This is a genomic window from Yaniella soli (assembly GCF_054782375.1).
Genome location: NZ_BAAGSP010000009.1, coordinates 57,672 through 99,642, shown reverse-complemented (window position 1 = coordinate 99,642; position 41,971 = coordinate 57,672). Strand labels below are relative to the sequence as shown.

The following is a 41,971-nucleotide window of genomic DNA, read 5'->3' as shown; positions in this document are numbered from 1 at the left end:
GTCTGTCGACCGTTTCGGAAATCTCAGTAAATGAATGTCCTTGTTTCCATAGTTCCCAGACTCGGCGGCGTTGGGTCTCCGGAAGTCCAGGCCGTCCTATTTTCGCCATAACCCACCTCTAACATAAGTTGACTAGGGGTGTTGCACTGACGGTTTGAGTCTAGACCTGGCATATCAGCATGCCACCGACACCGGTCACAACGTGGGTTTCAGCTCCGTTGCGGCCGGAAATATGTCGATGACCGTGCTGCAGCAGAATCAAACCGCCGAAGATACTGCGATCAATCGGCGGAACCTTGAAGAACTGCTCGGCATTACGCCCGGCACCACGCGCTTCGTTTCTCAGACGCACTCAGCGCGTGTGGTCGCAGCAGGACCCAGTTGCTGGGCAACGCTCGCCACGCAGGGTGAAGCCGACGCAATCGTCTCACAGGATGGAAACGATCCCATTGCCATTCTGGTCGCAGACTGCCTGCCCGTCGCCTTCACAACTGACTACGGTCCTACCGCTGTCGCTCACGCTGGTCGTGTAGGTCTGTTGGACGGGGTGTTAGAAAATACCGTCGAAGAGCTTCGAACACTGGATGCCGACGACGACGGCAAAATCTATGCCACGATTGGCCCGAGTATTTGTGGACGATGCTATGAAGTTCCTGAGTCCATGCGCGACGAAGTCTCAGTTCAGCATCCAGCCCTCTATTCGGAAACATCATGGGGGACACCGGCGCTCGATCTCCCCGCGGCAGCTGAAGCCATTCTGCGGCACGCCGGTGTAGTGGTGCAGCGCGTTGAAGAATGCACACGTGAAAATCACCAGTTGTATTCACACCGTCGGCAGCCAGGCGCCGGACGTCTCACCGGTATTGTTTGGAAACCAGCAATATCGACCAATGCTGTACGACACACCACATAATCCCCCGGATTTCCCGGGAAACAGCCGGTTTGTCTACTAAGGTCAAGAGTGTCCTAGAACCATCAAGGATTTGAGGTGCGCATGGTCAGCGGATTAAGAAAAGCCATGATCCGAATGGGTCTGGCTGATAGCGATGAAGCCTATGAACAAGAGCTTCTAGAAGAAGAGCGTAAAGCGAGCTCGGCGCCGGCCGACGTCGCCCCGAAGCCTGCAGTTTCGGAAGCAACGCCAGAACCCGTCACGCCGGTCGAATCGAAACCAGCTGGTCCACGCGCTGTACCAGATGTGGAAGACGAATACCGTGCGCCGGTCACGCCAATCAAACGTGTGGTCCAGTCCCGAGAGGAAAGCGCTGAAGTGCACAAACTCCGTACGATCCATCCGCGATCATATAATGACGCCAAACTTATCGGTGAAGCAATTCGATCCGGTATTCCCGTCATTATTAATGTCACCGACATGTCGGAGTCAGAGGCGAAACGACTGGTAGATTTCTCTGCGGGACTCGCATTTGGTCTTCACGGATCAATCGAGCGTGTGACCAACAAGGTATTCCTATTGACACCTACAAATGTGGAAAATGTCGTCGATGGACATTCACAGTCTGTGCCGGACGAAGACTTCTTCGACCAAGCGTAGAGACTGTAGGCCACCCGACACACCACAACGAAAGATACTGAGGACTCGTGCAAATTCTTTGGACAACGCTGTATTTGGTGGCGACCATTTACTTCTTTATCCTCCTTGTGCGTATCCTCTACTCGCTCGTCAACGCTTTCGCACGAGACTGGAGGCCGCGGGGAATCAACCTCATCATCGCTGAAATAGTGATGACTCTAACTGATCCGCCACTGCGCTTCTTCCGTCGGTTTATTCCACCTCTTCGGTTGGGTTCGGTCTCGCTCGATTTGTCGTTTATCGTGGTGTTTTTCATTGTGATGATCATTCGGTTTGTCGCCCTGCAAGCGGCAGTCTGATAAGAAGAATAAAGCAATAGTGTTGAATAAATAGGATTATTTCGCAGAATCGCCGTGCAGACTACTCGTTTATCGATCCTCGGTGATAATGTAATCCTCAGATACATAAGTAGATGAGAGTGTAGAGCTCAGAAACTACTCATGAGAAGACCAACAGTTTTCTAGATTTGTACATGACCAAGTAATTGGGGTGACCACATGGCTCTCACGCCGGAAGTTGTAGTCAATAAGAAATTCCAAGTCACGAAGTTTCGTGAAGGCTACGACCAAGACGAAGTAGACGATTTTCTCGATGAGATCGTTGAGGAACTGCGCCGTCTAAATCAAGAGAATGACGACCTACGCCGTCAGGTGACAGAGCTTGAAGCTCAAACCGGTGAAGAAGCACCTGTCCCAGCCCCTGTCCCGGCCGACGGTGGAGAAGAAGACACCACCACATCGGCTACGGACTTGCCAGTCGTGGAAACGGAAGCAGAGCCGGAACCAGACGCTTCAGTGGCTCCTGCGCCTGAACAAGAAGCCACGGAGCCCGCTGCACCTGCCGCACCAGCTGCCGGTACTGCGCCTCAAGAGAACACTGCTGAATCAGCCGCTGGTGTCCTTGCTATGGCCCAGCGTCTCCACGATGAATACGTCTCCGATGGTGAACGTAAACGCGACGAAATTGTCTCTGAAGCCGAACGCGAGGCAAACCGTCTCGTGACAGAGGCTGAAGAAACGTCACGTAAGACCCTTGCCGACTTTGAAAAACGCAAGACCGTGCTGGAACGCGAAGTCGAAGAACTCCGCGGATTCGAACGCGACTACCGTTCACGGCTACGCTCGTTCATCGAAAATCAGCTTCAAGACCTGGACTCACAAGCCCGAGTCACAGACTAGTCTGAGGCCCCGCGACGACTTCCGCGTTGCACAAGCCATTCACAATGGTCGGCTATTTCTTGTAAATAGCCGACCATTTGTGTGTTGCAGTACTTTCAAATCCCGCAAAAGAAGGAGCCAACGTGGCCAACCATGACCAACAGATTCCACAGCGGGCCTGGTGGATCGCACTGATCCCGATGGTGATTGCATATGTTGCAGATCTGTGGTCCAAAGAGACCGTGTTGGCCAACATGCAAGAGGGCGAACAAATCCCCGTCATTGAATCAGTAGTCAATTGGCACTTCATTCGCAATCCTGGGGCAGCGTTTTCAATTGGCACTGAGGTAACCTGGTTGTTCACAGTTATCCAAGCGGCAGGCTTGCTCATCGTCCTGTATCTGATCGTTTTTCGGGCGCGCACTATGCCGTGGCTCATCACCCTTGGTGCATTGGGAGGTGGCATTGCCGGAAACCTGACCGACAGGCTCTTCCGCGAGCCAACCTTCGGCATGGGTCACGTCATTGATTTTATCTCGGTGCCGAATTTTGCGATATTCAATATCGCAGATTCGTTTATCGTATGTTCCATCATCGTGATCGTCATTATGGTGTTGTTCGGTAAAACCATGGATGGTCTGCCGGAGGAATCCGACGCAGAACACAAGGCTTCCTCTACGTCCACCGACGCCACGGACTAGAACGATCATGACCCACACCCAAGAACACCATGAATCATTCGACGTCACCGAACGGAGTCGCGCCGACGCGGCAGTAGCCCAAGCCCTCGGGATATCGCGGACCAAAGCCGTTGCATGGATCCAACGCGGTCTCGTCACTTCGCACGGCAAACTTGTGGCGAAGTCGACCAAGTTTGTTGCGGGTGACTCGTTCAACGTCGCGCTGCCGAACGACCCAGACCCGCTCGAGGTGAAAGTTGAAACCGTGCAAGATCTTGCAGTAATCGCTGATGAAGAAGACTACGTCATTATCGATAAGCCTGTTGGCGTAGCGGCACATCCCTCACAGGGCTGGCGCGGGCCAACGGTCGTCGGTGGACTAGCAGCTCTCGGCATCGATATTGCGACCTCCGGTCCACCCGAACGAAAAGGCATCGTCCAACGGCTTGACGTCGGCACCTCCGGTCTCATGGTCGTCGCCAAAACTGAGAGTGCCTACAGCTACCTTAAAGAAGCATTTCGTGACCGCACACCCACCCGCAACTATCATGCGCTCATTCAGGGCCTCCCAGACCCAGTCACCGGCACGATTAACGCCCCCATCGACCGTCATCCGGGACACGAATGGCGATTCGGAGTAGTCGAAGGTGGCAAGGAAGCCATTACGGACTACCAAACCATTGAGTCTTTTGGTACTGCTACCTTACTCGATGTCCAACTCCGGACCGGCAGGACCCATCAAATCAGGGTGCACTTTTCAGCGCTGAACCACCCACTGGTCGGTGACCTCACATACGGTGCAGACGCGGGTCTGGCAGCTGAACTGGGCCTGACACGTCAGTGGCTCCATGCAGTCGGGCTGGGCTTCCGACATCCAAGCACCGGACAAGACGTGAGCTATACGTCTCACTACCCCTCAGACCTGAATTATGCGCTGGAACGTTTGCAACATTAAGGGCTAGACTGGCTGACGCTAGTCCCGTCAGTTTTCTTGGAGGTCGACACTCTCAATGGCCGGTGCAACTGCAAAACGTGATGGTTTTGTACACCTTCATACACATACCGAGTACTCGATGCTGGACGGTGCGGCAAAACTCGATGATCTGTTCGCCGAGGCCAACCGTATCGGACAAGATGCTCTGGCCATTACCGACCACGGATATCTCTTTGGTGCCTTCGATTTTTGGAATAAGGCGCAGCAGCACGGCATAAAGCCCATCATTGGGTTGGAAGCATATCTGGCACCCGGCCAGCAACACCGCACCGACAAGACGCGTATCCGTTGGGGCGAACCAGACCAGCGATCCGATGACGTCTCGGGTGGCGGTGCCTACACCCACATGACCTTGCTATCGAAAAATAACACCGGCATGCACAACCTGTTCCGGATGGGCTCACACGCGTCGCTCGACTCGGTCTATGCCAAGTGGCCACGTATCGACCGAGAGCTCCTCAACGACTATGCCGATGGGATCATTGGCACTACGGGGTGTCCATCCGGTGAAGTCCAAACTCGTCTACGACTTGGGCAGTACAGCGCGGCTGTTGAAGCCGCCGCAGAGTTCCGCGACATCTTTGGCAAAGAGAACTTCTACGTTGAAATCATGCAGCACGGGCTGTCGCTGGAACGGCGAGTCTTTGGCGATCTCATCCAACTTTCAAAAGATCTCAGTCTGCCGCTGGTTGCCACCAACGACCTGCACTACACACATCAGCACGACGCCAAGCACCATGAGGCACTGCTCGCCCTGCAATCCGGGTCGCGTCTGGATGAACCGACCTATGACGAAGGCGGGTCGCGATTCGCATTTGTTGGTAATGAGTTCTATCTCAAGACTGCAGCTGAGATGCGATCTCTCTTTTCTGACTTCCCAGAAGCCATCGACAACACACTGCTGATCGCCGAGCAATGCGAAGTCGACTTCAATACCAACGCCAACTACATGCCAAAATTCCCTACACCTGCAGGGGAAGACGAAACCAGCTGGCTCATCAAAGAAGTGAATAAGGGTCTGCACGGTCGGTACCCAAATGGTATTCCAGCCCATGTGCAAAAACAGGCTGATTACGAGCTCGACGTCATCATCAACATGGGCTTTCCTGGCTACTTCTTGGTGGTCGCAGATTTCATCAACTGGGCTAAAGAACAGGGTATCCGCGTGGGGCCGGGCCGCGGTTCAGGTGCCGGCTCTATGGTTGCTTACGCGCTGCGGATTACCGAACTTGATCCACTGGAACACGGGCTGATTTTTGAGCGCTTCCTGAACCCTGATCGCGTTTCCATGCCCGACTTCGACGTCGATTTTGACGATCGTCGTCGAAGCGAAGTGATCGACTATGTGACTGAAAAATACGGTGACGAACGTGTTGCGATGATCGTTACGTACGGCACCATTAAGACCAAACAAGCACTCAAAGACTCTGCACGCGTCATGGGTAAGCCCTTCTCGATGGGCGACCAGCTGACCAAGGCGCTGCCTCCGGCTGTGATGGCTAAAGATATCCCGCTGGGAGACATCGAAAATCCTGAGTCGGCACGCTATTCAGAAGCTGGCGAATTCCGTGAGCTGTTGCAGGCCGAACCCGAGACTCAAGCGGTTTTTGAAACGGCGAAGGGTATTGAAGGGCTGATTCGCCAGTGGGGTGTCCACGCTGCCGGCGTGATTATGTCGTCGGATCCAATCATCGACGTGATCCCCTTGATGCGGCGCTTCGTTGACCAACAGGTGATCACCCAGTTTGATTATCCGACTGCGGAAGCGCTCGGGTTGATTAAGATGGATTTTTTGGGGCTGCGAAACCTCACCGTCATCTCGGATGCGGTGGAGAACGTTCAACGCAACCGTGACTACACGTTGGACCTCGAAAGTCTTGCACTGGACGATGCAGCATCCTATGAGCTGCTTGCACGCGGGGACACCCTCGGTGTATTCCAGCTGGACGGTGGGCCAATGCGCTCATTGTTGAAGCTCATGCGCCCGGATAACTACGAAGATATTTCGGCGACCCTGGCGTTGTATCGTCCCGGGCCGATGGGCGCGAACTCGCACAATAACTATGCACTTCGCAAAAACGGTTTGCAAGAAGTTACTCCTATTCACCAGGAGTTGGAAGAGCCACTGGCGGAAATTCTTGGGATCACGTACGGCCTGATCGTGTATCAGGAACAGGTGATGTCTATTGCACAAAAGGTGGCGGGATATTCGCTTGGGCAAGCTGATATTTTGCGCCGTGCCATGGGTAAAAAGAAGAAATCCGAACTGGATAAGCAGTACGTGAGTTTCCAGCAGGGCATGTTGGATAACGGCTACTCTCAAGAAGCCATTACCGCGCTGTGGGACATCCTGTTGCCATTCTCCGACTATGCGTTTAACAAAGCGCACTCGGCTGCCTATGGTTTGGTTTCGTACTGGACTGCGTATCTGAAAGCGCATTACCCCGCCGAATACATGGCTGCACTGCTGACCTCGGTATCGCATGATAAAGACAAGCTGGCGATGTATCTCAACGAATGTCGCCGGATGGATATCACCGTGTTGCCGCCCGATATCAATGAATCGACGCTGAACTTCACTCCGGTTGGAAAAGACATCCGCTTCGGCATGGGCGCAGTGCGAAACGTGGGCGCACATGTAGTTGACGGCATGGTGAAAGCTCGCGAAGAACAAGGCGCGTTCACCTCGTTCCAAGACTTCTTCAAGAAAGTTCCGCAGGAAGTCTGCAATAAACGCACCATTGAATCGATGATTAAAGCTGGCGGGTTCGACTCGCTGGACAATAGTAGACGTTCCCTGCTGGCTGTGCACGAAGAAGCCGTCGATGCTTCGGTTGTACAAAAACGCCAGGAAGCCAATAACCAGTTCGACTTCTTTTCTCTGCTGGACGAGGGGGACGACTCCGGGCTCGATACCGGGTTTGGTGTGACCGTGCCAGATCTCCCCGAGTGGGATAAGAAGACTAAGCTGGCTTTTGAACGAGAGATGATTGGGCTGTATGTGTCTGATCATCCACTGCACGGGCTCGAACATGTGCTGCAACAACACGCGGAACATAGCGTTACACACATCCTCGACGATGAGGGCCCCGCTGATGGCTCGTTTGTGACCATTTCCGGGTTGATCACCTCATTGGAACGCCGAGTCGCCAAGACCTCCGGGAACCCCTACGCCAGGGCGGAGGTAGAAGATCTTGGCGCCTCAATCGATGTGATGTTCTTTGGCCGTGTCTATGAGCCGATCTCCAGCGTCATCGCCGAAGACCTTGTGGTGTCCATCAAGGGGCGGGTGCAGCGCCGCGATGACGGATCCGTGGTGGTGTCGGCCCAAGAGATGACCATCATTGATACCACCGATATGGGAGCGGGTGGCCCATTGAACCTGACCATCCCCTCCTTTAAGGCCACTGAGCCGCTCATTCGCCAACTGGGTGATGTCCTGCAATCACACACGGGCACCACCGATGTGAATATCAAACTGGTTGGAAATCTCACCATGGAAGTGCTGCGGGTGGGACCCCAATATAAAGTGAGCCCCAACCCTGCGCTTTTCGGGGATCTGAAAGTCCTTCTCGGAGCCTCGTGCCTTGAGTAAGCACCGTCAGATCACTATATGTAGTATGAAGCCGGGTTGAACAGCAACTATATGTGGGAGTAGTATTGCTTGCAGACCTGAACCGTAGAGAGGTTTCCTTCCCATTATGCATTGCCCCTTTTGTCGACACGAAGAATCCCGAGTCGTTGATTCCCGTTCACTGGACGACGGCTCAGCGATTCGGCGCCGGCGTGAGTGCCGCTCGTGTGACAAACGGTTCACCACCATGGAAACCACATCACTCAGTGTGATCAAACGTTCCGGTGTGGCCGAAGCATTCGACCGCGCAAAAGTTGTCAATGGTGTTCGCAAAGCGTGCCAGGGACGGCCGGTCGACAATGACGACCTCGCCAAACTCGCTCAGGATGTCGAAGAAAGTATCCGAGCCACTGGTCACGCTGAAATCGATGCTCACGAAGTGGGCCTAGCCATCCTTGGTCCGTTGCGTCGTCTCGACCAAGTCGCGTATCTACGGTTTGCTTCGGTCTACCAAGATTTCGATAATCTCGACGATTTCGAACAAGCCATCACCGAGTTGCGCCAACGCCCGGAGGTTCAAGAACCACTCCAGGCGAAATTATTCACTCGGTAAAAGACTTCCGGTGGGGCCCTGCAGGGGAAGTCAGGGCCCCACCGGTACCAGCTACTCGGCGACCGTGAGGATTTCTGCGCCGTCGTTCGTCACGACAATCGTGTGTTCGAACTGTGCGCTGCGTTGCTTATCCTTGGTCGTCACGGTCCAACCGTCATCCCACATATCCCAGGCAATGGCCCCGAGCGTCAGCATAGGCTCAATCGTGAAGACCATGCCCGGCACCATCACTTCGTTGTGGCGTGGAGCCGTATCGTAATGCGGGATCACCAGACCGGAATGAAATTCTTTGCCCACGCCGTGGCCGACGAAGTCTTCGACCACGCCGTACCCAAAACGTTTTGCATAGGTTTCGATGACTCGGCCAATGACATTGATCTCACGGCCGGGTTTAACAGCCTTGATCGCACGCTCGAGCGCCTTCTCGGTGCGCTCCACCAGCAGGCGGGACTCTTCGTCCACAGTGCCGACTAAGAACGTTTTGTTGTGGTCACCGTGGTGACCATCCTTGTACACGGTGATATCGATATTGATAATGTCACCGTCTTCGAGCATCGTGTCGTCAGGGATGCCATGGCAGATGACTTCATTTAACGACGTCGTCATGGATTTGGGAAATTCCTTATACCCCAATGTTGAGGGCCATGCGTCGTGGCTCACAATAAACTCATATCCAATACGATCCAGCTCAGCAGTTGTAATACCGGGCTGGATGTATTGTTCCACCGTGTTCATCGCTTGGGCCGCGAGCCGGCCAGCAGCGCGAATCAGGCCAATGCCATCGGCGTCGTATACGTCACCGTGCAGGCCCTCGACCGCGTCTTTTTTTCCCACATAATCCGGGCGTTCAATGTGCGTCGGTGCTGGGAGCTGGGGTGCAATATAGCCCGGGGTGAGACGTCCCTTCGGCGCCTTCGACCCGGTTTCGGGGCGTGGCGGGGAATCAATCGGGAGATTATGTGAGTGTGCGGAGCCGGGGATGACCGGTTCACGCGTATCGAGGTTCGGTGGTGTAAAAGTCATGCTCCGAGTCTATCGGGCCGCCGTGGTGATCTGGTATGAAAGAAGCATGACTGATCAAAAAGGTTACTGGTACAACGTACAAACCGGCGAAGTCGAACATGGCCCGCAATCCGTGGGATTACATCGCATCGGTCCCTTCGACACCCAGGAGGAAGCGGCGAACGCGCTCGAGACGTATGAAGCGCGCAACCGTGCCTGGGACGAAGAGGATGCGGAGGATGACTGGTAAGGGAGCTAAAAGCTGTGATCCGCGTCGGGGAATTCGGCTTTGAGCACATCTTCACGGTATTGTGTGGCAGCCTTGGATAAGACGTCGCCCACATTGGCGTATTGCTTGACGAATGAGGGGACGCGTCCCTGGCTGAGTCCAAAGGCATCTTGCCACACCAAGACCTGACCGGTGGTCGCATTTCCTGCACCGATCCCGACCGTCGGGATGGTCAGTGCTTTATCTACCGCACCTGCCACGTCGGCGGGAACCATTTCCATAAGCAGCATCGTGGCCCCGGCCTCTTGCAATGCCAGGGCTTCTTCAACCATGCGTTGTGCAGCATCGTCCTGGCGGCCCTGCACTCGGAATCCACCGAGCACGTGTTCTGATTGCGGGGTGAACCCGGTATGTGCCACAACAGCCACGCCTGCGGCGGTGAGAGCTTTGATATGTGGTGCGTATTCAACACCACCTTCGATCTTGATTGCTGAAATGCCGGTCTCTTTGACGAGCCGCACGCCCGATTCGACGGCCTGCTGGACGGAGGCTTCATATGATCCGAACGGGAGATCTGCCAGAACGAAAGCGCGTTTTGTTCCGGCCACAACAGCCTTGGAGAACGTAATCATATCTTCCATAGTGACGCCCAGCGTCGAGCTTTGACCCTGGACGACATTGCCAAGCGAGTCACCGATCAGCAGAGTTTCCATGCCGGCATCATCGAAGATGGCGGCCGTCATCGCGTCATAGCACGTCAGCATCGCGAATTTGCCGCCTGCTTCCTTAATCTGTTGGAAATGCACGGTGCGATATCGGGCGGGAGTCTTTTTCAACACAGAGTATGGGGTATCAACCATGCCCATAGTCTAACGTCACATTGCTATTGTGGGAGGTAGACCCCTGAATTTCTCGAATCGAAAGAGACCTCGACACCATGGATCGCCAGCAAGAATATGTTCTCCGTACCCTGGAAGACCGTGACGTTCGGTTTATTCGGCTGTGGTTTACCGATGTGGTGGGTGCACTGAAATCGGTGGCTTTGGCCCCGGCCGAGGTGGAGTATGCATTTACCGAAGGGCTGGGCTTCGATGGCTCATCCATTGATGGCTTTACGCGCATTTATGAATCTGACATGCTGCTGCAGCCCGATCCCACCACGTTTCAAATCCTGCCGTGGCGAGGCGAGGAAGAACAGACGTCCCGCATGTTCTGTGACGTGAAAATGCCCGACGGTGAGCCCTCGATGGCAGACCCCCGGCATGTCCTGCGCAAAACGCTCGAGCATGCCGTCGATATGGGATTCAGTGCCTACTTGCACCCCGAGATTGAGTTCTATCTATTTAAAGCAGGGTTCAAGGACGACCAAGGCGCACCGGTTCCAGTTGATCAGGCCGGCTATTTTGATCACGTGCCCGGCGGGGTGGCCCAGGATTTCCGTCGTGAAGCTGTTTCTATGCTCGAAGCCGTCGGCATATCAGTGGAATTTTCACACCACGAAGCTGGGTCTGGCCAAAACGAAATTGACCTGCGCGCCAGCGACGCGTTGTCGACTGCTGACAACATTATGACCGCGCGGACCGTCATCAAGGAAGTCGCAACGCTACAAGGCCTGCACGCGACCTTCATGCCAAAACCTCTGGGTGCTCAACCCGGATCAGCGTTGCACACACATTTTTCCCTGTTTGAAAGTGATGCCAATGCGTTTCACGAACCCGGTGCCGAGTATCAGCTCTCCACGACCGCGCGTCGTTTTATCGCGGGTATGTTGAAACATTCACCCGAAATCACTGCGGTGACGCACCAGTTTGTGAACTCGTATAAACGCCTGTGGGGTGGCCGCGAAGCACCGTCATATGTTTCGTGGGGACATAATAACCGTTCGGCGCTGGTGCGCATTCCGCTGCATAAACCCAATAAGGCCGGTTCGGCACGGATCGAATACCGTGGCATCGATGCAGCGGCCAACCCCTATCTGGCGTACGCGCTGCTGATCTCTGCGGGGCTGAAAGGCATCGAGGAAGAATACGAATTGGCTGAGGCTGCCGACGAAGATATCGGGCTGCTGACCGCACGTGAGCGCAGCCTGATGGGTCATGATTCGCTGCCCACCACCCTGCACGACGCGTTGGGTGTCCTGGAAGAATCTGAGTTCATTGCCGATGTCTTGGGTGAAACAGTCTTTCAGTCGTTGCTGCGCTCCAAACGGAACGAATGGGACGAATACCGGGTGAACGTATCGCCCTTTGAAATCCGTCGTTACATGGATGCCGTATGAGCGAGGGCCTGAGTCAAACGCGACTCTTGGCGACCGGGCTGCGTGATACGGAGCGAGCCGAGTCGTTGTTGCAATCTGGCGAACTCGCCGGTCTGGACATGGATCATCTGCTGGAACAGTTAGCGGCTGCTCCGGATGCAGACCAGGCGTTACTGTTACTCATCCGCCTGATTGAACGTGACGAGACCGTATCTGCCTTGGTTGCACGAGGCGAAGCTCGGCCATTGCTGAGGCTACTCGGCGCTTCTGAAGCATTGGGCGAGTTTGTCATCCGCAGACCCCAGCATCTCGATATTTTTCGCGACCCGGATCCCAAGTCCACACCGGCCAGTGGGGGACTCGCGGATGCCGAAGGCAACTTCATTGATGCCCAGGCACCATTACGGGCATTACTCTTGCGCGCTGTGGGGGCAGAACCAGAGGTGACGATGCCCGTGGCAACAGTCACCGGGAAGGACGCCTCGGTTGCGCTGCGCACCGAATACCGGCGGCAACTCGTGGCGATCACACACCAAGATCTCATCTCGCACGACCCGGTGACACTGCAACCAACGGTTTCGATGTGGTTATCCGACCTTGCTACCGCCGCGCTGGAAGCTGCTCTGGCGGTGGCACGAGCCGAAGTTGCCTCTCGGTATGAACAAACCAATGAGGTGGAGCTGGCCGTGCTGGCCATGGGAAAATGCGGGGCACGCGAACTGAATTATTTTTCCGACGTGGACGTCGTCTTCGCCCACGACGTTGTCGAGGGCTCAGAACTATCAACGCAAACCGCCACCGATATCGCAGTGGAACTGGCCTCCGGCATTTCGACCGTCATCATGCAACCGGCTCGCGAAGCGGCGCTCTGGGAGGTAGATACGAACCTGCGTCCCGAAGGCCAAGACGGGGTGCTATCGCGTACGATCGCCTCGCATCTGGAGTATTACCAGCGTTGGGCTCACACTTGGGAATTCCAGGCGCTACTCAAAGCCCGCCCGGTCGCCGGAAGCATTGAACTGGGCCAGCGATATCTGGATAATTTAGCGCCGATGATTTGGCAGGCCTCCACACGTCCCGGGTTTGTGCGTCAAGTCCAACGGATGCGTAATCGCGTGATTGACCATATCGATCGCGATCAGCGCCAACGCGAAATTAAACTTGGCCCAGGTGGTCTGCGGGACGTCGAATTCCCGGCACAATTGCTCCAGCTCGTGCATGGCAAAACTGATCCAGAACTGCGCGTGCGTGCCACCGAAGAGGCCCTCAATGCATTGCAGGCAGGCAGTTACATTGGCCCCAGTGACGCCCAAGTCATGGCCAGCAACTATCGTTTCTTGCGCCTGATCGAACACCGGGTACAGCTTGTCCAAATGCGACGCACCCACATCATGCCCGACAACGAGGACGAACTGCGTAGCCTCGCGCGGGGTTTGCGTCCCATGGGTGGCGGTTGGCCCAAAGATCACGAGCAACTGGTCAAGGCATGGCAAGCAACCGTGCGGTCCAACAGGACGCTCTTCGAGCAGATCTTTTATCGGCCACTGTTGCCATCCACCGCGGCCCTGTCGACCGACGACGCAAGGCTGACCCCCGAAGCGGCCACGGCACGCCTCGCCGCGCTAGGGTACTCGGATCCAACCGGGGCAGTACGTCACATTGAATCGCTGACCTCCGGTGTCTCCCGCCAAGCCAAACTGCAACGCCAATTACTCCCGGCAATGCTCGGGTGGCTCGCCTCCGGACCAGATCCCGACGGTGGGCTGTTGGGCTTTCGGAAGCTCAGCGAGTCTGTCGGGGGATCGCACTGGTATCTGCATATGCTGCGAGATTCGTCTGCGGCAGGGGAACGTCTTGCCCATGTGCTCTCATCGTCGCGGTATATCTCCGACATGCTTGAGCACACCCCGCAAGCAGCCGCGTGGATGGACCGCGATCAAGACCTGACACCACTGGGCCTGGAAACTATCCAGACGGAAATGTCGGCCCTGTTGCGCCGGCACCCGCATCTGCCCGACGCCGCACGCTATATTCGTTTGGTGCGTCGTCGCGAGATACTGCGTATCAGCCTGGCAGATGCATGCAATCTGGTCGACCAACACCAGGTGTCCACAGCACTGGCGGCTGCAGACCAAGCAGCAGTTGAGGCATTACTTGCGGTGGTCCACGATCACGTCGAACGCAAATGGGGTGGGGGTGATGCGCCAGCACAGGTCGCCGTGATCGCCATGGGACGCCAGGGCGGACGCGAAGCCGGATACGGCTCAGATTTAGACGTGATGTTTGTACACGAGCCTGCCGATGAGGTCGCCTCGGATGAAGCCACACGATTTGCCGTCGACGTTGCCAAAGCGCTCATCAGTTTTATGAAGATGCCGACCAGGCCACCCATCGTGTTGGAACCGGTCTTGGAAATTGACGCTGACCTGCGACCGGAGGGACGACGCGGGCCCTTGGTGCGCTCCCTTGATTCCTATAAGGCGTATTACGATCAGTGGGCCGATACCTGGGAAATCCAAGCACTCCTGAAGGCTCGGGCTGTGGCGGGCGATGCTGAACTGAAAGACGACTTCATCAAGTGGGCGGATACGGTGCGCTACACGCACGGACTCACCAACGACCAGGCCCAAACGATTCAGCGGATGAAAGCGCGAGTGGAAGCTGAACGGCTGCCACGTGGCGCGGATCCGGCCCGACACCTGAAATTGGGCCGTGGCGGACTTACCGATGTCGAATGGCTCATCCAAACCCTCCAGCTCAAATTTGCCCCCGAGTATCCCGCACTGAGAACACCGAATACGCTCGAAGCTATCGAAGCTGCACGCGATGCAGAACTCTTGGAAGCCGACGATGCAGAGATTCTCATGGATGCCTGGAGCTTGGCGACCCAACTTCGGTCGGGGATCGTCATTTCCTCGGCGAAATCCTCCGATGTGTTACCCACGAACCGTGAACAACTGGAGGCGTTAGCACGCTGGAGCGGTTATGACGCAGGAGAAGTCGGTGAATTTGAAGACGACTATCTTCGCATCACCCGACAAGCGCGTGGCGTCTTTGAACGAGTCTTCTATGACATCCCCGAGCGGTGATATCTACCGTTGAATGAGGTAGTCGGATAGCAATTGCAGGGCATGCTTGCGATCCTGGAGTGAATCGGCCATATTGGTAATGATCAGTTCGTCGGCATGGATCCGTTCGGCGAATGTATCCAACCAGTCGCGGACCTGCTCTGGTGTGCCAACGGCCGTCATCTCCAGCATTTGGAGTATTTGTTGACCCGCGGCAGAGTGGACGAGCTGTTCTACGTCATTTTCGGTGAGGTTCCGGCCGCGTCCCAACATGGTGCGGATGCGCTCGCGTTTGGCACGCTCCCACATCGCTTGGGCATGCTCTTCGGTGTCAGCAACGATCACGTTTGCTGCGGCAATGAAGTACGGTGTGGCCAGTTCATCAGATGGCGTGAACTCGGTGCGGTACATCGCGGCTGCAGATTCGAGCATTTGCGGTGAAAAGTGCGAGGCGAAACTGTACGTGAGTCCCAGCTGGGCGGCCAATTGTGCACCGAAATGTGATGATCCGAGAATGACCAGCGGTACGTTGGTTCCCGAACCCGGATACGCATTGATGCCGGGGATGCGCGATTCGCCTTTGAGGTAACTCTGCAATTCGAGCACATCTGAAGGGAAGCGTTCCGCCGACTGGTTCGTGCGGCGCAACGCCATCAGGGTTTTCTGATCCGTTCCGGGAGCACGGCCCAAGCCTAAGTCGATGCGGTCGCCATAGAGTTCGTGGAGGGTACCGAATTGCTCGGCAATGAGTAGCGGCGCGTGGTTGGGGAGCATGATGCCCCCGGAGCCGAGTCGAATGTTTTTGGTGTGGGCACCGATGTGTGCCAGCAACACCGAGGTGGCCGATGAGGCAATGGTTTCCATGTTGTGGTGCTCGGCGAACCACAGCCGATGGAACCCGAGCTCGTCGGCCACCACGGCGAGTTCAGTGGATTCGCGCAGGGAAACAGCGATGGGTTCACCCGGATGAATGGTTGCCAGATCCAAGATGGACACGGGGTAGGGCGCAGTCAAAGTACCTCCAAAATAGTGACGTCTTTCAGTACAGCGCCACGTGAGGTGCGGATTATTCCGCGAGCGCTGCGACTGTCACCGCAAGGTGTAGTGCTGCCTCAGCTGCCTCTTGGCCTTTCGACTCTTGTGAATCGGCGAGTCCAGCACGATCCAGCGCTTGTGCGTCGTCGTCCACGGTGAGAATGCCAAAGCCCACGGGCTTGCCGGTATCGAGTTGGACCCGGGTGAGTCCGGAGGTGACGGCATCGGCGACGAAATCGAAGTGCGGCGTGTCACCGCGAATGATGACGCCTAAACATACCACCGCATCGAAGCCGTTGTGCAGTGCGGCTTGCGCGGCCAGGGGGATTTCGAAGGAGCCGGCAACGGTGACCAGTTCATGATCGGCACCGGAGGATTCCAGGGTGGCTGTGGCCCCGTCGATGAGCCCGTTCATGATGGTGGTGTGCCATGATCCTGCGATGATCGCAACGCGGTAGTTGCTGGCATCGACCTGGAGTTGTGGTGCGCCGTGTGTGGCCATGTTGATTCCTTATTCCGCCGGGATGGCGTGGTTGAGTTTGGTGGCTTTGGTCGTCAGATAGTTGAGATTTTCGGGATGGCGTCCAACGACCAGCCCGAGACGTTCGGTGACGTTGATCCCGTTGGCTTCCAACTGGGTGACCTTGTCTGGGTTATTGGTCAGCAGTTTGACGTTGGTGATCCCCAGGCTGGCCAGGATTTCTGCGGCCGCAGTGTAGCTTCGCCCGTCGATGGGTAAGCCCAGGTGTTCATTGGCTTCGATGGTGTCTAACCCGGTGGATTGCAGCTGGTAGGCACGGATCTTATTGCCTAACCCGATGCCGCGTCCTTCGTGGCCGCGCAGATAAATCACGATGCCGCCGTGGGTGCCGATGTGTTCTAAGGCAGAATCGAGTTGCGCACCGCATTCACATTTCAGTGATCCGAAGGCTTCACCGGTCAAACACTCAGAGTGCACACGGACCACGGTGGGTTCATCGGTGGCTAACAATGTGTTCCGTCCGATCAGGGCCAGATGCTCGAGTCCGGCTTTACGATCGCGATAGACCTTCATCGTGAGTTCCCCGAACGTCGTGGGAACCTGTGCCTCGGCACGTTGGGAGACATGGCGGTGGATGATGCGGTTCGGTGCGGTCTCAGGGTGCTGTTCGTTGAGATACTCAGCGAGCGCCTCGATGGTGATGACCGGGATGTTGTGCTCGGCACCCATCTCGATCAATCCCGGCAGTCGCATCATGTCGCCGTCATCGGCAACGATCTCGGCAATGACCCCCACCGGTGCTAGCCCGGCAAGATGCATGAGTTCTACAGCGGCCTCGGTATGACCGGGACGTTGGCGCACGCCCCCGTCCAGGGCACGCAGCGGCAGAATATGCCCGGGACGGTTCAAATCCGTCGGTGTTGTATCAGCAGCGGCCAACAGGTTGACGGTATGGGCACGATCCGCGGCCGAGATCCCGGTGGTAACACCTTGAGCGGCATCGACCGTGACGGTATACGCCGTCTGCCGGACGTCCTGATTTTGGGTGACCATCATCGGCAGTTCCAGCCGGTCGGCGACTTCATCGGACATCGGCGCGCATAATAACCCGGAGGAATGTTCAACCATAAAGGCAATCGTCTCCGGAGTGGCCAATTGGCCGGAGAGAATGAGATCGCCCTCGTTTTCGCGATCCTCATCATCGGCCACGATGACAGGCTGACCTAGTGCAATGGCTTCAATGGCTTGGGTGATATCTGCGAGTTTCATTTGGTGTTCCCATTCTCGTTGAACTGGATTAGACGGGCGATGTGGCGGGCCAAGAGGTCGGTTTCAAGGTTGACTACCTCCCCAACACGTGCGGTACCCATGGTGGTGGCACTCAGGGTTTCGGGGATCAGAAAGATGTCAAAGTAGTGCTGGTCCGCGTCTGGTTGGGACACGGCTGCCACGGTGAGTGAAATACCGTTGACGGTGATGGAACCCTGGTTGATCAGATACGGAGCCAAGTGATCTGGAAGGCTGATGCGCAGACGCGTCCACTGGTGGCCGGGCTCCACCTCCAGCACCTTTGCGGTGGCTTCAACGTGGCCTTGCACGATATGGCCACCAAACCGGGCGGTTGCAGCCATCGCCGGCTCGACATTGACACGATCCCCGGTGGTTTTGGTACCCAGCGACGTCAGTTCGAGCGTTTGGACCATCACATCGGCGGTGAAGGTTTCGTCGCTAAAATCGGTGACGGTCAAACACACGCCGTCAATGGCAATCGAATCGCCCGGGTTCACATCGCTAAGCACACTGGGTGCGGCAATGGTCAGCGCCAGGGTGTCTGCTGAGGTTTCGGTGATGGCGGTGATGTCGCCAAGGGTGTGGATTATGCCGGTAAACATCAGTGGTCCTTCCGCAAGGTGGTCAGCAGGTCGGTGTCCAAACGATGGACGCCGCCAAAGGTGTATGAGTGTGCTTCGAGCAAGGTGGACACGCCGAGGTCACCCACGGCATGATGCGTTCCACCCAACAGGATCGGGGCCGTATAGATCAGCAATTCATCAGCGAGCTGTTGTTGCAATAGCGCGGTGATGAATGTGGGCCCGGCTTCAACGAAGATTCTGGGAGCCGGGCCGGTGAACTCCGCGAGCCGGGCAAGGTCGGATGCGAGGTTGGCCCCCGAAAACTGTGGTGTTTGTGTCAGCCCGTGGTGGGCGAGTGCAGGGTGCCGGTGGATGGTTGCTTCCTGGGTGACGTCGCCGGTACCAAAGATCACCGGGAGCGGTTGGTCTTGTGGCGGCACCAGCAGCTGGCCGTCAGTGTCACGAGCGGTCAGTGATGGGTTATCGGCTGCGACGGTTGCGGTTGTGGTGACGATGACATCTGCAGGTGCCCGTTGCACATGGACGTGCCGACGAGCTGCGGACGAGGTGATCCACTGGCTGGTGCCATCGGAGGCAGCGAGGCGCCCGTCGAGCGATTGGGCCCATTTCGCAATGACACCGCTACGCGTTTGACCGGTACGTGCGTGCCAGTCCGATATCAGCTGGGCGGTGTCGGATGACTCGATACCAGCGATGATTCGATGGCCGCGGGCGAAGAGCTCGGTTGCTCCACCCGAGGAGTGTGTTCCGACATCGGGCTGACCATAGACGATGGTGCCGATGCCGGCGGTGTGCAGGGTTTTGGCACACGGGGGAGTAGTACCGGTGTGGTTGCACGGTTCGAGTGTGATGGCTGCGGTCAGACCGGCTGGGTTCAGCGCGGGGTCGAGATTTTTGAGTGCATTGACTTCTGCGTGGTCGCTTCCGCTGCCGCGGTGGAACCCTTCGGCTACGGTGGCGCCTTGATCGTCGATGATGACACAACCCACCTGTGGGTTCACATCATCGGCGGGGCCGCGTCGTGCAAGCGTGATGGCACGCTGCATCGCCGAAGTGAGCTGGGTGTGGGATACCATCCGGCGTCTGACTCCTTGATACAGGTGCGCCGGGAAAATGCTGCCATTGGGATATAGCAGCGCGTTCCTCTCATCCGGACTAAAGCACGAAGCTTAACACCGTCGGTACCAGAATTTCACTGATTCAACCCCGCGGGCGCGGGGGTCGCGGACTTTCACCGCCGGTTCGGATTCTCACCGACCCCGGAACACAACGACTACTGTACACCGTCTACGTCACATTGGGCAGCGTTGGTGCAATGTTTATTCTTAATAGCGAAACCACCCGCCGTATGACGGGTGGTTTCGCTGATCGATGGGACAGATTAGCCGTGGCGTCGTGCGCGAATTCGCGTCATGACACCGAGTGCAACCAAGGCCGCGGCTGCGACGATCAGGCCAACACGTGTTGCACCGGTCACCGCAAGATCACCGGATGCTTCGTCTGCGACGTTCCCGGCCGGTGCTGAACTCGACGGCGTCGGTTCCGGCACATTGGAGGCGTGATCGCTTGGCGCGGTGTCATTCGGTTGAGGAGCCGACGTCTGAGATACGGACGGTTCCGGCTCACTTGATTCCGGCGTGGTCGGGCTTGGCTCGGGTTCAGTTGGGCTTGGCGTTGGTTCCACCTCGCCGGGTACAGTGACTTCGGTGGTCGCAGTTTCACCGTTGACCGTTACCGAGATTGTGGCCGTACCTGGACTCAGCGCCGTGACGGTGCCCGTCGATGGGTTAACGCGCACCGAAGGGTTCGCGGTATATCCCATCTGGTCCGAAAGATCGTCGTGAGTTCCGTCGTCGACTACGACGCCTTCGCCACCCCATTGGGCGGTGACAGGCCAGCCTACCGGCACGGTCATACCATCCTGGACCAGACTTGCTGACACATCAGCCGACTCTGCCTCAGGCAGCGTTGCTGGCGCCGTCACCGTCAGCTCATCGACCCACGGTTTGGTTTCAGCAGCCAGCCAGTCGACACGAGCACCGACCTCTGGTTGTTGACCGACGAGGCCAGCACCGGGGTTGATCCCCAACATGGTCCAGCCGGTGAAGCCACCATTTTCCGGGGTGCCGGACGGGTTCTTGCCGGAGTTGCCATTGAGCAGGTAGGTGATACCTTCGACAGCGCTCCCGTGGAAAATTCCCACACCGGCGTTCACCACGGCAGCCGATTTGCCCGTGGTGTTTCGAAAGTCGGCGAGCAGTTGTTCAATGGCACGAGCCTCACGCTGATCAGTCAGTGCACTGGAACCAGTTGGCAGGGGATCGGTCGGCGGGTGGTGGAAGAAGACGACCACCCCGGTTCGCTCTTCATTGTTTGCCACGGCATCGAGTTGACGCTCCAGTTCAGCAATCTGATCGTACTGACTCGTACGCAGGCTGCCTGCGGCACTATTGAGCGTGATGAGTTCGGTACGACCAAGGTTTTGCTGGGTCGTGGTCTTACCGAAGGCCTCCTCGAAATTCTCGATGGGCCCGCCCATGATTTCGTGGTTACCGGGCACATACACGTATGGAATGTCCTCGGTCCACTCTTCATCAAGGATCTGCTGGGCAAGCTCGAAATCTTCTGGGGCTGCCTCATCCACCAGGTCGCCGTTGATGATCATGAGATCGGGGTCGGCTTCTTGAATCTCACGCAGTGTACGACGGGCGCCATCAACTGCCGCGGAATCTGGGTTCGCAGCCACAAATTGGGCATCACTGACCACGGCAATGTGCTGGGCTCGCTCTGAAACGGAACCGTTGGACAAAATCGCTGGATCATGTACCGCACCGACCGTTTCGGATTCTGCGGTCGGTGTGACGATGGCACGCATATTGGCGACCGCAGTTTCGCCTTGATATGAAGCCGAGGGGTCCGTTTCCATCATACGAATGGCCTGGACATCCAGCGGCTGGGGGAGCCCCTGCGGCACCGTGAATCGAACCGTTTCCCAGCCTTCGTGGGTTACCATCGCTCCGTCGAGATTTGTCACAGTGCCGTCGGCATCGGCAATCTGGAGGCGTGGCCACACACCACTACCGTCGCCGAGAATATCGATCTCGAACGCTAGTGTCTGTCCATCCACCTGGTAGGGGTCATTGAAATTCAGGTAGTAGCCGCGGGTGCCGGTCGACGTGGTGAAGTCGTAGTTCAAACCGATCGCCGGGCTCACCTGGCCATCGTCAGTCTCCGGTCCTTCGACCGCTTCGAACTCGCCAGTGGCGCGAGCAGTACCGTCACTGAAATGCGACAGATCGCTAAAATCAGAAACCACAATGTCTTCTGTCCCGACGCTCAGATCGACACGCGTGGTGACCTCACCATGGCTAAATACGATTGAACCGGCGTTCGCATCAGCACCGGCAGATACCGTCCAGCTCCCAACACCGTCGTCTTCAACGGTGAACTCACCGTCAACTTCTACTTCAATATCTGCGGTTTCGATGGCGGCGCGATGACCGTCGTGATCGACGCCACTGAGGGTCACGGTTTGCTGATCGTCGGCACCAGCAAGGTTTAAGGACCGATCGGAAGCCGTCAATCCGATGAGTTCACCCAGGACGCGCAAGGTAGAGCGGTCCTGGTGGCTACCGGCCTGATACGTAACCGTTGCTTGTCCAGGTTCCGTGCCGGTCACGATTGCTTCGCTTCCAGTGGTCGTGTCAACTTCGGCTGGTCCCTCGACTGAAAACTGCCCATCAGTCAATAACGGATCACCATTGGCTGCCAGACCCTTGCCATGAAAGGTCCGCTGCATACCGGGAAATACTGTGTCCGTGGCAGCCGAAGACGGCATGGTGGGCGTCAGCTGTGCATCTGCGACCTCTTCTGAAGCGGCGTCAGAATAAAAGACCAGTGCGTTTGGCACATTACGTTCTCCGCCGTCCGATGGGAAGTTCTGTACCGTGGCATTATCAGCGCCAGCGGTGCGGGCGACCATAGTGGAGGAGCCGCCCCCATCAAGATTGACTGCGTTATGTGCGCCGATGTCAGCAAAGAGTTCGCCTAACTCATGCAGATCCATGCCACGTGAATCTGAGGTGCGTCCGTTCATCACGATGACGTACATTTCTGAACCGTCTTCACTCACCCCAACGGCGGTGCGGGGATGGACAGTTGTCGCGTTGCTGCTGGTCATTTCCGGCACATTGCCATCGACAAGGATCTGTTCGTTGCCTGCCATACCGGCATCCACGTTCGGGTCAGCGCTGACCTCAATATCGACTTCATCGCCGACTTCCAGATCAGCCACAACATGCGCAGCTGCATCACGACCAACCAAGGCTTGGCCGCCCTCTGGCAAATCGGGATCCCCGACGGAATCGGTGAGGCCCGAGGCTTCTTCAACCACGCCGTCCACGATCGTGGCTCGGGCAATATCGTCAGGAAGCTCTTCGGGTGCACCCAGCGGGCGATCCAGGGTGTGCTCGCCCCAGATTTGGTTATACAGTCCCAACTCATCGGTTTGGAGTTCGGGATGATTGATGCCGTCGAGCTCGTGTGCTCCACCTTCAATCGTGACCGTTCCAGTCGCGGCCAGCTGTTGGATAGCTGCCATGCCATCAGCCACGGTGATTGCTGGGCGCGGGTCAGGCAAGCCGCCGCGGACGCCGTCCTGACTCACCGAGGTGAGGGTGGGAGCATCGGAATAGTTGATGTCAAAGAACGTGCCATTGACGGCGGCTACTGCGTTGTCGCCTTGCGGACCTGACGACATTAACTCGCTGACCGGGGCGCTGCCGGTCACCGTACCGCCGTCTGCAACGTTCATGCTGAGTGTGGGCTCAGACATCTCGGCGGTGAGTATGGTGCCCTCATTCCAGCCAGCAGGTTCCAAACGTGAAAATGTGCTCAATTCAAGTCCCGGGGCAACCCTGTGGTGGTCTACTTCGGAGAGCGCGCCACCAAGCGAGATCTGTTCGTCGGTAACAGCAGCGGCGGTCTCAGTGTGAAGTTCAAGGTAGCCGCTGGTGGAGGCGACAAGAGCCAACGCTCCGAGGACGGAACCGGCGAGCACTCGGGACAGTACCCGTTTTCTGGTGGTTTTTGATTCTGGCCCCGCCGCTTTCCCTGCGTTCGGGGCATCTTGCATTGTCGGTGACAAGGCACAAGCCTTTCCAAGTGTGGTCATGAGAACGTGCCCATGTTAGGAAAGCAATTGCACCTCACTGTGACTTCGGAGTGAACAGTAGTTCAATTCCGCTCCACAATTCAACGAAGTGTATGACCGACATCGTGCCTTGTCAGATGTTGTTTCTTGGGAACCATCGATTGGTGTGCCGCGACGTCGGTTTCGAACGCCGAACACTCCGGCGGGCGGCGTGTGGAGACCTTACCCACGCAGTGTATGTATCAGCGAGGCGGTATCAGATGGTACCAAGACTGAAGCTGGGTGTGGACCAGCGGCTGATAGCCGCGAACGCAGCGCCGTCACGTCGTCGTGATCCGTGGGGAAGTTTGCGCTCGCCGCTACGACGATATTCCCTGCACGCCGCTCGTTCAGCGTGGAAGCATCAGACAGCGCCCACACTCCAGCCTGACCAGCATCGCGGGCCACGGACTGCAGCACGTCTGCTTGTTGTACAAAGAACCCGAGCCCTTCGTCGTCACCAATATTGACGAGCAGCAGGCCCTGTTCGGCCAAATGATGCAAGGCATCTGCATAGAATGTTCGATCAGTCAGGTGAGTGGCCGTGTCATGACCAGTGAAGATATCGACAACGATGGCATCGAAGTCGCCCTCGCTGGACCTTTGAAGTTCGGCACGGGCATCGCCGGTGATGACGTTGAGTTTCGTGCCGTCAGCTAGCGGTAGCTTCTCGGTGACCAGGTCAACCAAATCAGACTCAAGCTCAATGACGGTTTGGTTGGAGCCCGGCCGGGTTGCCTGGACGTAGCGAACTAAAGTGAGTGCACCAGCGCCCAAATGCAGGATACGGATCGGCTGCGTCGGTGGCCACGATACGTCGAGGAGATTGCCGATTCGGCGAAGGTACTCGAATCGTAGTACATTCGGCCGGTTCGGGTCGACATGGGACTGGATTTCGCCATCAATTTCTAGCACCCACCCATCGTCGAATTCGGCGGGAATGATACGTGCGTGTTCAGAGGTATTGTCCATCGTTTCCAAATCTAAGCCGCAGTGGGGGCAGAAAGTTCGTCGTATCGGTCAAAGCGTGAGCAAACGTCGTCTTTGTTAAAGCCATGAACCCCGCCCGACGGTGCTCGGAACGGGGCTCACGGCGTATGGAATTTTGGACTAGCGCTCAGACCGAGTAGTACAACTCGAATTCCTTGGGTGAAACCATGGCCTGCATCGGCGCAATTTCAGTTTCGCGTTTCAGTTGGATCCAAGTCTCTACCAGATCCTGGGTGAAAACGTCACCGGCCAACAAGAATTCGTGGTCTTCTTCTAATGCGTCGATGGCCTCTTCCAGGGTCCGCGGGGCTTGCTGAATGTCTTTGGCTTCTTCTGGCGGCAATTCGTACAGGTCCTTGTCGATCGGCTCGGCAGGCTCGATGCGATTGCGGATGCCATCTAGGCCAGCCATAAGCTGTGCCGCAAAGCCCAGGTACGGGTTACCCGAGGGGTCTGGCGCACGGAACTCTAAGCGCTTGGCCTTGGGGTTTGCTCCCGTGACGGGAATTCGAACCGCTGCTGAACGGTTGCCCTGTGAATAGAGCATGTTGACCGGTGCTTCGAAGCCCTTGACGAGTCGTTTATACGAGTTCACTGTCGGGTTCGTGAATGCCAAAACCGCCGAGGCGTGTTTCAACAGCCCACCGATGTACCAGCGTGCTATATCGGAAAGGTTCGCATAACCACGTTCATCGTAGAACAGCGGTTCACCATCCATCCACAACGACTGGTGACAGTGCATTCCAGAACCGCCATCTCCGAAGACTGGCTTCGGCATAAAGGTTGCCGACTTGCCTGCTTGCTGGGCCGCGCCCTTAACGATGTATTTGAATAATTGCACATCGTCGGCGGCGCGCATGAGCGTGTCAAACCTGTAGTTTATTTCGCCCTGGCCTCCGGCTCCAACCTCGTGGTGGGAACGCTCAACTTCAAGACCAACTTGCCCTAGGAGCAATGAGATGTCATCGCGTAGATCGGCGTGTTTGTCGACCGGAGCTACTGGGAAATAGCCATTCATGGTCCGGTTGCGGTGGCCAAGGTTGCCGCCTTCGATTTCAGTTCCGTCATTCCAAAATGCTTCATCGGAATCGACCGATACGAATGAGCGGTTGGGCAGATGCGTTTCAAAACGTACATCATCAAAAATATAGAACTCTGCTTCGGCCGCGAAGATGGCGGTGTCGGCAATGCCGGTTGAGGCCACGTAATCTTCTGCACGCTGGGCTACCGAGCGAGGGTCACGCACATATGCTTCGCCGGTGCGCGGTGACAGGATAGAAAAAGACATGCACAGGGTTTTGTGTTTCCGGAAAGGGTCCACAAAAGCAGTGCCCACATCCGGAATCAACTGCAGATCCGAGTCAGCGATACCCGCAAATCCCGGGATCGAAGAACCATCGAACAGCTGGCCTGTGGTGAAGAAGTCATCATCTACTGATTCAGCAGGAACGTTGAAGTGGTGTTGGCCACCGAGCAAATCGGTGAACCGAATGTCAACGAAGACCACCTCCTCGTCCTTAATATAAGATAAAACTTCTTCGGGCGAGGTGAACATCGTCACTCCATTCATTGCGTACAAGATGGTACAAGCTTAACCATTTTGTGGAACACAATGAAGTATTGAACCGCCTCACAGCGAGATTGCGGCGCAGTACACAGTCTACGATGCGACCAAGATCCCGCCGCGATCAGAGACCAACTAGGCTAGTACCGATGAGCAATGCACAGAATTCTTCTCAAGAGCCACGCTGGGCCGGCGAGTTTCTAGGGCTACCTGAAACCGGGGCAGCGTCGATGGCTTCCTACCCACGCCGTATCGGAGCACTATTTATTGATTGGTTTGTCGCCAGCGGTATAGGCATGATCCTTGAACCTGGGAACCAGTGGGTGGTGCTGGCCGTATTCGTCGTCCTACACTTTGCACTCTTGTGGCTCTTCGGGACGACTTTGGGGAAGCGAGTCTTTCGTATCCAGGTGGTGCAGCTCGGTGGGGCACCAATCAAGCTGTACCAGGCAGCAATACGTGCTGGCCTGCTTGGTGTAGTCATCCCGGTCATCGTGATAGACCGCGATAGTCGAGGACTGCACGACAAACTGGCCGGCACCGTAGAGATTCACATGTAATCTCCACGATACCGGCCAGTCGAATAGGTGTCGGGGGGCGTAACGGTTAGCGGCCGCGCATAGCCTTGCGATCCGGGCGCATCTTGTTGGGGTCGACGCCTTTTGGAATACCCAGGTTGTTGACCGGCATTGAGGAAATACGTTGCTCTACGGCACGTACCTCGTGACGGTTCAGCGTCTTCTTCATCCGTTTGATCGTGGATTTTACTTCGTGCAGCTCAATTTCGCTGGGCCCTTTGCCAACCTGCAGGACACGGATCTCGACGTTTGGTAAGAAGCGTTGCAGATGCTTGCGCTGTTTTTCAGCCAACTTCTTGGCCCGGTTGTATTCACCGTCAGCGACCAACACCACACCGGCCTTACCGGTTGCACGGAATACGGTTTCTTGAGTCCGAGGGTTCACAGCGATCGGGTCATCGTCAACAACCCAACCACGGCCCAGCTGGGAAAGAGCAGCACCAGCTGCACCGGGACGACCATCGATCTGCGAGAAGGCTGCCTTTTCTGCCTTTTTGTTCATGATGATGATTGCCGCCAGCAGACCAAGTGGTATAAACATCAGGGTCCACAGCACGGGGGAACCGGTCAGCAAACCGATGACGAGACCGATGACAAGCGCGGCTACGAACGCACCGATCATCCACCACAGCACTGATGGATCGGCCTTTCGCGTCATCTTAAAGACGTCGGCGATTTGCTTAAAGAAGCCACGCTTACCAGCCTTCTTGGCTTTTTTGCGTTCTTTCGCCTCGATCTTTTCGTTCTTGCGTCGAGCCTTCTGCTCAGCCTTGACGGTTTTGAGGTCTTTTTTAGGCGCTTCTGCTGCGCCGGAAGAATTCTTTTCAGCCATGATAAACCTATTCTAGCCCTAACCCCTGTGGATAACTTAATCTGACCTGTGCGCTTTTGGGCATGATAGAGCATACCTGTCCAAGGAGATAAACCGTGAATTTTCCCTCAGACACTCATCCAGGTTCGCTCAGTGCCCGAGTCGCGACACGTTTTGCGCCACCCCAGTTGGAACCACTCGTCGATTGGCAGGTCATTCGGCACCTGGGTAGCGGTTCAACAGCACACGTGTGGCTGTTGCAACACCGTACGACGATGCAACATATTGCGTGCAAGACCCCAAAAGACGTCGATGACGTCCCAAATCTTTCGCACGAAGCAGAGTTGGCAAACTCTTTAGCTCACGAGAATCTTATTCAGCACGTGAATATTGAGGCGATCGACGAGTTGGAGACTGTCGATGCGGCAGCGGGCACATTCTGGGAATATCTACCGGCAGGGTCGTTAGCGGAGGTGGTTGCGGCCAATGGCCAGCTGCCATTGGCACAAGTCGTCACGGTCGTTCTGCCGATGGTTCAGGTGGCACAGTATCTGCACTCCCGCCAGATCGTGCACGGGGATATCTCACCGCGTAACATCCTCTTTGACCTTTCGGGGCGCCCGGTGCTCATTGATCTTGGCTCGACCCGTGCCTCAGCGCATGCGTTTCACCTTGCAGGAGCTCCCGGTTTCAGTGCTCCTGAGTTGGAAGGCGCACCTGAAGATGTCGAGGGTTTGGGAGCAGCTGCGGATGTGTATTCACTGGCAGCCATTGCCTGGTTTTGCTTGACCGGGCTGGTGCCCGGCCCCGCATATGCGCGGGTGCCGCTGATGACGTTGCAACCTGCACTGGATGAAGACATTGTTGAGATGTTGGAAGCTTGTCTCGTGGAGGAGCCGGCATTGCGTCCGACCATGGAGCAACTGTTGGCATCGGTGACACATTGGGCAGACCCAGAACCCATTGATTTGTTTGCTGTGGTGGACGAGGAGTACGAATTATTGTTGCCAACGCGCAAACCAGAATCGCACTCGACGACGCCGAGACGGAAATTCAAGAGGCTTCGAACGCGGAACACGAAGCATAGCGCCCGAGCACAGCATGGCCCCGGTAAAAAGCGGCGTACCCGGATATTACTGGCAGTCGGGTCGCTGGTGCTTACGGCAGGGGTGGTGGCAACTTCAGTTTTTGGGACGCAGGGAAGCCCCAATTCACGTTTCGACCCACGTGACGAGCTCAGTCCCCAACCAGCGGCAACCGACTTTCAGGCGGTCGTCGATTCGCTGGCAAAAGCTCGGACAGAGGCTTGGGCTGCACCCGACCCGTCCTTGGTGGCACGCTACGCAGTGCGAGATTCGAGCGTGTTCGAAAATGACTATGGAATTCTAGAATCCTTGGCGGCCGAGGACCATCGCCTTGACGGGATCAGAATGCGAGCCGTCGTGGAGTCGGCAGAAACCACCGCGGAGGGGGCATTAGTCGATGTTCAATGGCGCGTCGACGGGTATTCGCAGATGGATGCGGTGGATACCACAGTTGAGGAGTTCGCATCGCAAAGCGTGCCGTTGCAACTGCGGTTGGTCACCAGTGAGGGGGAGTGGAAGATCGCTGAGACCGCGTCTCGATAGGATTGCTTATGGGAACACAAAAGCCGCAGAGCGAACTCTGCGGCTTTTGCTTTACGATGCGTCTAGAAACGCCAGAGCGTTGCGATCAACGCGGTAACCAATGCGGTTCCGCCGGTGGCGTGGGCCAGGCCGGTGGAGACTTCTTCGCCTCGGTTGATCTTGCGACGGCCCAAGAGCGCCGTGATGAAGACCATGATGCCAAGGACCAGCTTGATCGTGAGCTTGATGCGTTCGGCAGCTTCGACACCGCCTCCCATCTCGCTGAGCCCGAATAGCACGAGCCCCGAGATGATCATGAAGGTGGCGCCGTACCACTGCGAGGTGGTCACCGTCGGGTTTTTGAAGTTGGCGAACCAACCACCGACGATTGCTGCCATCGACAGGATGTGAATGGCGATAAAGATCGTTTGAACGATATCCATAGAGTTTGTGTGGTTCCTTTCAGAGGCCCAGCTGGCCGCCGAAGTCACCGGCTTCGAGACGGTTCTTCAGCGTGGTCATAAACCGGCCAGCATCTGCCCCGTCGACGATGCGGTGATCGTAGGTGAGCGAGAGGTACATCATGTGGCGGATAGCAATCGAGTCGTTGCCGTCGGCGTCAGGAATGACCATTGGACGTTTGACGATGTTGCCAGGACCAAGGATGGCAACCTGCGGCTGGTTGATGACCGGGGTATCGAACAGCGCGCCGAAAGAACCGAGGTTCGTGATGGAGAAGGTACCACCAGATAGTTCATCTGGTTTGACCTTGTTATCACGAGTCCGCAGTGCAATGTCGGAGATCGAGGTCGCGATACCGGCAAGATTCAGGTTGCCAGCACCCTTGATTACGGGGACCAAAAGCCCCCGTTCGGTGTCGACTGCAATGCCGATATCTTCGCTGTTGTGGTAGGTGATTTCCTTCGTCTCAGCATCGTACTGCGAGTTCAGCGCAGGATGTGCACGAAGTGCCTCAGTGGTCGCCTGCGTAATAAAGGCCAAGAAGGTAAGGTTCGCACCGTTCTCGGACTTAAAGCGAGCCTTAACCTGGTTGCGAAGATTGACGATACGAGTCATATCAATTTCGTGAACCTGCGTGAGCTGCGCCGAAGTCTCCAACGACTCGGTCATACGGTCGGCGATGACCTGACGAATACGTGACGCCTTTTCTGTGGTGCCACGCTTGGACGGATCAATCGAGGACCCAGGATCCTGTGGTGTCGGACGGGATGCAGCCTGCTGCTGTGCAGGAGCTTCGCTAGCTGCTGATGCAGTCTGCTCATCGCGTGATTCGTATTCTTTGAGTGCTGCAGCCGCGAGCACATCTTGTTTCCGAATACGTCCGCCTACACCGGTACCGGTCACCTCGGAGAGGTCGACGTCTTGCTCACGGGCGAGACGACGAACCAGAGGCGTCACGTAGCCATCGCCACGTGGTGTATCTTCTGGTGAAGTCGGGGTTTCATCCTTCTCAGCTGCGGGCGCCGGGGCTGGTGCGGGCGTAGGTTCAGGGCTCGACTCTTCCTCTGCAGCGGGTTCAGGGGCCGGTTCTGGCTCTGGTGTTGGCTCAGGCTTTTCGGCGGCTGGTTCTGGCGACGATGCCGGAGCTTCTTCAGCGCCTGCAGCATCGGAAGAACCGACGAGTGCTAGGACTTGGCCTACCTCGATGTCTTCGTCTTCGCCGACCTGAACTTCCACGAGGGTACCGGCAACAGGCGATGGGACTTCGGTGTCGACTTTGTCGGTGGAGATTTCCACGATGGGTTCGTCGACCTCGATGGTGTCGCCAACTTCTTTGAGCCAACGGGTCACGGTACCTTCGGTGACCGATTCGCCCAGTTCTGGCAGTGTGACTTCTTGTGTCTCACCGGATGAGGCAGTTTGAGCTGGCTCTTCTGTTTGGGCCGGCGCTTCTTCTTGAGATTCCTGAGCCGATTCTTCTTTGGATTCCTCGGCTGGTTCTTCAGCAGGAGCCTCTTGGGCTGCTGAATCATCAGCTGGGGCATCCGATGCGGAGTCATCTTCGTCGCCAATGACCGCTAGGCCTTGACCAACTTCGATGTCTTCATCTTCCTGCACCAGGATTTCTAGTACGGTCCCAGCGACAGGGGATGGGACTTCGGTGTCGACTTTGTCGGTGGAGATTTCCACGATGGGTTCGTCGACCTCGATGGTGTCGCCAACATCTTTTAGCCAACGGGTAACGGTACCTTCGGTGACCGATTCGCCCAGTTCTGGCAGAGTAATGGTTTCAGACATTCCGTCCGGTTTCCTCTCTATTCCTCTTCAATGCTCACACGTTCGGTGCTCTATGCGCAGGTGGCATAACCACCATGGTGTACTAGGCGTGCAACGGGAACCCGTTGAGCATCATTGCTGCTTCACCCATCGATTCGTTCTGCGTTGGGTGCGCATGGATGAAGTGGGCAACATCTTCTGGGTATGCTTCCCAGTTGACGATCAGCTGTGCTTCACCAATTTGTTCTGAAATGCGGTCGCCGATGGCGTGTACGCCAACGATCGGGCCGTGTTTTTGACGAACCATCTTCACGATACCGCTTGTACCGAGGATGGACGATTTTCCGTTGCCGGCCAGGTTGTATTCCACGGTTTCGACGTTGTCGGCGCCAAACTCTTCTTTGGCAACCGGCTCGGTCATCCCGACGGAACTGATCTCTGGAGTAGTAAACGTCACCCCTGGAATGTTGCGGTCTTCGACCTTCAACGGGTTGTTCCCCATGATCTCTTCGATCACGAAGTGGCCGTGCTGGTAGCCACGGTGTGCCAACTGCTTGCCTTTGACGATGTCACCGATGGCATAAATGTTGCCCACGCCGGTGTGCAAGCGATCGTTGACAGCTACGTGAGCGTTATCCATGGGGATCTTCACGTCTTCATAGCCCATGTTCTCGGTATTCGGTTTGCGACCGGTCGCGATGAGACAGATATCGGCTTCAAACTCTTTGCCGTCGGTCAAGGTGACTTTCACGCCATCAGAAGTTTCTTCAACTTTGTCGAAGAACACACCGAGATTTGTTGTGATGCCGGCTTTCTTGAAACTGCGGGTCAGCTGTTTAATGATCGCTGGATCCTCGTTGGGCACGAGTGAATCGAGGCCTTCAATAACGGTAACGTCGATGCCGTAGGAGTTCCATGCTGATGCGAACTCCGAGCCGATGACGCCACCGCCCAAAACGATTGCCGATTTCGGCGTGTAGTTGAGCTGTAGGGCTTCGGTCGAGGTAATGATCTTGTCGGAGATCGTCAGGCCCATCGTGTTGGAAACAGAGCCGGAGGCGAGGATGATGTGCTTGCCTGAGTAGACGGTGCCGTCGACATCAATTTGGTTCTCTGAGATCAATCGACCGTTCCCGGCAATGGTGGTCACCTTACGCATTTTCAGTAGGCCCTGAAGACCCTTGAATTTGCCTTGAACAATGTTGTCTTTATAGTCGCGAACTGCGGCCATATCGATCGAGTCGAAAGTGGCTTTGACGCCAAATGTCTCTGATGCACGGGCGGAGTCAGCGACTTCTGCCGCGTGTAGGTAGGCCTTGGTTGGGATGCAACCGTAGTGCAGGCAGACACCACCAACTTTATCTCGTTCAATAAGACCAACGGAGAGTCCGTGGTGTATGGCGCGTAACGCCGCGGCGTAACCGGCGGAGCCACCGCCGAGAATTAGTACGTCGAATTCTGTAGCGGTTTCAGTCACGATCGATGCTCCTCATCTATGCGGAGGTTCGCCCCGCAGTCTTCCTCGTACATGGTTTCCAGCCACGCGTCCTTTCACTAGGTGCTTCCTGGAGTTACCAGGGCACTAGCTGGACACTTCTTCTTAACTGTATAGGTTCGTACAGTCGCAGTTCCATAACCTCCACCACGTTAACGGTGTATCACCGGATGTATGCGGCGAAGTGTCTGTCAATGTGGTGTACATCGCTTAGTGTGGGTCGTCTTGCACCAACGACCCACCCCAAGCCCTGTGCAAACGCTAGCTTTGGGCCCGGGTCGCGACGAACTCGATAAGGGTGCGCACCATGACGCCTGTTGCATCCTTTGGTGTATATCCACGTGGTGACGACTCGTTGAATGCCGGTCCGGCAATATCTAAGTGGGCCCAGGGGGTCTCACCTACAAAGTCACGGAGGAAAGCAGCGGCGCCTTGCATGCCGCCGAAGCGCTCCCCGGTGTTTTTCAGGTCGGCCACGTTGGAGTCGAAACCAGCGCGAGCTTCTTCAGGAATAGGCAGCTGAACGACGAGTTCGCCCGTGGTTGATGCAGCGGTGGCGAGTTCTGCTCGGATGTCATCTTGGCCCATGAGTCCGGTGGTACGAGTGCCGAGTGCAACCATGGCCGCACCGGTCAGGGTGGCAATGTCGACCACAACGTCAGGACCTTCTTCAGTGGCAGCGACCAAAGCATCTGCCATCACGAGGCGACCTTCGGCATCCGTGTTCATGACCTCCACCGTTTTGCCACCACGCATGGTGATGATATCGGATGGCTTGATGCCGGTGCCCGAGGGCATATTCTCTGCCATGGCCAACCAACCGGTGACTTTTACGTTGAGGCCCAGTTCTGCGACAGCCTGCACCACGGCACCAACGGTGGCGGCACCGGTCATATCCATCTTCATGGTTTCCATAGAGCCTGCCGGTTTGAGCGAAATACCGCCCGAGTCGAACGTGATGCCTTTCCCGACGAAGGCCACATGACTCTGCGCGTTGGCTGGGGCATATTCGAGTTTGACCAGACGAGGTGGGTTGGCCGAGCCCTGTCCAACACCCAACAGCCCGCCAAAGCCACCTTCCGCAAGGGCTTCTTCATCATAAATCGTGGCACTGACGTTCGAATCTTGTACGAGCGCTTCAATTTCTTCGGCAAAGGTGCCCGGGAACAAATGCGATGGGGCGGTGTTTACCAGGTCACGAGTGATAAACGTTGCTCTGGCGACCACACCGGCACGTGCGACCAGCTCATCGGCATCGGCGATCGTAGTCACAAACTTCAACGAGGTAGGTTCTGCAGTGTCATCCTCATCCGTGTCGGAAGATGCATATCCAGCAAAAACGTAGGTACCAACTGTTGCGCCCTCCGCCACGGCGGTCAAATGGGCCGCACTGTCAGCTGGTAGTGCGATCGTCACATCAGACGTGCCAGCCAATTTTGCGGTTGCGGCACCTGCTGCACGGCGCAGCGCTTCTGCCGAAATGGTGTCAGCTGGGGAGTTGTCCAGGGGTGGGGTGCCCTGTGCTGGGGCATCCGTCGAGCCAAGGCCGGTGAGTACTACGATCTTTGCATCAAGCTCGGTCGTGGCACCTGCCACACGAGTGACTTCATCGGGTTTGCCCTTAACTCCGAGTGCATCGAGCTGGTCTTGTAGACCATTGATTGCAGCTTCCGGAAGAGCGGGAGCTACAATCACAGGGCCGTCGTTCGTTGATTGCACGCCGAGCACGAGCGCATCAGTGTGTTCTACAGTGCTGGTGGTCGACAGTTGTGCGGTGAATTCCGCGACGAAATCAGTTGAAGCGGCATTGTGAGCCACAAAATCACATCCTTGGGTGTGTAGCGGAATAGTATTGCTTGGTGTCTCCATCATAACGATGCCGCGACACATTCATGGCGGAATAAGTGGACTGACCGTTGTGTTCCGTTAACCAGCGCTTTGTGCAGCATTGTGTCACCCGAAAGTGAGGAGTCTGCATGCTAGATCCGATCGACCTGATTCACATGTCTTCGTCTGCAAGAGAGTTGATATCTGGAACAAGCCAGTCGAAACACACCGAGAATCACGACACCCCCGCAATACACGGGCTTGATCTGCTGGTCGTGTTTTCTGGGTACTTAGACGCTGGCAGCGTTTCGACACAGTTGGAGAATGTGCTGCTCGAACGGTTGGATTATCAACGCATCGCGACCTTCGATACGGACCAGTTACTGGACTACCGGGCGCGTCGTCCACATTTACGTTTTGACGGGCGGCAGTTTCGTGACTACGACGCACCACAGCTGGAGCTGCACCTGCTGAAAGATCAAATGCAGCAGCCATTTTTGATGCTGAGCGGGCCTGAGCCCGATTATCAATGGGATCGGTTTGTAGCAGCCGCGATGCTACTCATTGATCAGCTCGATGTCGGCGTGGTGACGTTCATCGACGCCATGCCACTACCGGTACCACACACCCGACCACTGGGTGTCACCACGCACGGAAACGCAGAAGAATTATTAGAAGGCTTAGCCACCTGGTCTCCCAAGGGCCGGATTGCAGCCGGTGCCGCACAACTTTTGGAACTACGAGCCGCTGAGGCTGGTCGCACCGTGAGCGGCTACACCTTGCACGTGCCACATTATTTGGCGGATGCAACCTATCCACAGGCCGCTGTCGCTGCCCTGGAATATATCGGTGCTGCGATGGGACTGATGCTGCCCAGTGAAGAGTTGCGTGAATCAGGTCGTGATGTCGAGCAGCAAATCACTGCCCAGGTGCAAAATCGGCCCGAAATCGCAACGATGCTGGGACGCTTGGAAGAACAATTTGATCAGTATGCTGAAGAACACCAAGCTCGTAGCCTGTTATTGAACGCCGACGAACAAATGCCAGACGCCGATGAGATTGGCTCGGCGGTCGAATCCTATCTGAGCGATCACGTACAACAGGATGAAGCTGGTCTAGACGATGACGATCGCGACGCTTTGGAATATACCGGGACGCTGAATAAGAACAAATTGGCACAGGATCCCATGCACCCCTCGCGCGCAGATGTGGAACCAGACGTTGTCTGGTTCGTTGTCGATGAATCGGACACAGAGCCAGGAGACGACGAGGCTGCTGAAACAGACGATCCCGATGAAGCTGATGAAGACTCTGACTAATACACACCCTGATGCGGAGTCGCACTAAACCATAGTTATCCACAATTACCCTTTCCGGCGCCACGGAAAGGGTAATTTTCGATCATGCTGAGATCATGACGCAAAATCATCAGCAGCCTGAATCCACCAGCCTTCCAAACGCGACACCGCAGCCGAACACCACCCCACTTTATGCAGTGCCCGTTACTTCCACAGACAGTCACGAGGAGCGGCACGCCACCTCTCGTCCGGCTGGCCGTGTCAAGGTATCGGAGCCCGCCGACGTGTTGGCGTATATTCAATGCACCTTGGGGTTTCGACCGACCAATTCGATCGTCATCGTGGCTTTTGCCGGCAACCGACTTTCTACGGTGGTTCGCTGCGATATACCGCACACGCTACAAAATCTTCTGCGCTCAGACACCCCCGAGAGCGTGACCTTCATGGATTTCGGCGTGACAGAAACCCAAGAACTCCAATTTATGGAGACAGGACGTCACATCGGACAGCTAATGGCTCAAGAACCTTCCACGACCTCCTGCCTGCTGCTCTACCTCTCGGATGACACCTCTGTGTCAGATCAGCAAGCATTAGCTGCCGTTGGAACCGCCAATGCCATGATCTCTGCCCAGTTCGGGGTGCAACGAATGCCCGTTGAAGAATCTTGGTTGATCCATCATGATCTCCTATGGCACCTGCGGTGTGCCGCGACCACGGAGTGTACTGTGCAGGGCGACACCATTGGCGATCCAGAACAGACCTCTATTTTTCCCAAGCTTGACCCAACTGGTGCGACGTCTGAAACATCTGGCGCAACGCCGCGCAAACTTCACTTTCCACCAGTAACAGCTGCTACCTCACATATAGAACCAGATACCGAAACGCTTTTGGAACATCGGCCCCACGCTGCACTTAAATGGTTGGAACTATGGGACGAGCATATCCGCGAGGGACCGATGATGTTGCACTCCGATGAGGTTTCAGAATTGTTGTCCTCGTTAGAACACCCAGCGATTCGTGAGGCAATATTGGCACTGGCCTGTTTTGATACCAACACAGCCCTTCGCGGTATGGTGACCCTCGGAAGGTTCCCTGCGGCGATGGGGGCGGCAGCGCAGGTCCCGCTTAGTGCTGCTGACGGTCTCACCATCGAGCACAGTGCGATGGGCAGATCGAAACGCGGCCCGGACTGGCATCGGATCGGCGAGCTCGAAAGGCTTTGCCACCAGCTGCTGCCATTATCGGATGATGCAACTGGTGGTGCAGTGGTCGGAATCTTAGCGTGGATTGAGTGGGTGCGTGGCCGAGGCAGCGTGGCCCTACGGTACGTGGGGCAAGCCCGTAAGCGTTTTCCCGCCGAACGGTTTCTCAGCACTCTCGAAGGACAGCTGAAGCAAGGTATCGTCGCAGGCTGGGCCACGCGAGTGGAAACCGCTTGGAATCCGCAACACGCAGCATGAGCTGAAAAGAGCTCAATAGCGCATTTACCACTGTCTTATGGCATAATGTTTTGGTCTAACGGCTGTGTGAAAGACTTGTCACAAAGTTTTTTATCACGATGGGAACAAAACCATCAACGAGCGCGTTATACCCACTAGAGACCCTGCATCCGTGGATCCTGCAACGGTCGGACACGCAATGTGTGTACCGACGGGAACAGCGATTATCCAAACACGGACTTGACAGGGTCATAGGTGTGTTGATCGTGTGTGAGCTTGTACTCATACGGCTGCCAATGAGGAAAGGACCTGAGTGACTACTACTCCGAAACAGGCGACTGCCCAGAGTGTCTCTACTGCCACAGATAAGGCCACAGCCCAAGGAATCGCAGCCGAGGCAGCTGCTACCGACGATGGTGAGAAGGCGACTATGACTTCTACTGATACTGCTAATGAAGATGAAGAACTTCTCGAGAGCGAAGACGTCGACGTAGAAGAAGAGGACGAGGAAGACGTCACGCCCGAAGGCGAAGAAAAAGAAGAGACCGTCGGCGAAGACGAAGTCGAAGCCGAAATCAAGGAGACCGCAGGTCCAGAACAGCCTGACGTTGAATCTACTGAAAAAGCCGGTGGCTTCGTTGTTTCTGAAACCGAAGAGGATGCACCGCAGCAGCGAGCGCTCAACGTCATCGGTGCGACCGCAGATCCTGTCAAGGACTACCTGAAACAAATCGGTAAGGTCGCACTGCTTAACGCCGAAGAAGAAGTCGACTTGGCTACTCGCATTGAAGCTGGGCTCTATGCCGAGCACAAAATGCAAGAAGAAGAGTTTTCGGACGCGCGACTACGCCGCGACATGCAACTGGTGATAGCCGATGGCCGTCGTGCCAAGAACCACCTGTTGGAAGCAAACCTACGTTTGGTTGTATCACTTGCGAAGCGTTACACCGGTCGTGGCATGCTCTTCTTGGATTTGATTCAGGAAGGCAACCTGGGGCTTATCCGTGCAGTTGAGAAGTTCGACTACACGAAGGGTTTCAAATTCTCCACATACGCTACATGGTGGATTCGTCAGGCGATCACGCGTGCCATGGCAGACCAGGCTCGCACCATTCGTATCCCTGTACACATGGTCGAAGTCATCAACAAGCTGGCACGTGTGCAGCGTCAGATGTTGCAGGACCTGGGTCGTGAACCCACTCCTGAAGAGCTAGGCACCGAACTTGATATGACCCCTGAAAAGGTCATTGAGGTACAGAAATATGGTCGCGAGCCCATTTCACTACATACCCCTCTTGGCGAAGATGGTGACTCAGAATTCGGCGATCTTATTGAAGATTCCGAAGCAGTTGTTCCAGCCGACGCGGTCGGCTTCACGCTGTTGCAAGAACAACTGCATTCCGTATTGGACACCCTGTCTGAACGCGAAGCCGGCGTAGTCGCCATGCGTTTTGGTCTGACCGACGGTCAGCCAAAAACGCTGGATGAGATTGGTAAAGTCTATGGCGTCACACGCGAGCGTATTCGGCAGATAGAATCCAAGACGATGTCTAAACTCCGTCACCCATCGCGGTCACAAGTACTGCGCGATTATCTCGAGTAAACCGATTATCACAGTCTCTTAAAAATGGAGCAGCTCAACTTGAGCTGCTCCATTTTTTTCACCCTGTTTGTAATGTGCATTAAAAACTGCCCGGTTCAATCCCCTTATCGGATCGAACCGGGCAATTTCTACATCAGCGGCATCGCATTCGACTAGCTATCGAGCCGCAACCTGTGAAACCTAGAGGCTCGCTGAGCGTTCTTCTTCTAGACGATTGGTCTCATCTTGCCAAACATCAACTTGCGGACGAAGGTTATCTTCAACCTGGCGCGCATGGTGGGCACAGAAGTACAGCTGGCCGCCCGACGGTAGTACTGCACGAACGTAAGCTTGGGCTCCGCAACGGTCGCAACGATCAGCGGCGTTGAGGGTAGGTTGCTCAAGGCTAGTTGCCGTGGACATTGGGCCTCCTAATTTGTGGTCCAAACTCTGTAGGTTGGTCCTTCCATCCTGACAGGTTATCTTTTTCCTGTGTAGAACAACGTACCAAACATAGGGATTATGCCCGAAAGGTGCGTGCGTTGCCACTAGCGAACAATGCATATTCTTAACGTTGGAATACACGGTCATGTATTCATAACCAGTCAGACTATATTGCCATTAGTTCACGCGCGCGCAAAGATCTGACCCGCCCATACGCGCCAGGCGAAAGAATGCTGCGCTGATATTTTGCTAATAGTCCAAGAACCGCTGAAATTCCCAGTGTTTAGGTTTTGGGCCATTATTCTTACTAGTATCGAATTGGTCGTCGGCGGCGTGTTTCCGCCGATGCAACGACGAACGAATATCGCATGTCGATGAGAGCATCCGCTGAAAGGGTCAAACACCACGTGGTCACACAAGCCGAATACAGTGCACGAAATCTATCAGTCCTTGAAGGACTCGAAGCCGTGCGCAAACGCCCAGGAATGTATATCGGGTCTACCGACTCTCGTGGGCTCATGCACTGCTTGTGGGAGATCATCGACAACTCGGTGGATGAGGCCTTGGCAGGATATGGCCAGTCCATCGACATCACCCTGTTCTCGGACGGTTCCGTCGAAGTCGCAGATAACGGGCGCGGCGTACCCATTGACATTGAACCACGGACAGGGCTTTCTGGTGTAGAAGTTGTGTTTACAAAACTGCACGCTGGCGGCAAATTTAGCTCTGACTCCTACGCAGCCGCAGGCGGGCTCCACGGAGTTGGCGCAGCTGTGGTTAACGCCCTCTCGGAACGTTTAGACGTCCAAGTGACCCGTGGTGGAAAAGTCCACCAGTTAAGTTTCAAACGCGGGAAGTCGGGACTTTTTCAAGACAAGGGAAAGCCACGCCCAGATGCTCCGTTCGCAACACTCGAGACAGGGGAAGAAGTCCCTGTTGTCGGTAAAGCAAAACGTGGCACCACTGGCACAACGATTCGCTACTGGGCCGATAGACAGGTCTTCACACCTGATGCCGCGTTCCTTTATCAAGAACTCGAACAACGCGCCCGTCAGACAGCATTTCTGATCCCGGGACTACGGATTACGATTCGCGATGAGCGCCGCTTAGCAGGTACGGCCGGTGAAGATGGACCGCACGAAGAGGTTTTTCAATTCGACGGTGGGCTTGCTGAATTCGTAGATCACGTATCGCAGCTTAACCCCGTCACAGATGTGTGGCGGTTACACGGTGAGGGCAACTTTACTGAACGTGTGCCGGTGCTCGATAGTTCTGGTCAAGCACAAATGCAGGATGTGCAACGTACTTGCGAGGTGGATGTCGCCCTGCGCTGGGATGTTGGCTATGACACCAAAGTGCAAAGCTTCGTGAATATCATCGCCACCCCAAAGGGTGGTTCACACAACACAGGATTCGAACAAGCACTCACCCGGGTCTTCCGAAAAACGATTGAAGCCAACGCCAGACGCCTCAAAGCAGGTAATGATCGCGTCGAAAAAGACGACATTCTGGCGGGGCTTACGGCAATTGTCACCGTGCGCCTGGCTGAGCCGCAGTTCGAAGGCCAAACCAAAGAGGTGCTTGGCACACCTGCAGCTCGACAGATTGTCTCGAAGGTTGTTGGTGACCAACTGACTGAGATCTTGCAGTCGCGCAAACGTGGGGTTAAACAACAGGTCGATGGTCTGTTAGAAAAAATCGTTGCCGAGATGAAATCGCGCATCATGGCGCGCACGACCAAGGAAAACCAGCGTCGCAAGACAGCTCTTGAAACATCTTCCATGCCGGCTAAGTTGGCAGACTGCCGGTCCACGGATGTCGAAAACTCCGAATTGTTTATTGTGGAGGGCGACTCCGCACTGGGAACAGCTAAATTGGCACGATCTTCTGACTATCAAGCCCTTTTGCCAATTCGAGGGAAGATTCTCAACGTACAAAAAGCCTCTGTGGGGGAGATGCTCAATAATGCGGAGGCCTCAGCACTGATTCAAGTGGTGGGTGGTGGCTCTGGTCGAAGCTTCGATCTCGAGTCGACTCGCTACGGCAAAATTATCCTGATGACCGATGCTGACGTGGACGGCGCACATATTCGGACACTTTTGCTGACACTGTTCTTCCGGTATATGCGTCCGATGGTTGAAGCGGGGCGCGTCTATGCAGCCGTGCCACCGCTACACCGGGTGGAAATCATCAACCCCGGCGCAAAGGCGAATGAGATCGTCTATACGTACTCTGAGCAGGAATTGCACGATGTGCTGGCACGGGTGGAATCCGAGCAGCGCCGTATCAAAGAGCCAATTCAACGCTACAAAGGGCTCGGCGAGATGGACGCGGACCAGTTAGCTGAAACTA

Annotated in this window: 34 protein-coding genes and 1 riboswitch (1 of these 35 running past the window's edge); of the genes, 17 read left to right on the top strand and 17 right to left on the bottom strand. The window is 56.0% G+C overall.

Annotated features, from left to right (window positions below):
* Positions 1–109: hypothetical protein (locus ACYVJT_RS06800; RefSeq protein WP_499418243.1), on the bottom strand; the 109-nt coding region annotated here is incomplete at its 3' end.
* Between the two features lie 45 nt (positions 110–154).
* Here ACYVJT_RS06800 and ACYVJT_RS06795 point away from each other — a divergent pair.
* The 8 genes from ACYVJT_RS06795 to nrdR all read left to right on the top strand — a co-directional run bounded on the left by ACYVJT_RS06795 (position 155) and on the right by nrdR (position 8,609).
* Complete coding sequence (locus tag ACYVJT_RS06795) at positions 155–913, top strand: purine nucleoside phosphorylase YfiH/LACC1 family protein (RefSeq protein WP_343957268.1); 759 nt, start codon at positions 155–157, stop codon at positions 911–913.
* A gap of 81 nt (positions 914–994) precedes the next feature.
* The gene (locus ACYVJT_RS06790) at positions 995–1,552 is read left to right on the top strand and encodes a cell division protein SepF (protein WP_343957266.1); all 558 of its coding nucleotides are present in this window, start codon (positions 995–997) and stop codon (positions 1,550–1,552) included.
* A 47-nt stretch (positions 1,553–1,599) separates the two neighbouring features.
* Positions 1,600–1,890, top strand: coding sequence for a YggT family protein (locus tag ACYVJT_RS06785; RefSeq protein WP_343957264.1), 291 nt, complete (start codon positions 1,600–1,602; stop codon positions 1,888–1,890).
* A gap of 198 nt (positions 1,891–2,088) precedes the next feature.
* Complete coding sequence (locus ACYVJT_RS06780; RefSeq protein WP_343957262.1) at positions 2,089–2,769, top strand: DivIVA domain-containing protein; 681 nt, start codon at positions 2,089–2,091, stop codon at positions 2,767–2,769.
* 122 nt (positions 2,770–2,891) lie between these two features.
* Positions 2,892–3,449, top strand: a complete 558-nt coding sequence (gene lspA / locus ACYVJT_RS06775; RefSeq protein ID WP_343957260.1) for a signal peptidase II — start codon at positions 2,892–2,894, stop codon at positions 3,447–3,449.
* A gap of 7 nt (positions 3,450–3,456) precedes the next feature.
* Positions 3,457–4,383 (top strand): RluA family pseudouridine synthase, encoded by a 927-nt coding sequence (locus tag ACYVJT_RS06770; protein WP_343957258.1) that lies wholly within the window; start codon positions 3,457–3,459, stop codon positions 4,381–4,383.
* A gap of 55 nt (positions 4,384–4,438) precedes the next feature.
* Positions 4,439–8,017 (top strand): DNA polymerase III subunit alpha, encoded by a 3,579-nt coding sequence (gene dnaE / locus ACYVJT_RS06765; protein ID WP_343957255.1) that lies wholly within the window; start codon positions 4,439–4,441, stop codon positions 8,015–8,017.
* A gap of 106 nt (positions 8,018–8,123) precedes the next feature.
* Positions 8,124–8,609 carry a transcriptional regulator NrdR gene (gene nrdR, locus ACYVJT_RS06760; RefSeq protein ID WP_343957253.1) on the top strand — a complete coding sequence of 162 codons (486 nt, stop codon included), beginning with the start codon at positions 8,124–8,126 and terminating at the stop codon, positions 8,607–8,609.
* Between the two features lie 51 nt (positions 8,610–8,660).
* Here the strand turns inward: nrdR and map are convergent, their stop codons facing one another.
* The gene (gene map / locus ACYVJT_RS06755; RefSeq protein WP_343957251.1) at positions 8,661–9,632 is read right to left on the bottom strand and encodes a type I methionyl aminopeptidase; all 972 of its coding nucleotides are present in this window, start codon (positions 9,630–9,632) and stop codon (positions 8,661–8,663) included.
* A gap of 46 nt (positions 9,633–9,678) precedes the next feature.
* Between map and ACYVJT_RS06750 the strand changes: the two genes are divergently transcribed.
* Complete coding sequence (locus ACYVJT_RS06750; protein ID WP_343957249.1) at positions 9,679–9,861, top strand: hypothetical protein; 183 nt, start codon at positions 9,679–9,681, stop codon at positions 9,859–9,861.
* 5 nt (positions 9,862–9,866) lie between these two features.
* Here ACYVJT_RS06750 and panB read toward each other — a convergent pair whose 3' ends face one another.
* The gene (gene panB, locus ACYVJT_RS06745; RefSeq protein ID WP_343957247.1) at positions 9,867–10,700 is read right to left on the bottom strand and encodes a 3-methyl-2-oxobutanoate hydroxymethyltransferase; all 834 of its coding nucleotides are present in this window, start codon (positions 10,698–10,700) and stop codon (positions 9,867–9,869) included.
* A 77-nt stretch (positions 10,701–10,777) separates the two neighbouring features.
* Here panB and glnA (ACYVJT_RS06740) point away from each other — a divergent pair, with 77 nt between their 5' ends.
* Positions 10,778–12,118, top strand: a complete 1,341-nt coding sequence (gene glnA, locus ACYVJT_RS06740; RefSeq protein ID WP_343957245.1) for a type I glutamate--ammonia ligase — start codon at positions 10,778–10,780, stop codon at positions 12,116–12,118.
* Positions 12,115–15,186 (top strand): bifunctional [glutamine synthetase] adenylyltransferase/[glutamine synthetase]-adenylyl-L-tyrosine phosphorylase, encoded by a 3,072-nt coding sequence (locus ACYVJT_RS06735; RefSeq protein WP_343957243.1) that lies wholly within the window; start codon positions 12,115–12,117, stop codon positions 15,184–15,186. The genes glnA (ACYVJT_RS06740) and ACYVJT_RS06735 overlap by 4 nt, the downstream gene beginning before the upstream one ends.
* Positions 15,187–15,189: 3 nt before the next feature.
* Here ACYVJT_RS06735 and ACYVJT_RS06730 read toward each other — a convergent pair whose 3' ends face one another.
* The 8 genes from ACYVJT_RS06730 to glnA (ACYVJT_RS06695) all read right to left on the bottom strand — a co-directional run bounded on the left by ACYVJT_RS06730 (position 15,190) and on the right by glnA (ACYVJT_RS06695) (position 26,291).
* On the bottom strand, positions 15,190–16,179 hold the full coding sequence (locus tag ACYVJT_RS06730; protein WP_343957241.1) for an LLM class flavin-dependent oxidoreductase: 990 nt from the start codon (positions 16,177–16,179) through the stop codon (positions 15,190–15,192).
* Between the two features lie 52 nt (positions 16,180–16,231).
* Positions 16,232–16,702 (bottom strand): 6,7-dimethyl-8-ribityllumazine synthase, encoded by a 471-nt coding sequence (gene ribH / locus ACYVJT_RS06725; protein WP_343957239.1) that lies wholly within the window; start codon positions 16,700–16,702, stop codon positions 16,232–16,234.
* Positions 16,703–16,711: 9 nt separating this feature from the next.
* Positions 16,712–17,950, bottom strand: coding sequence for a 3,4-dihydroxy-2-butanone-4-phosphate synthase (gene ribB, locus ACYVJT_RS06720; protein ID WP_343957237.1), 1,239 nt, complete (start codon positions 17,948–17,950; stop codon positions 16,712–16,714).
* Positions 17,947–18,573 (bottom strand): riboflavin synthase, encoded by a 627-nt coding sequence (locus tag ACYVJT_RS06715; RefSeq protein ID WP_343957235.1) that lies wholly within the window; start codon positions 18,571–18,573, stop codon positions 17,947–17,949. The genes ribB and ACYVJT_RS06715 overlap by 4 nt, the downstream gene beginning before the upstream one ends.
* Entirely contained in the window at positions 18,573–19,631 is a 1,059-nt protein-coding gene (gene ribD / locus ACYVJT_RS06710; RefSeq protein ID WP_343957233.1) for a bifunctional diaminohydroxyphosphoribosylaminopyrimidine deaminase/5-amino-6-(5-phosphoribosylamino)uracil reductase RibD, read from the bottom strand. Before ribD ends, ACYVJT_RS06715 begins: the two co-directional genes overlap by 1 nt.
* Positions 19,632–19,689: 58 nt before the next feature.
* Positions 19,690–19,826, bottom strand: a riboswitch (FMN riboswitch).
* Positions 19,827–19,936: 110 nt separating this feature from the next.
* Positions 19,937–23,701, bottom strand: coding sequence for a phosphodiester glycosidase family protein (locus ACYVJT_RS06705; RefSeq protein ID WP_343957230.1), 3,765 nt, complete (start codon positions 23,699–23,701; stop codon positions 19,937–19,939).
* Positions 23,702–23,929: 228 nt separating this feature from the next.
* Positions 23,930–24,718 carry a spermidine synthase gene (locus ACYVJT_RS06700; RefSeq protein WP_343957228.1) on the bottom strand — a complete coding sequence of 263 codons (789 nt, stop codon included), beginning with the start codon at positions 24,716–24,718 and terminating at the stop codon, positions 23,930–23,932.
* A gap of 145 nt (positions 24,719–24,863) precedes the next feature.
* Entirely contained in the window at positions 24,864–26,291 is a 1,428-nt protein-coding gene (glnA, locus tag ACYVJT_RS06695) for a type I glutamate--ammonia ligase (protein ID WP_343957225.1), read from the bottom strand.
* 158 nt (positions 26,292–26,449) lie between these two features.
* On the opposite strand from glnA (ACYVJT_RS06695), the gene ACYVJT_RS06690 reads away from it, so the two are divergent.
* Positions 26,450–26,860, top strand: coding sequence for an RDD family protein (locus ACYVJT_RS06690; protein ID WP_343957223.1), 411 nt, complete (start codon positions 26,450–26,452; stop codon positions 26,858–26,860).
* Between the two features lie 46 nt (positions 26,861–26,906).
* Here the strand turns inward: ACYVJT_RS06690 and ACYVJT_RS06685 are convergent, their stop codons facing one another.
* Positions 26,907–27,710, bottom strand: a complete 804-nt coding sequence (locus tag ACYVJT_RS06685) for a DUF4191 domain-containing protein (protein ID WP_343957221.1) — start codon at positions 27,708–27,710, stop codon at positions 26,907–26,909.
* 95 nt (positions 27,711–27,805) lie between these two features.
* Between ACYVJT_RS06685 and ACYVJT_RS06680 the strand changes: the two genes are divergently transcribed.
* Positions 27,806–29,317 (top strand): serine/threonine protein kinase, encoded by a 1,512-nt coding sequence (locus ACYVJT_RS06680; RefSeq protein ID WP_343957218.1) that lies wholly within the window; start codon positions 27,806–27,808, stop codon positions 29,315–29,317.
* A gap of 62 nt (positions 29,318–29,379) precedes the next feature.
* Here ACYVJT_RS06680 and ACYVJT_RS06675 read toward each other — a convergent pair whose 3' ends face one another.
* The 4 genes from ACYVJT_RS06675 to ACYVJT_RS06660 all read right to left on the bottom strand — a co-directional run bounded on the left by ACYVJT_RS06675 (position 29,380) and on the right by ACYVJT_RS06660 (position 34,847).
* Positions 29,380–29,739 carry a hypothetical protein gene (locus tag ACYVJT_RS06675; RefSeq protein ID WP_343957215.1) on the bottom strand — a complete coding sequence of 120 codons (360 nt, stop codon included), beginning with the start codon at positions 29,737–29,739 and terminating at the stop codon, positions 29,380–29,382.
* 19 nt (positions 29,740–29,758) lie between these two features.
* A complete protein-coding gene (sucB, locus tag ACYVJT_RS06670) occupies positions 29,759–31,555 on the bottom strand; it encodes a 2-oxoglutarate dehydrogenase, E2 component, dihydrolipoamide succinyltransferase (RefSeq protein WP_343957213.1) in 1,797 nt (598 codons plus the stop codon).
* An 82-nt stretch (positions 31,556–31,637) separates the two neighbouring features.
* Positions 31,638–33,011: a dihydrolipoyl dehydrogenase gene (gene lpdA, locus ACYVJT_RS06665; protein WP_343957211.1), complete on the bottom strand. Its 1,374-nt coding sequence runs from the start codon at positions 33,009–33,011 to the stop codon at positions 31,638–31,640.
* Positions 33,012–33,290: 279 nt separating this feature from the next.
* On the bottom strand, positions 33,291–34,847 hold the full coding sequence (locus ACYVJT_RS06660) for a leucyl aminopeptidase (RefSeq protein ID WP_343957209.1): 1,557 nt from the start codon (positions 34,845–34,847) through the stop codon (positions 33,291–33,293).
* A gap of 158 nt (positions 34,848–35,005) precedes the next feature.
* On the opposite strand from ACYVJT_RS06660, the gene ACYVJT_RS06655 reads away from it, so the two are divergent.
* The 3 genes from ACYVJT_RS06655 to ACYVJT_RS06645 all read left to right on the top strand — a co-directional run bounded on the left by ACYVJT_RS06655 (position 35,006) and on the right by ACYVJT_RS06645 (position 39,196).
* Entirely contained in the window at positions 35,006–36,175 is a 1,170-nt protein-coding gene (locus ACYVJT_RS06655) for a PAC2 family protein (protein ID WP_343957206.1), read from the top strand.
* A 95-nt stretch (positions 36,176–36,270) separates the two neighbouring features.
* Positions 36,271–37,614 carry a DUF4192 family protein gene (locus tag ACYVJT_RS06650; RefSeq protein ID WP_343957204.1) on the top strand — a complete coding sequence of 448 codons (1,344 nt, stop codon included), beginning with the start codon at positions 36,271–36,273 and terminating at the stop codon, positions 37,612–37,614.
* 292 nt (positions 37,615–37,906) lie between these two features.
* The gene (locus tag ACYVJT_RS06645) at positions 37,907–39,196 is read left to right on the top strand and encodes an RNA polymerase sigma factor (protein ID WP_343957202.1); all 1,290 of its coding nucleotides are present in this window, start codon (positions 37,907–37,909) and stop codon (positions 39,194–39,196) included.
* Between the two features lie 180 nt (positions 39,197–39,376).
* Here the strand turns inward: ACYVJT_RS06645 and ACYVJT_RS06640 are convergent, their stop codons facing one another.
* Positions 39,377–39,598 carry a DUF7455 domain-containing protein gene (locus ACYVJT_RS06640; protein WP_343957200.1) on the bottom strand — a complete coding sequence of 74 codons (222 nt, stop codon included), beginning with the start codon at positions 39,596–39,598 and terminating at the stop codon, positions 39,377–39,379.
* 428 nt (positions 39,599–40,026) lie between these two features.
* Here ACYVJT_RS06640 and ACYVJT_RS06635 point away from each other — a divergent pair, with 428 nt between their 5' ends.
* Positions 40,027–41,971, top strand: partial view of a DNA gyrase/topoisomerase IV subunit B gene (locus tag ACYVJT_RS06635; RefSeq protein WP_343957279.1) — the 5' portion only. It continues 161 nt past the right edge of the window; only the first 1,945 of its 2,106 coding nucleotides appear in the window; the start codon lies at positions 40,027–40,029; the stop codon falls past the right edge of the window.

Excerpts from the sequence above, each read along its gene's own strand:
- ACYVJT_RS06735 (WP_343957243.1), top strand. The coding sequence starts at position 12,115 with ATGAGCGAGGGCCTGAGTCAAACGCGACTCTTGGCGACCGGGCTGCGT.
- ACYVJT_RS06780 (WP_343957262.1), top strand. The coding sequence starts at position 2,089 with ATGGCTCTCACGCCGGAAGTTGTAGTCAATAAGAAATTCCAAGTCACG.
- ACYVJT_RS06700 (WP_343957228.1), bottom strand. The coding sequence starts at position 24,718 with ATGGACAATACCTCTGAACACGCACGTATCATTCCCGCCGAATTCGAC.
- ACYVJT_RS06650 (WP_343957204.1), top strand. The coding sequence starts at position 36,271 with ATGACGCAAAATCATCAGCAGCCTGAATCCACCAGCCTTCCAAACGCG.
- sucB (WP_343957213.1), bottom strand. The coding sequence starts at position 31,555 with ATGTCTGAAACCATTACTCTGCCAGAACTGGGCGAATCGGTCACCGAA.
- dnaE (WP_343957255.1), top strand. The coding sequence starts at position 4,439 with ATGGCCGGTGCAACTGCAAAACGTGATGGTTTTGTACACCTTCATACA.
- ribH (WP_343957239.1), bottom strand. The coding sequence starts at position 16,702 with ATGGCCACACACGGCGCACCACAACTCCAGGTCGATGCCAGCAACTAC.
- ACYVJT_RS06770 (WP_343957258.1), top strand. The coding sequence starts at position 3,457 with ATGACCCACACCCAAGAACACCATGAATCATTCGACGTCACCGAACGG.
- map (WP_343957251.1), bottom strand. The coding sequence starts at position 9,632 with ATGACTTTTACACCACCGAACCTCGATACGCGTGAACCGGTCATCCCC.
- ribD (WP_343957233.1), bottom strand. The coding sequence starts at position 19,631 with ATGGTATCCCACACCCAGCTCACTTCGGCGATGCAGCGTGCCATCACG.
- ACYVJT_RS06690 (WP_343957223.1), top strand. The coding sequence starts at position 26,450 with ATGAGCAATGCACAGAATTCTTCTCAAGAGCCACGCTGGGCCGGCGAG.
- nrdR (WP_343957253.1), top strand. The coding sequence starts at position 8,124 with ATGCATTGCCCCTTTTGTCGACACGAAGAATCCCGAGTCGTTGATTCC.
- ACYVJT_RS06675 (WP_343957215.1), bottom strand. The coding sequence starts at position 29,739 with ATGGATATCGTTCAAACGATCTTTATCGCCATTCACATCCTGTCGATG.
- ACYVJT_RS06750 (WP_343957249.1), top strand. The coding sequence starts at position 9,679 with ATGACTGATCAAAAAGGTTACTGGTACAACGTACAAACCGGCGAAGTC.
- panB (WP_343957247.1), bottom strand. The coding sequence starts at position 10,700 with ATGGTTGATACCCCATACTCTGTGTTGAAAAAGACTCCCGCCCGATAT.
- ACYVJT_RS06685 (WP_343957221.1), bottom strand. The coding sequence starts at position 27,710 with ATGGCTGAAAAGAATTCTTCCGGCGCAGCAGAAGCGCCTAAAAAAGAC.
- ACYVJT_RS06715 (WP_343957235.1), bottom strand. The coding sequence starts at position 18,573 with ATGTTTACCGGCATAATCCACACCCTTGGCGACATCACCGCCATCACC.
- ACYVJT_RS06640 (WP_343957200.1), bottom strand. The coding sequence starts at position 39,598 with ATGTCCACGGCAACTAGCCTTGAGCAACCTACCCTCAACGCCGCTGAT.
- ACYVJT_RS06655 (WP_343957206.1), top strand. The coding sequence starts at position 35,006 with ATGCTAGATCCGATCGACCTGATTCACATGTCTTCGTCTGCAAGAGAG.
- glnA (WP_343957245.1), top strand. The coding sequence starts at position 10,778 with ATGGATCGCCAGCAAGAATATGTTCTCCGTACCCTGGAAGACCGTGAC.
- ACYVJT_RS06790 (WP_343957266.1), top strand. The coding sequence starts at position 995 with ATGGTCAGCGGATTAAGAAAAGCCATGATCCGAATGGGTCTGGCTGAT.
- glnA (WP_343957225.1), bottom strand. The coding sequence starts at position 26,291 with ATGTTCACCTCGCCCGAAGAAGTTTTATCTTATATTAAGGACGAGGAG.
- ribB (WP_343957237.1), bottom strand. The coding sequence starts at position 17,950 with ATGAAACTCGCAGATATCACCCAAGCCATTGAAGCCATTGCACTAGGT.